This is a genomic window from Mitsuaria sp. 7, assembly GCF_001653795.1.
GTDB lineage: Bacteria > Pseudomonadota > Gammaproteobacteria > Burkholderiales > Burkholderiaceae_C > Roseateles.
Genome location: NZ_CP011515.1, coordinates 1 through 57,671 on the forward strand (window position 1 = coordinate 1; position 57,671 = coordinate 57,671).

Annotated in this window: 48 protein-coding genes (1 of these 48 running past the window's edge); 37 read left to right on the forward strand and 11 right to left on the reverse strand. The window is 69.0% G+C overall.

All coding sequences use genetic code 11. From position 1 onward, the window contains the following. The first annotated feature begins 180 nt into the window (after positions 1-180). The 4 genes from ABE85_RS25565 (at position 181) to ABE85_RS25580 (ending at position 4,375) form a co-directional block, all read left to right on the forward strand. Positions 181-1,539 (forward strand): cytochrome ubiquinol oxidase subunit I, encoded by a 1,359-nt coding sequence (locus tag ABE85_RS25565; protein WP_067283566.1) that lies wholly within the window; start codon positions 181-183, stop codon positions 1,537-1,539. Next, positions 1,536-2,519, forward strand: coding sequence for a cytochrome d ubiquinol oxidase subunit II (locus ABE85_RS25570; protein ID WP_067283568.1), 984 nt, complete (start codon positions 1,536-1,538; stop codon positions 2,517-2,519). Before ABE85_RS25565 ends, ABE85_RS25570 begins: the two co-directional genes overlap by 4 nt. Positions 2,520-2,705: 186 nt before the next feature. Continuing rightward, the gene (locus ABE85_RS25575) at positions 2,706-3,368 is read left to right on the forward strand and encodes an amino acid ABC transporter permease (protein ID WP_067283570.1); all 663 of its coding nucleotides are present in this window, start codon (positions 2,706-2,708) and stop codon (positions 3,366-3,368) included. Positions 3,369-3,451: 83 nt separating this feature from the next. Further along, positions 3,452-4,375, forward strand: a complete 924-nt coding sequence (locus ABE85_RS25580) for a DMT family transporter (RefSeq protein WP_067283575.1) — start codon at positions 3,452-3,454, stop codon at positions 4,373-4,375. Positions 4,376-4,398: 23 nt separating this feature from the next. Here ABE85_RS25580 and ABE85_RS25585 read toward each other — a convergent pair whose 3' ends face one another. After that, complete coding sequence (locus tag ABE85_RS25585; RefSeq protein ID WP_067283579.1) at positions 4,399-4,617, reverse strand: hypothetical protein; 219 nt, start codon at positions 4,615-4,617, stop codon at positions 4,399-4,401. 198 nt (positions 4,618-4,815) lie between these two features. Here ABE85_RS25585 and ABE85_RS25590 point away from each other — a divergent pair, with 198 nt between their 5' ends. Both ABE85_RS25590 and ABE85_RS25595 read left to right on the forward strand, forming a co-directional pair. Continuing rightward, complete coding sequence (locus tag ABE85_RS25590; protein WP_067283581.1) at positions 4,816-5,499, forward strand: ion channel; 684 nt, start codon at positions 4,816-4,818, stop codon at positions 5,497-5,499. A gap of 199 nt (positions 5,500-5,698) precedes the next feature. Continuing rightward, complete coding sequence (locus ABE85_RS25595; RefSeq protein WP_067283583.1) at positions 5,699-6,451, forward strand: MBL fold metallo-hydrolase; 753 nt, start codon at positions 5,699-5,701, stop codon at positions 6,449-6,451. Between the two features lie 10 nt (positions 6,452-6,461). Here the strand turns inward: ABE85_RS25595 and ABE85_RS25600 are convergent, their stop codons facing one another. From ABE85_RS25600 to ABE85_RS25625, 7 genes are all read right to left on the reverse strand, one after another. Then, the gene (locus ABE85_RS25600) at positions 6,462-7,562 is read right to left on the reverse strand and encodes a hypothetical protein (protein WP_067283586.1); all 1,101 of its coding nucleotides are present in this window, start codon (positions 7,560-7,562) and stop codon (positions 6,462-6,464) included. A 103-nt stretch (positions 7,563-7,665) separates the two neighbouring features. Further along, positions 7,666-8,871 (reverse strand): glycerophosphodiester phosphodiesterase, encoded by a 1,206-nt coding sequence (locus ABE85_RS25605; protein ID WP_082939102.1) that lies wholly within the window; start codon positions 8,869-8,871, stop codon positions 7,666-7,668. 172 nt (positions 8,872-9,043) lie between these two features. Then, complete coding sequence (locus tag ABE85_RS25610) at positions 9,044-10,006, reverse strand: DUF2145 domain-containing protein (RefSeq protein WP_231993377.1); 963 nt, start codon at positions 10,004-10,006, stop codon at positions 9,044-9,046. A gap of 47 nt (positions 10,007-10,053) precedes the next feature. After that, positions 10,054-10,542 (reverse strand): hypothetical protein, encoded by a 489-nt coding sequence (locus ABE85_RS25615; RefSeq protein WP_231993378.1) that lies wholly within the window; start codon positions 10,540-10,542, stop codon positions 10,054-10,056. A 78-nt stretch (positions 10,543-10,620) separates the two neighbouring features. Then, positions 10,621-11,019: a hypothetical protein gene (locus tag ABE85_RS27805; RefSeq protein ID WP_157523183.1), complete on the reverse strand. Its 399-nt coding sequence runs from the start codon at positions 11,017-11,019 to the stop codon at positions 10,621-10,623. A gap of 6 nt (positions 11,020-11,025) precedes the next feature. Next, the gene (locus tag ABE85_RS25620) at positions 11,026-11,631 is read right to left on the reverse strand and encodes a hypothetical protein (protein ID WP_067283588.1); all 606 of its coding nucleotides are present in this window, start codon (positions 11,629-11,631) and stop codon (positions 11,026-11,028) included. A 184-nt stretch (positions 11,632-11,815) separates the two neighbouring features. Continuing rightward, positions 11,816-13,903, reverse strand: coding sequence for a CocE/NonD family hydrolase (locus ABE85_RS25625; RefSeq protein ID WP_082939103.1), 2,088 nt, complete (start codon positions 13,901-13,903; stop codon positions 11,816-11,818). Positions 13,904-14,276: 373 nt separating this feature from the next. On the opposite strand from ABE85_RS25625, the gene ABE85_RS28170 reads away from it, so the two are divergent. The 3 genes from ABE85_RS28170 to ABE85_RS25640 all read left to right on the forward strand — a co-directional run bounded on the left by ABE85_RS28170 (position 14,277) and on the right by ABE85_RS25640 (position 18,375). Continuing rightward, entirely contained in the window at positions 14,277-14,690 is a 414-nt protein-coding gene (locus ABE85_RS28170; RefSeq protein ID WP_067283590.1) for a response regulator transcription factor, read from the forward strand. A 68-nt stretch (positions 14,691-14,758) separates the two neighbouring features. Then, entirely contained in the window at positions 14,759-16,669 is a 1,911-nt protein-coding gene (locus ABE85_RS25635; RefSeq protein ID WP_082939105.1) for a diguanylate cyclase domain-containing protein, read from the forward strand. Between the two features lie 149 nt (positions 16,670-16,818). Further along, complete coding sequence (locus ABE85_RS25640) at positions 16,819-18,375, forward strand: methyl-accepting chemotaxis protein (RefSeq protein ID WP_067283592.1); 1,557 nt, start codon at positions 16,819-16,821, stop codon at positions 18,373-18,375. A gap of 118 nt (positions 18,376-18,493) precedes the next feature. Here ABE85_RS25640 and ABE85_RS25645 read toward each other — a convergent pair whose 3' ends face one another. Together ABE85_RS25645 and ABE85_RS25650 are read right to left on the reverse strand one after the other, a co-directional pair. Next, positions 18,494-19,561, reverse strand: coding sequence for an NADP-dependent oxidoreductase (locus ABE85_RS25645; protein ID WP_067283595.1), 1,068 nt, complete (start codon positions 19,559-19,561; stop codon positions 18,494-18,496). A 20-nt stretch (positions 19,562-19,581) separates the two neighbouring features. Continuing rightward, on the reverse strand, positions 19,582-20,793 hold the full coding sequence (locus ABE85_RS25650; protein ID WP_067283597.1) for an MFS transporter: 1,212 nt from the start codon (positions 20,791-20,793) through the stop codon (positions 19,582-19,584). Between the two features lie 77 nt (positions 20,794-20,870). Here ABE85_RS25650 and ABE85_RS25655 point away from each other — a divergent pair, with 77 nt between their 5' ends. The 27 genes from ABE85_RS25655 (at position 20,871) to ABE85_RS25785 (ending at position 54,954) form a co-directional block, all read left to right on the forward strand. Next, entirely contained in the window at positions 20,871-21,944 is a 1,074-nt protein-coding gene (locus tag ABE85_RS25655) for an AraC family transcriptional regulator (RefSeq protein ID WP_067283600.1), read from the forward strand. Positions 21,945-22,264: 320 nt separating this feature from the next. Further along, a complete protein-coding gene (locus tag ABE85_RS25660) occupies positions 22,265-22,966 on the forward strand; it encodes a PEP-CTERM sorting domain-containing protein (protein WP_067283602.1) in 702 nt (233 codons plus the stop codon). A gap of 14 nt (positions 22,967-22,980) precedes the next feature. Then, positions 22,981-24,912: a S8 family serine peptidase gene (locus ABE85_RS25665; RefSeq protein WP_067283605.1), complete on the forward strand. Its 1,932-nt coding sequence runs from the start codon at positions 22,981-22,983 to the stop codon at positions 24,910-24,912. A 340-nt stretch (positions 24,913-25,252) separates the two neighbouring features. Further along, complete coding sequence (locus ABE85_RS25670) at positions 25,253-27,751, forward strand: RHS repeat domain-containing protein (RefSeq protein ID WP_157523186.1); 2,499 nt, start codon at positions 25,253-25,255, stop codon at positions 27,749-27,751. Between the two features lie 3 nt (positions 27,752-27,754). Continuing rightward, on the forward strand, positions 27,755-30,037 hold the full coding sequence (locus ABE85_RS28820; protein ID WP_067283610.1) for an RHS repeat domain-containing protein: 2,283 nt from the start codon (positions 27,755-27,757) through the stop codon (positions 30,035-30,037). Positions 30,038-30,059: 22 nt separating this feature from the next. Then, positions 30,060-30,626: a hypothetical protein gene (locus ABE85_RS27810; RefSeq protein WP_157523189.1), complete on the forward strand. Its 567-nt coding sequence runs from the start codon at positions 30,060-30,062 to the stop codon at positions 30,624-30,626. Positions 30,627-31,164: 538 nt separating this feature from the next. Then, positions 31,165-32,193, forward strand: coding sequence for an EpsD family peptidyl-prolyl cis-trans isomerase (locus ABE85_RS25685; RefSeq protein WP_082939142.1), 1,029 nt, complete (start codon positions 31,165-31,167; stop codon positions 32,191-32,193). Next, positions 32,190-33,089: a polysaccharide export protein EpsE gene (gene epsE, locus ABE85_RS25690; protein WP_310732612.1), complete on the forward strand. Its 900-nt coding sequence runs from the start codon at positions 32,190-32,192 to the stop codon at positions 33,087-33,089. The genes ABE85_RS25685 and epsE overlap by 4 nt, the downstream gene beginning before the upstream one ends. Positions 33,090-33,132: 43 nt before the next feature. After that, positions 33,133-34,545: a chain length determinant protein EpsF gene (epsF, locus tag ABE85_RS25695; RefSeq protein WP_067283615.1), complete on the forward strand. Its 1,413-nt coding sequence runs from the start codon at positions 33,133-33,135 to the stop codon at positions 34,543-34,545. Between the two features lie 44 nt (positions 34,546-34,589). Further along, positions 34,590-35,465, forward strand: coding sequence for a polysaccharide biosynthesis tyrosine autokinase (locus tag ABE85_RS25700; RefSeq protein ID WP_067283969.1), 876 nt, complete (start codon positions 34,590-34,592; stop codon positions 35,463-35,465). Positions 35,466-35,667: 202 nt separating this feature from the next. Next, on the forward strand, positions 35,668-36,600 hold the full coding sequence (gene xrtB / locus ABE85_RS25705; RefSeq protein WP_082939110.1) for an exosortase B: 933 nt from the start codon (positions 35,668-35,670) through the stop codon (positions 36,598-36,600). Beyond that, positions 36,597-37,388, forward strand: a complete 792-nt coding sequence (locus tag ABE85_RS25710) for an exosortase C-terminal domain/associated protein EpsI (protein ID WP_067283617.1) — start codon at positions 36,597-36,599, stop codon at positions 37,386-37,388. The genes xrtB and ABE85_RS25710 overlap by 4 nt, the downstream gene beginning before the upstream one ends. Positions 37,389-37,421: 33 nt before the next feature. Further along, positions 37,422-39,047 carry an O-antigen ligase gene (locus ABE85_RS25715; RefSeq protein WP_067283620.1) on the forward strand — a complete coding sequence of 542 codons (1,626 nt, stop codon included), beginning with the start codon at positions 37,422-37,424 and terminating at the stop codon, positions 39,045-39,047. Next, the gene (locus ABE85_RS25720; RefSeq protein ID WP_082939111.1) at positions 39,044-40,159 is read left to right on the forward strand and encodes an acyltransferase; all 1,116 of its coding nucleotides are present in this window, start codon (positions 39,044-39,046) and stop codon (positions 40,157-40,159) included. The genes ABE85_RS25715 and ABE85_RS25720 overlap by 4 nt, the downstream gene beginning before the upstream one ends. Before the next feature lies 1 nt (position 40,160). Then, complete coding sequence (locus ABE85_RS25725) at positions 40,161-40,832, forward strand: serine acetyltransferase (RefSeq protein WP_082939112.1); 672 nt, start codon at positions 40,161-40,163, stop codon at positions 40,830-40,832. A gap of 4 nt (positions 40,833-40,836) precedes the next feature. After that, a complete protein-coding gene (locus tag ABE85_RS25730) occupies positions 40,837-42,333 on the forward strand; it encodes a hypothetical protein (RefSeq protein WP_067283622.1) in 1,497 nt (498 codons plus the stop codon). Positions 42,334-42,377: 44 nt separating this feature from the next. Further along, complete coding sequence (locus ABE85_RS25735; RefSeq protein WP_082939143.1) at positions 42,378-43,685, forward strand: glycosyltransferase family 4 protein; 1,308 nt, start codon at positions 42,378-42,380, stop codon at positions 43,683-43,685. Continuing rightward, entirely contained in the window at positions 43,678-44,898 is a 1,221-nt protein-coding gene (locus ABE85_RS25740) for a glycosyltransferase family 2 protein (protein ID WP_067283626.1), read from the forward strand. The genes ABE85_RS25735 and ABE85_RS25740 overlap by 8 nt, the downstream gene beginning before the upstream one ends. A 4-nt stretch (positions 44,899-44,902) precedes the next feature. Then, a complete protein-coding gene (locus tag ABE85_RS25745; RefSeq protein ID WP_157523192.1) occupies positions 44,903-45,694 on the forward strand; it encodes a WecB/TagA/CpsF family glycosyltransferase in 792 nt (263 codons plus the stop codon). Between the two features lie 65 nt (positions 45,695-45,759). Beyond that, positions 45,760-46,896, forward strand: a complete 1,137-nt coding sequence (locus ABE85_RS25750) for a polysaccharide pyruvyl transferase family protein (protein WP_067283628.1) — start codon at positions 45,760-45,762, stop codon at positions 46,894-46,896. Next, positions 46,896-47,900, forward strand: coding sequence for a glycosyltransferase family A protein (locus ABE85_RS25755; protein WP_067283630.1), 1,005 nt, complete (start codon positions 46,896-46,898; stop codon positions 47,898-47,900). Before ABE85_RS25750 ends, ABE85_RS25755 begins: the two co-directional genes overlap by 1 nt. 1 nt (position 47,901) lies before the next feature. Continuing rightward, positions 47,902-49,419 (forward strand): lipopolysaccharide biosynthesis protein, encoded by a 1,518-nt coding sequence (locus tag ABE85_RS25760; protein ID WP_067283632.1) that lies wholly within the window; start codon positions 47,902-47,904, stop codon positions 49,417-49,419. A gap of 52 nt (positions 49,420-49,471) precedes the next feature. Then, positions 49,472-50,032 (forward strand): acyltransferase, encoded by a 561-nt coding sequence (locus tag ABE85_RS28825; protein WP_067283633.1) that lies wholly within the window; start codon positions 49,472-49,474, stop codon positions 50,030-50,032. A 31-nt stretch (positions 50,033-50,063) separates the two neighbouring features. Further along, positions 50,064-51,128: an acyltransferase family protein gene (locus ABE85_RS25770; protein WP_067283634.1), complete on the forward strand. Its 1,065-nt coding sequence runs from the start codon at positions 50,064-50,066 to the stop codon at positions 51,126-51,128. 238 nt (positions 51,129-51,366) lie between these two features. Next, a complete protein-coding gene (locus ABE85_RS25775; RefSeq protein WP_067283636.1) occupies positions 51,367-52,464 on the forward strand; it encodes a glycosyltransferase family A protein in 1,098 nt (365 codons plus the stop codon). A gap of 85 nt (positions 52,465-52,549) precedes the next feature. Beyond that, positions 52,550-53,557, forward strand: a complete 1,008-nt coding sequence (locus tag ABE85_RS25780) for an NAD-dependent epimerase (RefSeq protein WP_067283639.1) — start codon at positions 52,550-52,552, stop codon at positions 53,555-53,557. A 56-nt stretch (positions 53,558-53,613) separates the two neighbouring features. After that, positions 53,614-54,954 carry a UDP-glucose/GDP-mannose dehydrogenase family protein gene (locus ABE85_RS25785; RefSeq protein WP_067283641.1) on the forward strand — a complete coding sequence of 447 codons (1,341 nt, stop codon included), beginning with the start codon at positions 53,614-53,616 and terminating at the stop codon, positions 54,952-54,954. An 82-nt stretch (positions 54,955-55,036) separates the two neighbouring features. On the opposite strand, the gene ABE85_RS25790 is transcribed toward ABE85_RS25785, so the two are convergent. Continuing rightward, the gene (locus ABE85_RS25790; RefSeq protein ID WP_197507425.1) at positions 55,037-56,653 is read right to left on the reverse strand and encodes an Atrophin-1 multi-domain protein; all 1,617 of its coding nucleotides are present in this window, start codon (positions 56,651-56,653) and stop codon (positions 55,037-55,039) included. 564 nt (positions 56,654-57,217) lie between these two features. Here ABE85_RS25790 and kdsA point away from each other — a divergent pair. Further along, positions 57,218-57,671: the 5' portion of a 3-deoxy-8-phosphooctulonate synthase gene (kdsA, locus tag ABE85_RS25795; protein ID WP_067283643.1), read on the forward strand. 386 nt of this gene lie beyond the right edge of the window; 454 of the gene's 840 nt are visible here — the first part of the coding sequence; it begins with the start codon at positions 57,218-57,220; its stop codon lies off the right edge, out of view.

Below are 57,671 nucleotides of genomic sequence, written 5' to 3' on the forward strand. Positions count from 1 at the left end.
CCGACCGGCTCACTTCTTACCCCCTCTCCCGCTTGCGGGAGAGGGCAGGGGTGAGGGCCAGCGGCGGTGGAAGTGCAGATGGCTTCGTGATCGGGCCCAGGGCAATTTGTCCTAGGGCAGCTTGTCCTAGGACGATCTGTCCCTTCCGCGAACTGTCCGGCTCCGGAACACTTCGCGGCCATGGACACCCTGATCCTCGCGCGCCTGCAGTTCGCGCTCAACATCACCTTCCACATCCTCTTCCCGACGATCACGATCGCGCTGGGCTGGGTCGTGCTCTTCATGCTCTGGCGCTGGCGGCGCACCGGCGAGTCCCCGTGGCTCGCGGCCTACCAGTTCTGGACCAAGGTCTTCGCGCTCAGCTTCGCGCTGGGCGTCGTCAGCGGCGTGACGATGAGCTTCCAGTTCGGCACCAACTGGCCGGGCTTCATGGAACGCGCCGGCAACATCGCCGGACCGCTGCTCGGCTACGAGGTGCTCACGGCCTTCTTCCTGGAGGCCGGCTTCCTCGGGATCATGCTGTTCGGGCGGGAGCGCGTCAGCCCGCGCGTCCACGTCATCGCGACGGCCACGGTGGCCTTCGGCACGACGCTCAGCGCGTTCTGGATCCTCAGCCTCAACTCGTGGATGCAGACGCCCACGGGCTACGACATCCGCGACGGCGTCATGCATGCCGTCGACTGGTGGGCGATCGTCTTCAACCCCTCGTTCCCTTACCGGCTCACCCACAAGCTGCTCGCGTCGGGACTCACGGCGGCCTTCCTGCTGGCCGGTGTCAGCGCATGGCAGATGCTCAAGGGCAGCGAGAAGGCGGAGACGCGCCGCGTGCTCCGGCTCGGCCTCACCTTGGGCGCGGTGCTGATCCCGCTGCAGATCATCGCGGGCGACATGCACGGCCTCAACACGCTGAAGCATCAGCCGGCCAAGATCGCCGCGATGGAAGGCGTGTGGACCACCGAGCGCGGCGCGCCGCTGCTGCTGTTCGCGCTGCCCGACGAGCACGCGAAGGAGAACCGCTTCGCCATCGGGGTGCCGCGGCTCGCGAGCCTGATCCTCACCCACGACGCCGACGGCGAGATCCGCGGACTCGATGCATTCGAAGGCGCGCATCCGCCGGTCAAGCCGCTGTTCTTCGGCTTCCGCGTGATGGTGGGCGTGGGGATGCTGATGCTCGTCTTCGCGTGGGGCGGATGGTGGCTGTTCCGGCGCTCCGGCTGGCAGCGGCTGCCGCGCGCGTGGCTGTGGGGGCTCTCGTTCATGAGCTTCTCCGGCTGGGTCGCGACGGTGGCCGGCTGGTACGTCACCGAGATCGGCCGGCAACCCTTCATCGTCTACGGCGTGCTGCGCACCAGCGAGGTCGCGGCGAACAACCCGGGGACGATGGTCGCGGCTTCGCTGGCCGGTTATGCGACGGTCTACCTCGCGCTGCTCATCGCCTACATCGCTGCGATCAAGCGGATGGCCGAGAAGGGCGCGCCCGCCGCGCCCACCGCGACGCGCCCACTCGCCGCGCCGGTGATCTCCAGGAGCTTCACATGAGCGCGCTGCCGGTGATCTTCATGGCCTTGATGGGTCTCTCGCTGCTGATCTACGTCGTGCTGGACGGCTACGACCTCGGCGTCGGGATGCTGTCCGCGACGGCGAAGGAGGCCGATCGCGACCGCATGGTCGCGTCGATCGGGCCGTTCTGGGATGCCAACGAGACCTGGCTGGTGCTCGCCGTCGGCCTGCTGCTGATCGCCTTCCCGAAAGCGCAGGGCGTGGTGCTCACGGCGCTCTACGTGCCGGTCGTGCTGATGCTGCTCGGGCTCATCCTGCGCGGCGCGGCCTTCGACTTCCGCGCCAAGGGCGACCCGGCCCACAAGCGGTGGTGGGATGCGGCATTTGCGGGCGGCTCCGCGCTCGCGTCGCTGGCGCAGGGGTGGATGCTCGGTTGTTACGTGACCGGCTTCGAGGACGGTGCCGCGGCGCAGGTCTTCGCCGCAGGCATCGCGGTCGCGCTCACGGCTTGCTACCTGCTGCTGGGCGCCGGATGGCTGCTGATCAAAACGGAGGGCGACTTGCAGCGCCGCGCGGTCGGCTGGGCCAGGCGCGCATGGCCGGCCGTCGTGGCGGGATTGCTGATCGTCTCCATCGCATCGCCGTGGCTGAGCGCCACCGTGCGGACGCGCTGGTTCGACATGCCGGGGCTCATCGCGCTGGCGCCGCTGCCGCTGATCGCGCTGCTCGCACTCGCGGCGCTGCGCGGGCTCCTGAACTCGCACCGTGTGCTGGGCAAGCTCAGCTGGGCGCCGTTCGCGCTGATGGTGGTCGTGCTGACGCTGAGTTTCTTCGGCCTCTCCTACAGCCTCTATCCGTTCGTCGTCATTGACCGGATCACGATCTGGGACGCCGCAGCCGCAGACGAGTCGCTGCGCTTCCTGCTCGTTGGCGCGGCGCTGACGATGCCGGTGATCCTGGCGTACTCGCTGTTCTCGTATCGCGTGTTCCGGGGGAAGGTGCGCGCGCTCGCGTATTGAGCGAACGCCTGGCTCTCACTGGGGCCGGAGTGATCCTTGGGGTTCGCGGACGCGATGCCCCATGGGTCGCGGAGAGCCCGCGCTTGGCGATCGCAGTGGAGCCCGAGAGCCCGCGCTCGACGACGGAAGTCCAGGAGATGGCAACATGCCGCCTTCCGCTGAGAAGCGAGCCCTTCCAAGAACTCCATGGACTTCCACTCCCTGCTCTCCCTGGCCGAGCTAGCCTGGCCGGTGCTGCTGAAGGGCACCGGCTACACGCTGCTGTTCGCGGTGATGGCGATGATTTTCGGCCTGCCTTTGGCGGCCGTGATCACGCTGGTGCGGGTGCTCAAGCTGCCGGTGCTGGACCGCGTGATGGCGGTGTATGTGAGCGCGATGCGCGGCACGCCGCTGCTGGTGCAGGTGTTCATCGTCTACTACGGGCTGCCGAGCATCGGCATCGAGTTCTCGCCGCTGGTGGCGGGCGTGCTGACCTTGACGCTCAACGTCGCGGCCTACATGAGCGAGACCCTGCGCGGCTCGATCGCCGCGGTGGCGCAGGGCCAGTGGCTGGCGGGCACCTCGCTGGGCCTGAGCCGTCCCCAGACGCTGCGTTTCGTGGTCGGCCCGCAGGCGCTGCGCGCCGCCGTGCCCAGCCTGTCCAACAGCCTGATCTCGTTGATCAAGGACACCTCGCTGGTGTCGGTGATCGCGGTGACCGAGCTGATGCTGGCCACCAAGGAGGTCATCTCCACGACCTTCCAGCCGTTCCCGCTCTACATGGCGGCGGCGCTGATCTACTGGATGCTGAGCTTCGCTTTCGAGCAGGTGCAGAAATGGATGGAAAAACGGCTGGCCTACCCGCACTGATCTCCGCGCACTGATCGCCCCGCACCGCCGTAAAAGCGGCGATGCTCGCGCACCGAAGTACCTGCCCTGAGTTCCCCGCACTGATGACCACCGCCGCCGCCGTCTCCCCCTCGTTGTTGTCCGTCCATCTGCGCCTCGTCGGCATGGCCGTCCTCTGGGGCGCCTCCTGGCCCATGGGGCGGGTGCTCGCGCAGACCATGCCGCCGCTGGCCGCGGCGGCGTGCCGCTTCCTCTTCGCAGGCGCGATCCTGATGCTGTGGCTCGCGAAGACGGGCCGGCTGGCCGCCTTGCGCGACTGGGGCGCGAAGCGCTGGGCGGGCATGGTGCTGGCCGCGAGCTTCGGCGTCTTCGGCTACGCGACCTTCTTCATGAGCGGGCTGCAGCATGTGCCGGCCGGCAAGGGCGCGCTGGTGATCACGCTGAATCCGGTCATCACCTTGCTGCTGGCCGCATGGATCTTCCACGAGCGCCTGAACAAGCGGATCGGCCTGGGCATGGCGATGGCCGCCGTCGGGGCCGCGATCGTGATCACGAAGGGCGAGCCCTGGCACGTGCTCGACGGCCGGGTCGGCATCGGCGAGGTGCTGCTGCTGGGCTGCGTGGGGTGCTGGGTCGCCTACACGCTGATCGGGCGCAAGGTGATGGCCGGCGTCGATGCGCTGACGACCACCGCCGTCACGGCGGCGATCGGCGCGTTGATGCTGCTGGTGCTGACGCTGGTCGTCGACGGTACCGCTGGCGTGGCCGGCGTGATGGCCGCGCCGCGCCACGCGTGGCTGTGCATGGCCGGGATCGTCGTCGGATCGACGGCGCTGGCCTATGCGTGGTACTTCGACGGCGTGAAGGCCCTGGGCGCCGGCGCGGCGGCCGGCTACATCACGCTGGTGCCGGTGTTCGGCGTCGTGTTCGCGGCGCTGGGGCTGGGCGAGGTCATCGACGCGTCGCTGCTCGTCGGCGGCACCATGGCCATCGCGGGCACGGCGTTGATGAACCTCGGCCGCCGCTGAAGCACCTCGGCCGGTGCCGAGGCTTACTTCCGGCCCGCACCCACCAGGACGACGCCGCCCACGGCGATGGCGGCAATGCCCGCCCACAGCGGCACGTTGACGCGCTTGGTCTCCTCGACCTTCAGCTCGATCGGGCCGACCTTGGCGGCGGTGTTCTCCTTCGTGTACGAGAAACCTCCGTAGACCAGGCCGAGCACGCCCGCGGCGATCAGGATCACGGCGACAAGACGAATTCCACCCATGACGTCCTCCAGTATTTGCGATGTGATGTGGGGATGAGAGCGCCCGGCTGGCGCCTCGCATGTCGCACGGTGCCGGGGTGTCCCATTGGAGCGTCGGCGCGCTCTGGCGTACGTAGGACGGCACCGCGTTCGCACGTCGGGCGGCGTCGTGGCAGCGGGCGTCGCCGTCGGGGACGGCTGCGCGGTGAGAATGCGTCGATGCGCGTCCTTCGAGTCCTCGCCGTCACGCGGCGTCATCCCTCCGCGATCCTGCTGATCGTGCAACTGCTTGGGCTGGTCCTGTATCCGCTGCTGGAGGGCAGCCGATCGGCGCCGCTGGCGCTGGGCGCCTTCGGCATCGTGGTGCTGATCTTCACCACGCGCATGGTGCGCAGCACGCCGGGGCTCACCTGGCTGAGCGTGACGATCGCGCTGCCCGCGATCGCGCTCCTGCTGCTGCAGGCGTTCTGGCACATGGAGGGGCTGCTGCCGTGGTCCTCGGCGCTGGAGGCGCTGTTCTACTTCTACGCCGCCGGGAGCCTGATCTCCTACATGATGAGCGACTGGCACGCGACGACCGACGAGCTCTACGCCGCGGGCGCGACCTTCACGCTGCTGGCGTGGGGCTTCGCGCATGTGTTCGTGGTCGTGCAGGCACTGCATCCGGGGAGCTTCTCGGCGGCGGTGGATCCGCAGTCGCCGCGGACGTGGACGGAGCTGATGTTCCTCAGCTTCGCGCTGCTGTCGAGCACCGGCATCGGGGATGTGATCCCGGTGAAGCCGCTGGCGCGGGCCGTCACGACGATCGAGATGTTCGTCGGGGTGATGTACCTCGCGGCGGTCGTGTCGCGGTTGATCGGGCTCACGCTGATCCAGCATCGGAAGTTGTCCGACCTGGACTGAAGTCTCTTGCTCCCTCTCCCGCTTGCGGGAGAGGGTGGGGGTGAGGGCCAGCGGCCGTGGCAGTGCTGAAGCCCGAAGACGCATTCTTGCGATCGGTCAATCCGATCGCCGCGTTTGTGCACGCAGCGCGCGCGGCGTCGGACGCGCCCCCTATCGTCGCCGCCTTTCACAACGATCCACAGTGATCAGGGAGGCGGTCATGCCGATGGAACTCTTCAACGGCGGCGGGCATCGCTGCCTGATGTTCAGCGACTTCGGGCACGGGGACGGCGTGCAGGCCAACCAGTTCCTGATCGTCGACGGCAGCACCGGCGCGGTGATCGATCCCGGCGGCAACCTGGCCTACAACGACCTGTACCTCGGCATGACGGGCTGCTTCCCGCCGCACCGGCTGTCGGCGATCCTGGCCTCGCACGCGGACCCGGACATCATCGCGTCGCTGGACCGGTGGATGACGGCCACCTCGGCGCCGGTCTACATCTCGACGATCTGGGAACGCTTCGTCCCGCACTTCTGCAAGCCGGGCAAGACGGCGGGCCGCGTGATCGGCATCCCGGACCGCGGCACGCGCATCGCCGTGGGCGCGAGCGAGCTGGTCGCGCTGCCCGCGCATTTCATGCACTCGGAGGGCAACTTCCAGTTCTGGGACGCGACGAGCGGGATCCTGTTCTCGGGCGACCTGGGCGTGTCGATCGGCGTCGATCCCACGCAGCCGATCGCGGAACTCGGGCCGCATATCGCTTCGATGGACGCCTTCCACCGGCGCTACATGGTGAGCGGCAAGGTGCTGAAGCTGTGGGCGGAGATGGTCCGGCCGCTGCCGATCCGCATGATCGTGCCGCAGCACGGCGCGCCGCTGGTCGGCGACGCGGTGCGCCAGTTCATCGATTGGGTGGGGACGATCAGCTGCGGGATCGACCGGGTCACGCAGCGGGATTACGCGATGCCGTGAGCGCGACGTCTCAGTGCTTGGTCGGCGGTTCTTCCCGCTTCAGCAGCTTGTCGACGCCGGTCGTGTCGACCACGCGGATGGTCAGGTCCTTGGCCCAGTTGAGACCCTTCTTCGCGGCGTCCACCGCGTGATTGGCCGCATCCGCCGTGGTGTTGCGGACCCGCTCGGCGGAGGGCAGCTGCTGCTGCGTCCAGTCCGCCGTCTTGCGCGCGGCGTCCCAGGCCTGCGTGGCGGCCGTGGCCGTGGTGACGCGGACCTGGTCGGCGCTGGGCAGCCGTTGCTGCGTCCAGTCGGCGGTATCGACCAGCACCGTGCGCACCTGTCCGGCCGCGGCGCCGGCGAGCGTCACGGTCTGGGTCCAGCGCTTGGCGATCTCGCCCGGCGGCGCGGTCGCGAGCAGGCGCACGACGGTGGCCAGCGAGGCGGTCTCCTCGGGCGTCAGCGGGCCGCCGGCCTCGAGCATGCCGCGCATGAAGACGCCGAGGTCCTTGGCGATCGCGGCGTGGTTGCAGTCGGGGTTGAGGTGGAGGAAGCCCGCGCCTTCGACGGCCATCGCTTCCAGCTCGCTGCCGCCCAGCCGCGCTTCGACGGCGGCGACGGACTGCTCGACGAAGGCGCGGTTCAAGCCCCAGTCGGCGATCAGGTGATCGATGAGGTACTGGCGCTCGGCCGGCTCGATGGCGCCGTCGACGGCGGCCAGTCGCAGCGACAGCGGCGCGATCAGGTCGAACAGCGCCAGGCCCAGCGTGTCCAGCGGCGTGTTGAGGTATTTGGGGATCTCGATGACGCGCTCGCCCTTGGTCGAGCTGAGCAGCCGGTACATGCCGTAGCAGGCGCCGCCCGAAGCGAGCGCGGCGAAGGCGACCCAGCCGACCGGCGTGGCCGAGGCGCCGAGCAGCGACGCGACCATGCCGGTCTTCGCGACCGCCGCGCCCGCGCCCGCGGCGCCGAGCACGTCCCACACTTCGCGGCCGCGGCTGATCATGCGCAGCGACGCGTAGGCCGCCTCGCCGATGGCGAGCTTGGCCTTGAAGCGCAAGGGATCGGCGACGACCTGGTCGACGCCTTTCAACTCGGGCGGGGGCAGCAGCAGGGGCGCGGGGGCAGGCATGGGGAGGGACTCCAGTCGGATAGGGGGAGTCTAGCGAAGTGGCATGACCTCCTTCCGACGGCGCCCCTCCCGCCCCTCGAGTCCCTCGCTGTGCCTCAGTGCCTCACTTCTTCACGTAGGCGTCGATCGCCTTGCGCGCCAGGAAGGACTGGTCGCTGAACAGGCCGTCCATGCCGAGCTTGAGGAAGGCCTCGATCTGTCCGGCGAGGTTGCCGATCGCCGTGGGATCGGCGCTGCTGTCGAAGTCGTCGGGCAGGAAGACGTTCTCCGCGCGGAAGGTCCAGCCGTGCACGATGAGGCCGGCCGCGTGCGCGTCCTTCACCAGCGTGGTCGGCGTGCCCAGTCGGCCGGCGACCAGCGGGATCATCAGGCTGGTGTTCGCGCCTATGCCTTGCGCGTAGCTGGAGATCTCGGCCAGTCCGGCCGGCTTGACGAGGTCCGCGTAGGTGCGCGTGTCGCCGCTCGCCGTGAAGTCGTAGGGCTGGCCGGAGCCGTTGATCAGCTGCACCAGCGGCACGCGCGTCATGCGGTTCAGCTTGCGCAGGTTGCCGACCTCGAAGGACTGGATGAAGACCGCCGAGTCCGGGCTGCGGTAGCCGTACTTGTTGAGCGTGCGCACCAGCGGCTCCTCCAGCGGCTTGCCGATGCCGGCGAAGTAGGTCGGGTGCTTGGTCTCCGGGTACACGCCGATGGGTTTGATTTTGGCGCCGTGATGACCGTGGCCGCGACCGTCCTTGCCGTCCTTGCCGTCCTTCCCTGCCTTCTCGGCCTCTTCCTTGCGGCGCTCGTTGGCCTGAGCGACCAGCTGCAGCACCTCCTCGAAGGTCGGCACCTCGAACATGTCGTTGAAGCGCGTGTTGCCCGGGCGGATCTGCGGGATGCGCTCGCGGGCGCGCAGCGTCTTGAGCTCCGCCAGCGTGAAGTCCTCGGTGAACCAGCCGGTGATGGCCACGCCGTCGATGGACTTCGTCGCCTTGCGGGACGCGAACTCGGGCCGGTCGGCGACGTCGGTCGTCGCTTCGCGCACCGAGCCGTCGGGGTTCAGGATCGCGATGGCGTTCTCGTGGCGCGCGACCAGCACGCCGTCCTTGGTCAGCACGAGGTCGGGCTCGACGTAGTCGGCGCCCTGCTCGATCGCCAGCCAGTAGGCGGCCAGCGTGTGCTCGGGCACGTAGCCGCTGGCGCCGCGGTGCGCGATCAGCAGCGGCTCCTTGGCGCGCGGCGGCTGTTGGCCGCCATGGGCGCAGGCGGCGGTCACCAGCGAGGTGGCGGTGACGGTGGCGAGGACAGCAGTGCGTAGCAGCTTCATCGGAGGTCTCCTTCGGATGGAATCGACGTTCGGCGCATCGTCACGCCGCGTGTTCATGCGCGGTGACGATCGCGTGGTGAAAACGTGAGGCCAGATGGCGCCCGAAGGGTAGGGCCCGGTGGATGAAGTTTTGATGATGACCCTGTCGGGGGCAGGTCCCCTGAAACAGGTCTTACATCGCGCCGGCCAGCGGCAGTACCTCGTCGCCGTCGGCGGCGTGGCAGTCAGCGGAGAGCGGTTCCCAACCTCGGCGGACAACGATCTTCGATCCGGTGGCGCAGAACTCGACGCGCTGGGCGTCAGGCACGAGCCGGTGCGTGAAGGCTTCGAGCGACGTCGGTGTGGAGACCTTCAGCCGCATCGCGTAGAGGTCGTCGATCGGGTGGTCGTCGCTGTGGATCAGCGGCACGAACTGGGCCGCGAACATGACCGCGTGCGACGGCACGACGACCGGCGCGGGGTCGTAGCCCAGGGTCTTCAGCCACTGCTGTGCCAGCGCGCGGGTCGGGGCGTCGGCGCTTCCCTTGGCATCGACGTCGAGCGGGGCCCACGCGAAGCCCATCAGCTCCGCCACCCACTGGTTGCAGTTCTGATAACGCGTGCTGAAGGCGTAGGCGCTGGCGCTGTAGCGCGGCGACAGCAGTGCGAGCGAGCGCCGGTTGTCGAGCGCGCTGGCGGCCAGCCGGGCGCCTTCCCGCTCGGGCAGCGTCACGATGGAGAGCCGGATCGGCTCGGTGCGTCCGGCGCTCAGCAGGAAACCGGCCAGGCCCTGGTCGTAGAGCTTGGCCTGCGATTCGTCGCAGGCGTAGTAGAGCTGCCGCACCGACCACGGGCTGTTGCGGCTGTCCTTCAGCGCGATGCCGCTGTGGGAGTAGCGCAGCCCGAATCGGCTCAGGTCGGTGCCGGAGCGCGAAACCAGCGCAGCGGAGGCGCCGCTCGCTTCCAGCGCCCGCCGCGCGATCGCGACGACCTGGAGCTGGCGGTCCTGCTCGGTGGCGCTGACTTCATTGCCGCGATCGCAGAAGGTGGCGGCGTGGGCAGCCGATGCGGCGGCGAGCACCGCCATCGCGACGACCGCTGGCGCGAGGCCGCGAAGCGCCGGGACGATGCCGCTGCCTGTACCGGTGCTGCTCAACGTGCGACGACTTGCCGCTCGGGCCCGCGTGCGGGGCCCGGCGGGAATCACAGCGTCACCGGATGCGATTCCAGTTCGCGGTGCCAGTCGTCGTGCAGCGCGAGCAGGAAGGCCTGCTTGTTCTCCGCGCGGGCGAACTCATAGCCGTAGTCGCGCTTCTGCGCCAGCACGTGGTCGCCGACGCGCAGCGGCTGGCCGGCGACGGCCTGCTTGGGCACGTAGAGGAAGAACTCGGTGCCGCCTTCGGCGCGGACCGGCTGCAGGCGCAGGCGCTGCGTGTCGGCGCGACCGGCGGCGTCCTCGACGGCGAGGACCTTGTACTCGCCCTCGGCGACCTTGCGGTCCTTGCTGGAGCTGTCGCTGGACTGGCCGATCGAGTCGGACAGCTGGCGCGAGGACACCGAGCCGGCGCTCGAGGCCGAGGTGGCGATGCTCTCGGCCTGCGCCGGCAGCGCAGCGAAGCCCATCAGCGCGGCGATCGCGGCGGCGGTGGCAACGAGGGAGAAGCGGGAAGAGAGGGAAGAACTGTGGCGCATAAAACCGTCCATGGGCTGGTCAGTCCGGCCGCGGAACAGCGGCCGGACGGCGCAAGCATAGGGGATGCGAGGACTTGATCAGGTGTCGGGGTGTGCGCAGGCTGCGAAGGTCCTGCGCACGCCCGCAATCTGCTCGCTCATCACTTTCTGATCGACAGGCTCTTTCAAATCGTAATCGGCGTGAACTCGCCGGTCGCGTTGCTCCAGCATCAACTGGCCGAGCGCCCGAGAGCGTTTCGCGACCCCTTCATCCCACAAGGGATCCGGATACCTGAGGTGATGGATCAGCCACGCATGAACGCTTCCACATGTCGGCGGTTGTGGACAGTTTGGAAGGAGACTGATCCATGCCAGGCATCGGTGATAGGCGGCGTAGTACGCGCGGGACACAGCGGATCGGCGGCGAGCCTCCGATGTGAATCCGTTGGCAAGCGCCTCCGCATCCTTGAGAAGTTCATTGGCAGAGATGGGCTTCATGGTGAATCACTCCTCTTGCCCATCGTCATCGTCCCCGTCGAGATCCGGTTGCGGACAAACGCTCCAGTCCTTGGGTTGACAGGGATGGATCGACCTGAAGCCCACCAGGAACCCACCGCTGCGGCCGTTGCAATGCAAAGAGGTCATCCGGAGTTCGTCTGCGAGCTCGTAGGTGCGATCGTCGTCCGTATCGACACTCAACGTCACGCGCAAGAAGTGGAAGCCGTCTTCGGCTCGGCAATGGTGGATGTCCACGGGCCCCCGGCACAAGCGCACCGAGTTGTTCGCCAGCACGCCGAGGGCGAGCCTGACATCCAGATAGGCATCGACGCACGTCTCCCTGTTCTCTTCAAACAGCCGGCAGAGCAGCTCACGGACCTCTTCCCAGTCGATGTGCCGGGAGGCAGGGGCGGGGATCTGACCAACCACATAGGGGTTGGTCTTCTCCGGGTACCGCAGCAGGTGGAGCAGCGCATCCACCCCTTCAGTCCATGTGGGCTCCGGCGTCTCCGGTTGCAACGCCGTCGTCACTTCGACGGGCGTCTCCCCCCACGTTTCCACTTCCTTCAACACTGCACTCATCTCGCTCATCCTTTCGATCTGCGAAGTCATCGCCAATGACCAGCAGTTTCGGCAGGCGGCGCGATGAAATCACTCCCTCGGAAGAGCGCTTCGATGGGGGATACACCTCTGAGTAGGTCATTCCCCCGACGAATGCAGATTGTTGGGATTGGGGTTCGCGGGGTCAGGCCTTGCCCGCCCCGCCTGTCTCACGACAACCCGTCAAGCGCAGGGCTCAGTTGAGTTCCCCCGCCGGCACCACCGGCAGCACGATGCTCGACGGCCGCAGCGGGCCGGCGTGGATCGTCGTCACGTTGCCGTTGGCCTGCTGCTGCAGCGGCGTCGGCCAGATGCCCTGCGCCTGGTTGCTGGCGCTGACCGCGATGCGCAGCCGGTGTCCCGCCCGGACCAGCGCCGCGACCGGGAAGACCTCCACCGGCACCAGCATCGGCTCGTTGGCCACCACCGGCAGCGCCGCACCCGCCGTGAACGGATGCCACGGCTGGATCATCGTGCCGTTGACGAAACGCGAGCGGCTCGTGTCCACCGCGCGATGCGCCGCCGACATCAATCCGTGCGTCAGCGGCTTGACCGCGCCGGTCGACGGATCGACGTCGTCGACGCGCACCGACAGCGCCGCCTGCGGGCGCGAGGCCGAGATCCACAGGTCCGCCTGGATCGGTCCGTTGAGGTAGAGGTCCTGCGCCAGCGGTGCGGTCTCGTAGACGGCCGCGCCCTGCAGCGACTCGACGCGCGCGCTGTCCGAGTAGCACGGCTTGGGCAGCAGCCCCGCCAGCCCCAAGGTCCATTGCACCTGGCTCGCCGAGCAGTCGCTGTGGTCGCGGATCTGCACGCTCGCGGTGAAGATCGTGCCCAGCAGGTTGCCTCGCGACGCCGTCGGCGCCGGCGGCTCGGAGACGGTCCATCCGGCCGCGACCGCCGGGATGCGCGACGACAGGCTGCCGTCCGGCTGCAGGTACCAGCGCTGCGGCGCCATCTTCGGATGCGGCCAGTCGCTCGCCGTCGCGAAACGCGGCGTGCCGCCGCTGCCGTAGCCGTCGACGAACTGCGTCACCGTCGGCAAGGCGTCGGCCCCGGCCGGGCGTCCCTTCAGGTACTGGTCGAACCACTGCAGCAGCAGCGAGGTCGTGCTCGGCGGTCCGTACGACGGCGCGCCGTCGAAGCCGGTGATCCCGCCTTGCACCGACTGCAGATGCGATCCCGGCAGGATCGCCAGCTTGGCCGTCGCGTTGCGCTTGATCTGCTCGTACAGCAGCGGCTGGTCGCGCTGGAAGATGTCCAGCGACGCGCCGACGATGAAGGTCGGCACGCGGATCCGCCCGGCGCTCTCCACCGGCGAGCGGCCCGCCCAGAACGTGCCGTCGTCGGTCGCGATGCCGCTCGCGTTGCCGACGAAGCCGTCGAAGGTCGGCGCATACCAGGTGTCGATCGCCGCGACGTGATCGCCGGTCGCGGCGTTGATCTGGCTCGCGTACCAGGGATTGAGCAGCAGCTCCGGCGCGTTGGCCACGCTCAGCGACTGCGTCAGCGGCAGCCAGGTGCTGAGGAACTGCGCGTTGAACAGCCCGCCCGTCGCCGCCACGCCGCGGTACGCGTCGCCCATCGGCACCGTCGCGAACGCGGCCTTGATCGCCGGATGCTGCTGTCCCGCCGTCAGCAGCGAGCTGATGCCGAGGTAGGAGGTGCCCGCCACGCCGATGCTGCCGTTGAAGAAGGACTGCCGCGTCACCCACTCGACCGCCTCGCGGTAGGCCTGCTGCTCGTCCTGGCCGATCAGCTGCGTGACGCCGCCGCTCATGCCGGTGCCATGGGCGTCGATCGCGACGGTCACGTAGCCGCGCCGCACCATGTACTGGTCCAGTCCGCCGATCAGCAGCGTGTTGCCGCCCGCCGGCGTGAACACGCCGAGGAACTGGCCCACGTCGATGCGGTAGGCCGTCTGCGTCAGCACGACGGGAAAACGCCCCGACTTCGGAAAGCCGAGGAAGTCCGCCGGCATCGAGACCAGCACCGCCAGCTGCTTGCCCGACGAGAGCCGGATGAACTGCAGCGGCAGCGTGACCGCGCGGGGATGGTCGGGGCCCCGCGTGTAGCCCGCGGACGGCCAGGTGGCCCCCGCGTTGGCGACGACAGCGGGGTTGGTCGTCGCGAGCGTGCCGCGCGTGCCCAGCGTCGTGGTCTGCGCGAAGGCGCCGAGCGCGGTGCCGGCGGCCAGCGCCACGATCAGTTCACGGCAGCGCGCTCGGCTGCGTTCTCGCCACGGGCGGACGGTGCCGCGCTGCGTCGGGAAGGCCAGGGTCATGTCTTGTCTCCAGGTCCCGAGGGTCGGGTGGTCGCTGAGCGACTCTGTGGGGCATGAGGGGGCGACTATGCCGCGCCGCGCCGTCCGCGGCACGGGGGAAATCAGGAGGGCGATGGGTATGCGGCTTGCCGTCGCCGGCGCCGCCGCGGTCCGGACGCTGTCCGATTCCGGATCATGGAGAGCCCCCGCACGATGCGGACATCGCGCCGGGGAGCGCGCAGGATGTCACGCCAGCCCGGGCCGGCGATGTCGGGTTCCGCCGCCCGGACGCCGCTGTAGGTCAAGTCCCTACAGCAGCTGCGGCAGGCGGCGCTCAGCGCGAGTGGCAGCCGCTGGATGGCGCCGGCGACGCCCTGCGACGACGATGACATCCATGAACATCGCCGTCATCGAAGACAACGTTCCCGTCCGCCAGCTCCTGGTCCGTCGCGCCCAGAAACTCGGCGGCATCACCGTCGTGGCGCAGGCGTCCGGCGAGGACGAGGCCGTGGATGCCGTCATGGCCACCACGCCCGACGTCGTTCTGCTCGACCTGAACCTGTCGCAGGGCACCGGCCTGTCCGTGCTGTCCCGCCTGCGCGACCGCGACTACGCGGGCCGCGTCTTCGTGCTCAGCGCCGAGGACGCCCGCACCCACGCCGCGCCCTGCCGCCGCAGCGGCGCCGACGCCTTCTACGACAAGGCCTTCGATTTCGAGAAGCTGCTCGCCGACCTGCAGGACCTGTGCAGGCGGGGAGCCGCCAACGTCCCGTGGAGCGCCGGCCCCCGTGCCGTCGCCAACGGCTGAGTTCCCGATCCACGAACCGGCACCCGCAGACCGGAACGACCGCATCCACCGACCTGGAGGACCCCGCCATGAAGCTCACGATGACACTGCCCCGGCTGCCGTTCCCGCTGCCGACGCTGTCCTGGGCGTCGCGCGGTCCCATGGCCTCCTGGCTGCTGGTCGGCAACCTGCTGATGATCGTCGCGCTGGCCGCGATGACCGCGCTCAGCCTCTGGAAGCACCGCGAGACCGAGACCGATCGCGCCCGCGACGTGGTGGAGAACCTGGCGCAGAACATCGCCGTCGAGGTCGGCGCCGAACTGCGCAACACCGACAACGCGCTGGCCACGATCGCGCTGCGCTACCGCAGCACGCGGCAGTCCCCGGACCAGGCGGCGATGGTCGAGCGGCTGCTCCACGAGCAGCGCGGCCTGCTGCCGCAGGTCGCCGCGCTGCGCGTGACCGACGTCCACGGCACCGTCACCACCGGCCTGATGCCCGGCGAGCGCCCCTTCAACGTCGGCGACCGCAGCTACTTCTCGCAGGCGCGGCTGACCGACACGATGGTCGTGTCGGAACCGCTGAACAGCCGCGCGCAGAACCACTGGTGCGTCATCCTGGCCCGCCGGCTGATCGACCACGACGGCAACTTCGACGGCATCGTGTACGCCGTGGTGACGGCCCAGCATTTCGTCGACCGCTTCAGCGGTGTGGCGCTCGGCCCCTCGGGCGCGGTCTCGCTGCGCTCGGAGGGCTTGAACCTCGTGGCGCGCTACTCCGCCAGCGAGCCCGCGTCGACCAAGGGCTTCGGCGCGAAGCTGCTGTCCGAGCAGGCGATGCGTTCGCTGGCGCAGAACCGCGAGCGCGGCGTCTACATCACGCCCACGGCGCTGGACCGCGTCGAGCGCGTGACCGCCTACCGCAAGGTGCCGGGGTATCCGATGACGCTGTTCACCGGCATGAGCACCAGCTACTTCCTGGCCGGCTGGCGGGGGCAGGTCGTGCAGCAGTCGCTGCTGGCGGCGCTGGTCGCGCTGGCGGTGGCCGCCGCCTCGGCGCTGATCCACCGGATCCACCGCCGCGAACGCCGCGCCAAGGACGCCGTGCAGCAGCTGGCGCGCGAGCAGGACGCGATGCTGCAGAACGACCTGATCGGCATGGTCCGCATCCGCGACAGCCACGCGCTCTGGACCAACCCGGCGATGGAGCGCATGTTCGGCTACCCGCCCGGGGGCATGGTCGGGCAGTCCGCGCAGACGCTCTTCCTCAGCCCGCTCGAACATGCCCGGATCCGCGACGCCAGCCTGGCGACGATGCGCCCGGGCGGCCGTTTCCATACGCAGCTGCGCATGCGCCGGCTGGACGGCGCCGAGTTCTGGGTGGACCTGCACGGCACGGTGCTGTCGGAGACCGAATCGATGTGGATGCTCGTCGACATCGACGGTCTCAAGCGCAGCGAGGAGCAGGCGCAGCACCTGGCGCTGCGCGACGTGCTGACCGGGCTGCCCAACCGCCGGCTGTTCGAGGAGAAGGTCGGCGACGCGATCAACGCCGCGCGCCGCACCGGACGCGGCTTCTCGGTCTGCTATCTGGACCTGGACGGTTTCAAGGCCATCAACGACCAGCACGGCCACGAGGCCGGCGACGAGGTCCTGGGCGAGATCTCGCAGCGCCTGCAGGAGCTGGTGCGCAGCAACGATGTCGTCGCGCGCCTGGGCGGCGACGAGTTCGCGATCCTGCTCTCCGGCGTCACCCGCCCGGAAGACGTCGAGCAGACGCTGCAGCGCTGCCTGTTCTCCATCCAGCGCCGCATCACGCTGGACAGCGGGGAGAAGGTCTCGGTCGGCGCCAGCATCGGCGCGGTGATCGGCGGCGGCGGCGACGCCTGCCGCGAGCTGCTGCACGCCGCCGACGAGGCGATGTACGCGGTCAAGCGCACCGGCAAGGGCCAGATCCAGATCGCCGGGCACGTGCACTCCGAATGGGCCGTGGCCGCCTGAGCCTTCTTGCTCCCTCTCCCGCTTGCGGGAGAGGGCAGGGGTGAGGGCCAGCGGCCTCGGCAGTCAGCGGGAAGAAGGGGCATGCCCCGCTGGAAAGCGCCGCCGCCAAGCCTCATCATGGCGACTCCTTTGGCAAAGGGGAGATTCAAATGAACATCGGCACCTGGCGTCTATCCACGCAGTTGACCGTGTCCTTCGTGATGCTGGTGGCGCTGTGCGCGCTGGTCGGCGGCATGGGACTGCTGCAACTGAACCGCGTGCATGACAGCACGAACGAGATCGCCGAGGACTGGCTGCCCAGCATCCAGAGCATGGCGGCGATCCGGGTGAAGGCCAACCAGATCCGGCGCATGGAGCCGGATCACCTGCTGTCCGAGGACAGGCAGGAGATGGCGCAGATCGAGCGCAACATCGCGCACGCCCGGCAGGAACTCGCCGCGGCGGAGAAGGCCTACCAGCCCTTCATCACCAACGACGAGGAACGCAAGCTCTACGCGGAGGTCATCGCCGCGCGCGACACCTACTTCGCGGCGCAGGAGCGGCTGCTGCACCTCTCGCGCAACGACGACATGGACGCCGAGGCGAAGGCCTTCTTCCGCGCCGATTCGCGCAACAGCTTCAACACCTGGGTCAAGGCGATCGAGCGCAGCGCCGACTACAACGCGGCCGGCAGCGAGCAGTCGCGCCTGGACGCGGCGCAGAGCTATGCGGCCGGACACGGCTGGAGCCTGTCGCTGACGCTGGTGTCGGTGGCCGTGGCCATCGGGCTGGCCTTGCTGCTGCTGGGGCACGTGCGGCGGCAGCTCGGCGGTGATCCTGCGGAGGCGGCCCGGCTGGTGCGGCAGGTCGCGGCGGGCGATCTCACCGGCGAGATCCGCGTGCGGCCCGGCGACGACCGCAGCCTGATCGCGGCGCTCAAGGCGATGCAGACGGGCCTGCGGCAGGTGGTCGGCGGCGTGCGCGAGGGCAGCGAGTCGGTGGCCAGCGCCAGCGGCCAGATCGCGATGGGCAACCACGACCTGAGCCAGCGCACCGAGGAACAGGCCAGCGCGCTGGAGGAGACCGCGGCGACGATGACCGAACTCGGCGAGACGGTGCTGCAGACCTCCGAGAACGCGCAGCAGGCGGACCGGCTGGCGCGCTCGGCGAGCGAGGTGGCGCATCGCGGCGGCGCGGTGGTGACGCAGTTCGTGGAAACGATGCGCGGCATCGACGAGAGCAGCCGTCGCATCGCCGACATCATCGGCACCATCGACGGGATCGCGTTCCAGACCAACATCCTGGCGCTGAACGCCGCCGTCGAAGCGGCGCGGGCGGGCGAGCACGGCAAAGGGTTCGCGGTCGTGGCGTCCGAGGTCCGCGCGCTGGCAGGACGCAGCGCGGAGGCGGCCAAGGAGATCAAGTCGCTGATCGCAGCCAGCGTGGAGCGCGTCGAGCAAGGCACCGGACTGGTCGAGCAGGCGGGCGCGACGATGGCGGAGATCGTCGCAGCGATCGGTCGCGTGACCGATGTCGTCGGCGAGATCAGCAGCGCGACGCGCGAGCAGTCGCAGGGCGTGAACCAGGTCGGCGAGGCGGTCAACCAGATGGACCAGGTGACGCAGCAGAACGCCGCGCTGGTGGAGGAATCCGCGGCAGCCGCGGAAAGCCTGCGCCAGCAGGCGCAGGCGCTGGTGGCGTCGGTGGCGCAGTTCAGGTTGGGGTGAGACCGCCTGACCACGCTTGGCCAAGCGCGGGCTCTCCACGGGGCATGGGGCCTCCCTCCGGGAACCCCAAGCCCCATTCCGGCCCCACCCACAACTCAGCGTGCGGGCCTGACACCTGTCACGACGCAGCGATCGCCACCACGGCCTTGCCGACATGGCGACCGTCGAGCAGATCGATCAATCCCCGCGGCGCGAGCTCAAGTCCCTCGACGACATGCTCCAGCGCCTTGATCTCGCCGGCGGCAATCGCCTCATTCATCTCGCGTTGGAATGCCTTGAAACGAGCCATGTCCTCGCCGTAGTGATCCAGCACGATGAAGCCCTCCATGCGGACGCGTTTCTGGAGCACCGTCGCCAGCAATCGCGTCAGACGCCCCGGTTCAGCGCCAGCGCCAACCTCTTCGCGCGGTGATGCGCCCGCTTCGTTGTAGTGCGCGATGAAGCCGCATACCGGCACGCGCGCGCCGATGTTCAGCAGCGGCAGCACGGCGTCGAGCACCTCACCCCCGACGCTCTCGAAATACACGTCGATCCCGTCCGGCGCCGCGGCGCGGAGCTTCTCGGCGAACTGCGGATCGCGGCGGTCGACCGCCGCATCGAAGCCGAAGGTGGTCATCAGGTGCCGGGTCTTGTCCGCGCCGCCCGCGATGCCGACGACGCGTGCGCCGGCCCGCTTCGCAAGCTGTCCCACCATCGCACCGACCGCGCCGGTCGCGGCGCCGACCACCACCGTCTCTCCCGGGCGCGGGCGGCCGATCTCGGCGAGACCGACATGCGCGGTGAACCCGGGCATGCCCGCCGCGCCCAGCGCCAGCGAGGGTCGCGTCATGTCGCCCAACGCGACCAGGTCCTTGCCGTCGCTCAGCGCGTAGTCCTGCCAGCCCGCGTTGGACAGCACGAGGTCGCCGGCGCGGAAGTCCGCGTGGCGCGACTCGACCACGCGGCTCACCGTGCCGCCGACGATGAGGCCGCCGATCGGAATCGGCGGCGCATAGCCCGGGCCGACTTCCTCCATCAGGTTGCGCATGTACGGGTCGAGCGACAGGTAGACGGTGCGGAGCAACACCTGACCCTCGGCAGGCGAGGGGGCCGGCACCGATTCCAGCCGGAAATCCTCCGGCACCGGGCGCCCGGTGGGCCGGGCGGCGAGCACGATGCGACGGTTGACGAGCGAGGTCATGGGCATCCTTCCCGGTTGGGGGCGTCTCAGGTCTTCGCGACGCGCGGTCCGTGGCGCAGCGTCAGCAGCGTGCCCAGCGTGATGGCCGCCGCCGCGAAGGTCGGGCCGCCGAGCGCGCCGATGTGGTCCACCAGCATCCCGCCGCCGATGGCGCCGCTGGCGATGGCGATCTGGAAGGCGGCGACGAGCAGCCCGCCCGCGCCTTCGGCCTGGTCCGGCGCCGCGCGCACGATCCAGGTCTGGAAGCCGACCGGGAAGGCGCCGAAGGCGAAGCCCCACAGCACGACCGCCACCGCGGTGACCCAGGTGGAGCTGCCCGCCATCAGCAGCGCCGCCGCGAGGACCACGATCAGCGAGCCGCCGGCGACGATGGCGCGCCGCTCGCTGCGCTCGGCGAGGAAGCCGCCGACCAGGTTGCCGAAGAAGCCGCCGATGCCGTAGCCCAGCAGGATCGCCGAGATCATCGAGACCGGCAGGTGGGTGATGTTCTCCATCAGCGGCCGGATGTAGGTGAAGCCGGCGAAGTGACCGGAGATGACGAGCAGCACCGCCAGCAGCGCGACGCGCACGCCGGGGCGGGTGAGCAGCTCACCCAGCACGCGCAGGTCGGGGTTGTCCTTCGGGGGCAGCTTGGGCAGGGTCAGGAGTTGCGAGGCCAGCGTGATCAGGCTGAGCACGCCCGCGGCGACGAAGGCACTGCGCCAGCCCCACATGTCGCCCATCCAGGCGCCGATCGGCGCCGCGCAGACGGTCGCGACGGAGACGCCAGCCAGGATGACCGACATGGCCCGCGCGAACAGGTGCATGGGCACCAGCCGCATCGCCAGCGCCGCCGCCATCGACCAGAAGCCGCCCAGCGCGACGCCCAGGATCACGCGCGCCGCGAGCAGCACGCCCAGGCTGGAGGCGGTGACGGCCATGACGTTGGACAGCAGCAGCAGGAGCGTCAGCGCGATCAGCACGAGGCGCCGGTCGAAGCGCTTGGTCAGCAAGGGGATGGACGGCGCGGCGACGGCGCCGACCAGCGCGGTCGCCGTGACGGTCTGGCCGGCGGCCCCGGCGCTGATGTTCAGGTCGGCGGCCATCGCGGTGAGCAGGCTCGCGGGCAGGAACTCCGCCGTCACCAGACCGAAGACCCCCACCGTGAGCGAGGCGATCGCCGCCCAATGGGCGGGTTCCTCCGCGGCGGCGGGCGGGGCGAGGGGGACGTCGAGGCAGTCGGTGCAGGTGGAAGACACGGCGGGATAGGGAGACAGTGGGTATGGCTATCAGCTTATGGGTAGCATCCAGGCGTTTCCATGCCGGAAGAGCCGAAATGCATGACGATTCCTCCAGAGCTCCCGTCGAGCCGCTGCCGCCGACTCCGTTGAAGCCCGCCGACCTGCTGACGCAGATCCTGCTGGGGCTGCGGCTGGAGGGCGTCGAGTACGGCCGCTGCCTGCTGCGCGCGCCGTGGGCGGTGGCCTTCCCGGCGCGCAAGGAGGCGCGTTTCCACTTCGTCGCGCGCGGCGCCGCGTGGTTGAAGACGCCGGGCAGCGACTGGGTCCAGCTCAATGCCGGCGACGCGGTCCTGTTGCCGCGTGGCAGTGCGCATGTGCTGGCGAGCGCGCCGGACCTGCCGGCGGTGGAGATCGACTCGATCGCGCGGCGCGCGGTGGCGGAGGACATCTACCTCGTCGGCGCCGAGGCCGTGGCCCTGGCCGGCGCGGGCGCCGGTACAGCGACTGCTGCTGATATTGCTGCTGCTGGAGCGGGTGTCGCGGCCGGGTCCGCGGAGGACCCGCCCGACGTCATGTTCTGCGGCGCGATGCGCTTCAACCTGGACCCGCTGCATCCGCTGCTGGCGATGATGCCGGACGCGATGCGCGCCAACGACCTGGCGCGCCGCGACCCGACCGTGCCGACGCTGCTGGAGGCGATGGAGCGGGAGGTGGCGCTGGACCGCATCGGCGCCTGCGGCATCCTGGCGCGTCTGGCCGACGTGCTGGCCGCCACCATCATCCGCGCCTGGGTGGAATGCGCCTGCAACGACGCCAGCGGCTGGATCGCCGCCGTGCAGTGCCCCGGCATCGGCAAGGTGATCGCCGCGATCCACAACGAGCCGGAACGCGACTGGAGCGTGCCCGAGCTGGCCGGCCTGATGGGCGCCTCGCGCTCGCGCTTCGCCGAGGCCTTCACCCGGACGGTCGGGGAGAGCCCGGCGAAATACGTCGCCAAGGTCAAGATGTTCCAGGCCCGCCGCTGGATCGCGCACGAGGGCATGCGCGTCGCCGTCGCGGCGGACCGGCTGGGCTACGACTCCGAGGCCTCGTTCAGCCGCGCGTTCAAGCGCATCGTGGGCCAGCCGCCCGGGGCGCTGCGGCGCTCGGCCGCGCAGCCCGCTGGCTGACGCGCTGTTGGGTGCGCCGCCGGGCGCGCTGCGGGGTGCGCTGCCGAGTGCGCTGTCTGACGCACCTGACCCCATGAGGTCGTACGACCCGGGCTAACCCGGAGTCGGCGGGCTTTACACCCCCGGGTCGCGGGGATCCCCCATGGATGGTGGTGTACGGGGCACGGCGTCCGCAAGTGCCGATGCCATCGGGGTTTCCTGCGACGTACCTCGAAATATCGTGACACTTGGCACAGCTTGTGCATCGTTTCCTCTGTTCAGCACCGCACCGAGCGTGGTTGTGCCGCGCGGGGTGTCCACACCTTTCAGGGGAACGTCCGATGTTCACGCGAATCAAGCGCTTCAAGAGCCTCAAGAACACCTGGCTGCCGATCGCAGCCCTGGCCCTGGGCGCGGCGACGTCCGCGCAGGCGGCCGCCGTCTTCATCGAGGGCGGCACCGATGCCGGCGAGACCCTCGTCACGGCGAAGACCTTCCTGGGCAGCGGCCCCATCGACACGATCCGCGGCACGACCGACGGCGATGCCGATCTGTTCGCGATCTACCTGACGGCGGGCACGGCGTTCTCCGCCACGACCACCGCGTCGGGCATCGACTACAACTTCTTCGACACGGTGCTGTACCTGTTCGATGCCGCGGGCAAGGGCCTGATCGGCAACGACGACGACGGCGACGTGGGCGGCTCGCAATCCACGCTGAGCAACTACATCCCGACCGTGAGCGGCCTGTACTACCTGGCCATCACCGGCGCGGGCTACACGCCGGTGAGCGGCGGTTCGGCGATCTTCCCGTCGCTGCTGGGCCAGGGCGGCAACGTCGCCGCCAACCCCGGCGCCGGTGCGCTGACGGGCTGGAACAGCCTGACCAACGAGTTCGGCGACTACGAGATCCAGCTGGTGGGCGCGAGCGCCTCCGCAGCCTCCGACGTGCCCGAACCCGGCAGCCTGCTGCTGGCCGGCGCCGCCCTCGGTGTGGCCGGCCTGATCCGCCGCCGCAAGCCCGTCACCACCGCTCAAGCCTGAGGAGCCGCTCCATCATGACGACTTCCAATCGCACCCGATTCGGCACCACCTTCCGTACCGCCCCGCGCCTGCGCGTCCTGACCGCGCTGCTGGCCCTGACCGCCTGCGGCGGCGCCTTTGCGCAGCACGCCAAGCTCGACGGCGCGCTGTCCGACATCGTCGACCAGCAGTCGCGCCGCCAGCTGCGCTCGCTGTCCGTCGAGGCCGATGAATTCAAGCCCTACGTCAAGTCGCTGTCCGACTCGGAGGGCCGCGTGCTGGTCGACCTCTACCTCGAGGCCGGTACCTCGATCGACGCCTTCAAGGCCCAGCTCGAGGCGTCCGGCGCGAAGGTGACCGGCGTCAACCGCCTGTTCAACAACGGCGCGATCTCGGCCTACGTGCCGACGTCCGCGCTGGCCGCGCTGTCCGTCACCGACGGCCTGCACCTCGCCAAGCTGACGCGCCGCCCGCACAAGAACGTGGGCCTGACCACCTCGCAAGGCACGCCGGTGCTGCGCAGCAACGTCGCCAACGCCGCCGGCTGGACCGGCGCGGGCATCACGGTCGGCGTGCTCTCGGACTCCTACGACGGATCGCCGCTGAGCTTCACCACGGTGCGCGCCGCCAACGACATCGCTTCCGGCGATCTGCGTCCGCCGAAGTGGGTCCTCGACATCGATGCCGATCCGAGCAACACGGACGAAGGCCGCGCGATGATGCAGATCGTGCAGGACGTGGCCCCGGGCGCGGACCAGTGCTTCGCCACGGCGTTCGCCGGCGAGGCCGCCTTCGCCGACAACATCCGCCGGCTGCGCACGGAACCCGCTTGCCGCGCCGACGTGATCGTCGACGACGTCTTCTACTACGACGAGCCGTTCTTCTCCGACGGCCAGGTCGCGCAGGCGGTCAACGACGTCGTCAACAGCACGACGCTGGCGGGCCGGCCGGTCTCGTACTTCTCGTCGGCGGGCAACCAGGGCTCGGCGGGCGGCGGCGGCGCGATCGACGTGCCGGTCGCGACCTTCTCGACCTCGCCGTCCAACCTGGGCAACGTCAACCTGGCGTCGCTGAGCACCTGCACCAGCTCGCCCGGGTCGGGCAGCACGAAGGCCAACGTGGGCGGCGGCTTCCTGGACTTCGGCGGCGGCACCTACGCGCTGCCGGTGACCTACAGCGGCGCGGGCTCCACGCTGCTGCTGCAGTGGGACGACCTGTTCTATCAAGGCAAGGTCACGACCGACCTGAACTTCTACCTGATCAACGCGGCCGGCAACTGCGTGTTCACCTTCGCGACCAACAACATCGCGGCGGACTTCGGTGAGGAGATCGTCGGCCTGTCGGGCGGCGCCAGCGGCACGTACCGGATCATGGTCGGCCGCACCAGCGCGGGCACCAAGCTGGCCTCGCGCGTGCGCCTGGTCAACCTCGACGGCTGGGGCGGCGCGCCCTTCCAGGTGCGCAACGGCCCGACGACCTTCGGCCACAGCGCGGCGTCCGGCGCCAACAGCGTCGCGGCCTACCGCTACACCTACCCGGCGACGCAGCAGACTCCGTTCATCCCCGCGTTCGAGAGCTTCAGCAGCCCCGGCCCGGTGACGATCGCGTTCGACGCCGCGGGCAACCGCCTGGCCGTGCCCGAGACCCGCAAGAAGCCCGACATCGCCGCGCCGGACGGCGGCAACACGACCTTCTTCTATCCGAACTCGGACTACGAAGGCGACGGCTTCAACAACTTCTTCGGCACGAGCGCGGCCGCGCCGCACGCGGCGGGTGTCGCGGCGCTGATGCTGCAGAAGGCCGGCGGCCCCGGCTCGCTGACGCCCAAGCAGATCAAGAGCATCCTGCAGACGACGCCGGCGGCGCGGGTGATCCCGTTCTCCGGCGGCGCGGCGGTCAAGGGCTGGAGCCTGTATGACGGCTTCGGTCTGATCGACGCGGTGAATGCGTTGAACAAGCTGCCCTGAGCGTCCGCTGTCGACGTCCCGGTTCGTCCGGGACGTCTGAGGGCCTTCCAGGCCGCCGTCCGCAAGGTCGGCGGCCTTGTCGTTTGTGCGGGGCAGGGCGCCCCGCAAGTCCTGACCCCGTGACGGCGCGCTGACACCGTTACCCCCTCTTACGAGCGCCTTGGCCCCATGCCTGGGATCGCGGCAGAATCCGCGCGTTCACTCACGGGGAGGACGTCGTCAACGCGCCAAGACGCGTGACGATGGCGAGGTCGGAGCGATGGACTCATCGCGCCGGTCGCCGCTGCATGTTGTTTCCTCCCACCGGGTGTCATTGCCGGCCACGGGCCGGGAGGAAACCATGAATCCATTGCGTCCCCGGGCCATCGTCCGGCGTTTTCGTGCCTGGCTGCTGCTGGCCCTGCTTGCGTTCGGAGCGCCTGCGGCGTGGGCCGCGGACTTCGACGGCAAAGACGTCTGGTGCGTGCGCAACATCTTCTTCATCGAAGCGTACGGCGGGCTCAATTGCGGCGGCGGTCCCGGCGAAGTGCAGTCCACCATCGTCAGCAAATCGAACGTGGAGCTGGCGAAGCCCGTTCAGTACACCGGTGGCATGACCCGCACGGGGAAGATGTCGGCGGGTGCTTGTACCTACCTCGACACGGACAGCGGCGGGCATTTGCGCTACCAGTGCGACCTGACGACCGTCTACACGGACGTCAATGAGAACGTCCCCATCGAGAACGGCACCTTCACGCACAACGGGTGGGCGGAGATCCTCCTCTCCTGCGGAGAAAGCATAGGCACTGGCACCACGGCCGACGGGTGCAAAGCGATCCGCGAATCCGAGAAGCCGGCTTGCAAGCAATGCACATTCGGCAACCCGGTGAGTCCGCTGGACGGGATGAAGCATCAGACGGAGACCTTGTTCCGCTGGGGACGGGGGCATGAGTTCACGCTGACTTACGACAGCACGCGTGCCAGCGGGGGCAGCGAGTTCCATCGGCGCGCGCAGCCTGGTTTCTCCCCGACCTGGTTCGGCAACTTCCACAAGGTCGCCTACTACACGGTCACGCCGGAGCAGAACTACGTGACGCAGTTCAGTCGAGGCAACGGACGGTTCTCCCAGTTCGCCACGCCGACGCCTCGCCGGGTCAGTCCGCTGGAGGTGGATTCGCCGCCCAGGATGACGAACGACGGCAGCTACCTCTATTTCGACATCGAAAACGAAGCGATCGAGGTCTTCTCGCCCTACCAGAGCATGTATCACCGCGTGACCTCGACCCGCTACATCGACGGGCGTCGGCTGGACTACACGTACACGATCACGGACAAGGAACTGAAGCCGCCGCTGCCGGCGGTGGCGTCCGTGAGCGACGAGTCGGGTCGGGGCGTGGGTTTCGAATACTGCAAGGACAAGCAGCTGGTCTGCAAGGTCAATGGCAGCGGTGGCGTGTTCGAGTTGGACATGTCGGAGGGCGGCCTGGACCGGATCACCTACCCGGACCTCACGACACGCCGCTACGCCTATGGCGTGCCGGGCAAGCCATGGCTGATCACCGCGCTGTTCGACGAGGACAACTCACAGTACGGCACCTACACCTACGACGACGCGGGCCGAGCCATCGGGACGAAGACGGGAAGCACCGGTCCGAGCTGGACCTTCGAATGGATCAAGGCGCCGGTCTGGAACTACCAGTCGTACTACTCGCCGTACTACCAGGAGATCTACCGCTCCTATTCCTATCCGGAGAACTCGATCGTCAAGATCCACGGCCCCAACGGGTACGAGGAGACGATGGAGAGCGTGCAGATCGACGGCGCGACGCTGACGGCCGCGCGGCATCTGCCTGCGGGTGCGGGCTCGCCGACATCGGCCGTGTCCTTGACGCATGACGGTGAGGGCAATGTCGTGCGCCGCGTGGATGCGAACGGCGGCGTGACCTGCGCGAGCTTCCTGCCGGGGCGGCATGCCCAGGCGAGCCGCGTCGAGGGCCTGGGCGGCGACGCCAACTGCGCCGGCGTGCTGACCGACGGCGCCGCGCTGCCGGCGGCCGCGCGCAAGGTGTCCACGCAATGGCATCCGGACTGGCGCCGGGCGGTGCTCGTCGCCGAGCCGCGCCGGATCACGACCTCGGTCTACAACGGCCAGCCCGACCCGTTCAACGGCGGCGCCGTCGCCAGCTGCGCGCCGGCCGATGCGCTGCTGCCCGACGGCAAGCCGATCGTCGTGCTGTGCAAGCGCGTGGAGCGCGCGACGACCGATGAGACCGGTGCGCAGGGCTTTGCCGCCGGACTGCAAGGCGGCGTGCCCGCCCGCGGCAACAGCTGGACCTACAACGCCACCGGCCAGGTGCTGACGGCGACGGACGCCAGCGGACGCACCACGGTGATCAACGAGTACTACGACGACCGGACCACGGGCCACGCTCCGGGTGACCTCAAGAGCTCGAAGAACGCGCGTGGACACACGACGAATTATTCGAAGTACGACGGCGCCGGCAACCTGCTGGAGATGACCGACGCGAACAACGTCCTCACCACGTTCACCTACGACCTGCGCCAGCGTCTCACCTCGGTGACCACTGCGGGCGTGACGACGAGCTACGCGTACTGGCCTACGGGTTTGCTCAAGCGCGTGGACCAGCCGGACAGCAGCTTCGTGAGCTACGAGTACGACGACGCGCACCGGCTGAAGGCGGTGACCGACAGCCTGGGCAACCGCGTGGACTACACGGTGGACGCCGCGGGCAACCGCACGCAGGAACAAGCGAAGGACCCGCAGGGCGCGTTGAAGCGGACCATGAGCCGCACATTCGACGTGCTGAATCGCGCGCAGCAGACGACGGGGAGGGAGTAAGCCATGAATCGCATCAACACAGGCGCGAAGCGCCGGAGTGCTCTCGTGTCCGCCATGGCCGCGTTCATCGGGTTGGTCGGCGTTGTCGGGCCGGGCGTCCATGCGGCGACGCTGCCACCGCCGCCGGTCTCGCCGGCACCGGTCACCGACTACGAGTACGACGCCAACGGCAATCCAACCAAGGCCATCAAGGCCAAGGGCGTCTCGGGCTTCGGCTTCGCGACCACCAACGCGTACGACCCGCTGGACCGCCTCAAGACCAACACGGATGCCCGCAATGGCGTGACGCAGCTGGGCTACGACGGCATCGATCAGCTCAAGCAAGTCACGGATCCACGGAACCTCGTGACGGCGTACCAGCGCAACGGCCTGGGTGATCTCACGCAGCTGACCAGCCCGGACACGGGGCCGGCCAACATCACGTATGACGCGACCGGCAAGGTACTCACGCGGACCGACAGCCGGGGCGTACTGGCGACCTTGGGGTACGACGACCTGGACCGGCTCACCTCGGCGGTGTACACGAAGAGCGGACAGGCGCCCGTCAGCTACGCCTGGACCTATGACGAAACCGGCACGGGCTTCAGCAACGGCATCGGCCGGCTGACGACGGCCACGTTCCCCGGTGGATCGACCAGGTACGCCTACGACTCTTTGGGACGACTGACAACGGTGACGCAGACTGTCGGCACGTGGGTATCTGCCACGCGCTACGGGTATGACGCCGTGGGCCACGTTACGAGCCTCACCTACCCGTCGGGCCGGGTGCTGACGATCCAGTACAACGGCGGCCTGCCAGTGAGCATGAGTCTGGCGCCGAACGCGTCGAGCCCGGCTCAGCCCTTGATCAGCGACATCCAATGGGAGCCATTCGGACCGGTGCGCAGCTGGCAGATGCAGATGACCAACGGGACAAAGTTGCAGGAGCGGGTGCGCGACCAGTTCGGCCGTCTGGTGCGGTATCCGTTGGGTGCGGTGGTGCGCGACATCACCTACGACGCAGCGGACCGCATCGTCAGCTACACGCACCTGGATGCGGTGACCGGCCAAGCCACGGCGGCGGCGCAGGCGATGAACCAGAGCTTCGGCTACGACGAACTGGGCCGCCTGACGAGCATCGTCACGCCGTCAAACACCTGGGCGATCGGATACGACGCCAATGGCAACCGAACGAGCATGGCGATCAACGGCGCATCCCGCGGCTACACAACCGCGGCCACCAGCAACCGTCTCACGAGCGTCTCCAACCCCGCGCGGGGCTTCGGCTACGACGCGGCCGGCAACACACTGAGCGACACCGGGCTGGGATACACGGCGACGTATGGGCTGAACAACCGGCTGGAGACGCTCACGAAGGGCACACTGACCACGAGCTACCAGTACGACGCCAGTGGTCAGCGGCTGCGCAAGGAGCACAGCCTGGGGCTGCGGAACTTCGCCTATGACCAGGAAGGTCACCTGCTCGGCGAATACAACGCAACGGGCCCGGTGCAGGAGTTCGTGTGGCTGGGTGAAACACCGGTGGCGGTGCTCTTGGGATCGGTGGCGTCGACATTGCCGTTGCTCGTGTACCCCGACCACCTGAACGCGCCGCGTGTCCTCATCGACAAGAACGACGCCCTGCGCTGGCGCTGGATCAGCGAGCCGTTCGGCACAGGGCAGCCGGAGCAGGCGCCTTCAGGACTGTCGGTGGTCACGTTCAATCTGCGCTTCCCTGGACAGTTCTTCGACAGCGAGTCGGGTTTGAACTACAACTACTTCCGGGACTATGACGGGACGACCGGGAGATATGTTCAAAGTGATCCGATTGGACTGGGCGGCGGAATCAACACTTACGCTTACGTCGGCGGGAATTCTGTTCAATATATCGACCCGAGCGGACTCGAGGTGTTGGTGTGCTCGAGAAAGGCAAGGGGGATGCCTGGCAATCACGCATATCTTTGGGACACGACCACCTCAACCGCGGCGGGCCGGCGAGCAGTTTTCGGAATGTCCATCATTCCAGGAAGAGGGGATGACGAAGCGGGACCTTCAGGAGACGCTTGCCGTGTCGTGGAGGGGAGCGAAGGTAAAGAGGCAAAGGTCATGGCGGATATGAAAACCTGGGGTAATTGGGGGCTCTGGACTCCGTATGTAGACGACTGCCAGAATGCTATCGATAGAGTCCTCTCCGCAAATGATCTGCATAGCCCTGGCGTGCCTGGGGGACGATTTGACGAAATCCTTCCAACACCCAGGCCGACAATTCTTCCTCCGAGTCCAGCGGCCAACGCACCACGTCGATGAACATTCAACATTTTCAGATTCCTTGATTCGAATCTTTGCCCTCATCCTTTGGTTGTCGATATGCCAGTTGGCGTACGGAAGCACGTCTCCGAGTTCGTGCGGACTTTCATCCGTTGAAAAAATCCTGCCAAGCGATTGGAAAATCTATTCGTTAGAGCGTGAGGTAATTCCCAAGGGACACTATTGGGGGCGCACGGAAGAATACACGGGGCCCAAAGGCGTCGCCGTTCTTGCAATCGGGCCCAACGCGGTGGATTTCGAGTGGCAAAGTAAGTCGGGCGTTTGGACTCGCGAAGCGCTTGCCAGGGAATCGTTGACGTTGTACTTCATGCCTGCTGCCTATTCGGAGGACCGCATTCGTTCCCCCAAGGGGCCTCAATCCGCCACCTTGGCCTTCGAAAACCATGGATGTCAGGTGTATGGCTACGTCTCGTTCCAGACCATCGACAGCAAGAGGTTTGACACTCTGCTGAAGGTGGCGAACGCCACACGTTGGGTTGGTGGCCCGACCACCGATCAAGAGCTTTCCTGGCCCACTTGGAAATTGCAGCTCCGTCAAGCCATGGGGGCGGGGCTCCAAAACAAGTGATTGCTTAGCCCGAGCGGGAACTCCCGCTCGCAACCTGCCGGAGTCTTGAGGTGGCGGCGACACAAGTCGGGATGACTTGCTCGCCCTCCTCTTGTCCTTCTTTCGCTGCTTGGACGCACGAACATGGGCGGCCAGCACCATGTGCAGCAGTCTCGCGTCGTCTCTCCGTGAGCGTCGCGTTGGCGGAGCATCTCGCGGGCTGCCTTCGCGCCCACTTCCGCGTGCCCGGCGCCTCCATTCCGCCTCGTCTGCTGACGGCTTTTTCAAGCCGTTGCAATGACGTTCCGGCGCACGTTTTCCTCGCTGTCTTTACAGGCCAGATCCCCCTTGTTCACGGGGTCTGCGACCGCCTGAAAGGCAGGCCCGGGACCCATTCTTGCTATGGACCCCTGCGAACCCGGGATAGGGGCTTTGAAGCCCTCCGGAACGGGTAAGTTCAGTCATGGTGCAGGGCTACACTCGCCGCTCGCGTACGCGTAGAGCACCCCTCGAGGGGCCGCCGGACAGATACAACATCAAGGTCGACACCATGCATGCGATGAGGAATCGGGATCACGGACAACAAGCGCGACAGGCCAAACCGGCCTTCGCCTCTTTTGCTGCCATCTCCGCCGCCGTACTGGCTACGGCGGTGCTCGCCGCCTGCGGCGGCGGCAGCGGCGCCAAGGCCTCGCAGACCGCGGCCAAGGTGAACAAGGAAGAGATCACCGTCCACCAGATCAACTTCGTGCTGCAACGCCAGCCCAACGTGAAGCCCGAGCAGGTCGACGCCGCATCGCGTCAGATCCTCGAGCGCCTCATCGACCAGGAACTGGCCGTGCAGAAGGCCCAGGACCTCAAGGTCGATCGCGATCCGCGGGTGGTGCAACAGATCGAAACCGCGAAGCGGGAGATCATCGCCAGGGCCTATGCTGACCGCATCGGCGAGACGGCCACCAAGCCCTCCGACCAGGAAATCAAGCAGTACTACAACGACAAACCGGCACTTTTTGCCGAGCGTCGCATCTACAACTTGCAGGAAATCAACATCGAGGCCAAGCCGGATCAGTTCGAAGCGATCCGCGCCAAGCTCCAGGGGGCCAAGACCCTCCCCGAATTCCTCGAATCGCTCAAGAGCGACAACTTCAAGTTCGTCGGCTCGCAGATCGTGCGCTCGGCCGAGCAGATCCCGCTCAACAACCTCGACGCGATCTCTCGTCTGAAGGACGGCCAGTTCATCATGAACGGCCAGCCCAACGGCCTCACCGTGCTCTTCCTCGCCGGCTCGCAACGCCAGCCCGCCACCGAAGCCCAGGCGCGCCCCTCCATCGAGATGTTCCTGCTGAACCAGCGCAAGGCCGAACTGGTCGCCAAGGACATCAAGGCCATGCGCGACAACGCCAAGATCGAATACGTCGGCAAGTTCGCCGACATGGCTGCCTCCGCGCCTGCCGGCACCCCGGCAGCGACGCCCGCGTCCACCCCCACTCCCGCGGCACCGGCCCTCGAGCCCGCCGCCTCCGACAGCCCCACCGGCGCCAGCGGCCCGGTGGACAACAACCTTGCCAAGGGCCTAGGCATCAAATGATGAATACGCGTCGCTTCCCGATCCTCTCCTTCGCTTCGGCGGCCGCCACCGCCGTCACGGCCGTGCTCGCACTGTCGCTCTCCAGCGGCGCCGTCGCGCAGGCGCCGGCCCGTCCGGCCGCCGCTTCGACCGTGCCCGCCGCGCCGACCGGCCTGGCCTCCGGCGCCACCGCCGAGTACCGCCTGGGATCGGGCGACGCCATCCGCATCAGCGTGTTCCAGAACCCGGACATGCTGCTCGAGACCCGCGTCTCCGAAGCCGGCACCATCACCTTCCCGCTGCTGGGCTCCATCCGCATCGGCGGCCTGTCCATCAGCGACGCTGAACAGCGCATCGCCGACGGCCTGAAGAAGGGCAACTTCGTCAAGCAGCCGCAGGTCACCATCGTGGTCCTGAAGGTCACCGGCAACCAGGCCAGCGTGCTGGGCCAGGTGAACCAGCCCGGTCGCTATCCGCTGGAAGTCGCCGACACGCGCCTGACCGACCTGCTGGCCAACGCCCGCGGCGTGGCCTCCACCGGCGGCGACACGGTCGTGCTGAGCGGCGTGCGCGGCGGCAAGCCCTTCCGCCTGGAAGTCGACCTGCCCACGCTGTTCGGCGCCAACGGCCGCGAGCAGGACGTGGTCGTGCTCAACGGCGACGTGCTGTGGGTCGACCGCTTCCCGATGGTCTACATCTACGGCGAAGTCCAGAAGCCCGGCCAGATCCGCCTGGAACGCGGCATGACGCTGCTGCAGGGCCTGGCCGCCGGCGGCGGTCTGACGCTGCGCGGCACCGACCGCGGCATCCGCGTGCACCGCAAGGACACGACGGGCAAGGTGCAGGAGATCAAGCCCGCCATGGACGAGGCGCTGAAGGACGGCGACGTGATCTTCGTCCGAGAGAGCCTGTTCTGAGTTGTGTGATGCCGGACCGCCAAGGTCCGGCGGAGGAGTGCCCGTGACGCCAAGCAAACTGATTTCCATCCTGCGCGCGCGCTGGTCCCTGGTCCTGCTCGTCGTGCTGCTGACCACGCTGACCGCCTTCGGCGTCAGCCTGATGCTGTCGAAGAAGTACGTCGCCACGGCCTCGGTGGTGGTGGACGCCAAGCCCGATCCGATCTCCGCGCTGATCTATCCGGGCCTGGCCTCGCCGGCCTTCATGAACACGCAGGTCGACGTGATCAACAGCGACCGCGTCGCGCTGCGCGTCGTGCGCGACCTCCGCCTGGCGGAAGTCCCCGCGATCCGCGAGCAGTGGCAGACCGCCACCAGCGGCGAAGGCACGATCGAGCAGTGGCTCATCGCCTTCCTGCAGGCCAACATGGACGTGAAGCCCTCCAAGGAGAGCAACGTGCTGACGGTGGCCTACCGCGCGCCGGATCCGCAGTTCGCGGCCGCGCTCGCCAACGCCTTCGTCAAGGCCTACGTCGCCACGACGCTGGACCTGCGCGTGGACCCCGCGCGCCAGTACGCCGGCTACTTCGACCAGCAGGCCAAGGTCGCGCTGGAGAAGCTCGAAAGCACGCGCGCCAAGCTCTCCGCCTACGAGCGCGAGCACGGCATCATCGCCACCGACGAGCGCCTGGACGTCGAGAGCAACCGCCTCTCGGAACTGTCCTCGCAGCTGGTGGCGCTGCAGGCGCTGTCGGCCGAGTCCGGCAGCCGCCAGGGCCAGGCCGCGCGCGGCGCGGACCAGTTGCCCGACGTGCTGTCCAACCCGGTGGTGATGCAGCTCAAGTCCGACCTGAGCCGCGCCGAAGGCAAGCTGCAGGAACTCAGCACGCGCTACGGCGACAACCATCCGCAGGTGATCGAGGCCAAGGCCTCGGTGGCGGACGTGCGCAGCAAGCTGCGCGCCGAGATCGGCCGCGTCAGCGGCGGCGTGACCGTCACCAACAACATCAACAAGCAGCGCGAAGGCGAGATCCGCGCCGCGCTGGAAACGCAGCGCGAGAAGGTCGCCAAGCTCAAGGCCGCGCGCGACGACGCCAGCGGCCTGATGCGCGAGGCCGAGAGCGCCCAGCGCGCCTACGAGAACATCACGACGCGGCTGACGCAGACCAGCCTCGAGAGCCAGACCACGCAGAGCAACGTCAACATCCTGACCGAGGCGGTCGCGCCGTTGAAGCCCTCGTCGCCCAAGATCCTGCTGAACACGGCGCTGGCCTTCGTCGCCAGCGTGATCCTGGCGGTGGGCCTGGCGCTGCTGCTCGAGATGCGCGACCGCAAGGTGCGCGATGCCGACGACGTCATGGCCGTGCTGCCGATGCTGGGCGTGCTGCCCGCGCCGGGCCGGCGCGCCTCGGCGCTGCCGACGGCGGAACGTCGACTGCTCGGGAACTCCGCCCGACCCAGCCGAGGGACCGCCTGATGTCCGATGTGAAGGAACCCATCCCGTTGGCCCAGAGGAAATCCGTGGACGCACCGATCAACAGCAAGTCTTCCGGCCCGGGCGTGCATGACCGCTCGATCGGCGCGATCATCGCCGAGACCCGCAACCTCAGCGCCGACCAGGTCGAGCGCGTGCTGCAGTACCAGCGCGAACGCGGCATCCGCTTCGGCGAAGCCGCCGTGGCGCTGGGCTATGCGAACGCCGAGGACGTGCTGGAGGCGCTGTCCAAGCAGTTCCACTACCCCTACGCCCCGAGCGAGCGCAAGGTCCGCAGCCCCGAGCTGGTGGCGCTGAACACGCCGTTCTCGTCGCAGGCCGAAGTCTTCCGCGGCATCCGCAGCCAGATCACGATGCGGCTGTACCGCGAGAACGAAGCGCGCCGCGCGCTGGCCGTGATCAGCCCCGACTCGCTGGACGGCAAGAGTTACTTCACGGCCAACCTGGCCGTCACGCTGGCGCAACTCGGCGGACGCACGCTGCTGGTGGACGCGGACCTGCGCCGCCCGCGCCAGCACGAGATCTTCGACGTCAACAACCAGGCCGGCCTGTCCTCGATCCTGTCGGGCCGCAGCGAGCCGCGCGTGATCCAGCAGGTGGAGGGCATGAACAGCCTGTTCATCCTGCCGGTCGGGGCGGTGCCGCCCAACCCGGTGGAGCTGCTGGAGCGTCCCGCCTTCGGGCTGCTGATGCGGGAGCTGGCCGGCAAGTTCGACCACGTGCTGGTGGACACCTCCGCGGGCCAGTACGGCGCGGACGCGGCCATCGTGGCCGCGCGCTGCGGCGCGGCGCTGGTGCTCGCGCGCCAGAACAAGTCGCGGGTCACCGCGCTGCAGGAACTCACCGACAGCCTCGACGGAGTCTCCACCACGCTGGTGGGAACCGTCATGAACGAATACTGACCCCACGGTCGCCGCAGCCCCGCTTTGGGCGCCCCGCGTCGTTGCAAATCCTCGCCATAGCTGGGCTATGGCTCCGGTTTGCGCCTAGCGGTGCATCCCAAATCGGCGCCGCGGCAACCGCGGGGTGTAGAGCGTCCTGGCCCGGACCGATCCGGGCTGCCGTCGCGTCGCCGACAGTTTTGTAGGGATCGCAGTGAAAGTCATGGCTAGCAATCTGTTCCTCCGCTCGGGTGACCGCGCCGGCCCCGGGCCGGGCCGCGGTTTCTGGGCACTCAACCGGCTGGCGCTGCTGGCGCTGGCCGTGGGCCTGGCGCTGCTGTACGTGCCGACCTTCATCGACTTCATCCACGGCCCCTGGCGCGGCGACCGCAACTCCCACGGTCCGATCGTGCTGGCGCTGTCGGCCTGGTACTTCTATTTCCAGACCCGCCGGCTGGCGTCGCAGGGCGAGACCTTCGCCGTGAAGCCCGCGCCGGTGGCCGGCTGGTCCGTGCTGGTGCTGGGTCTGGCGGGCTACGTGCTGGGACGCTCGCAGTCGATCGCGCTGCTGGAGCTGGGCTCGCTGCTGCCGGTCCTGCTCGGACTGGCGCTGATCCTGGCCGGTCCCGCGATCGCGCGCCGCTACTGGTTCGCCTTCTTCCTGCTGCTCTTCGCGGTGCCGCTGCCCGCGTCCATCGTCGACGTCATCACCCAGCCGATGAAGCTGGCCGCGTCCTGGGGCGCCGAGCACATGATGTTCGCGCTGGGCTACCCGGTCGCGCGCGCCGGCGTGATCCTGCAGATCGGCCCGTACCAGCTGATGGTGGCGGACGCCTGCGCGGGCCTGAACTCGCTGTTCACGCTCGAGGCGCTGGGCCTGCTCTACATGAACGTGGTGCGCCATGAATCGGTGTTCCGCAACATCGCGCTGGCCATCCTGATCGTGCCGATCTCCTACTGCTCCAACGTGATCCGCATCCTGATCCTCGCGCTGCTGACCTACCACTTCGGCGACGACGTGGGGCAGGGCTTCATGCACGAGTTCTCCGGCATGGCCCTGTTCCTGACGGCGCTGATGCTGATCGTCGTCGTCGATGGCCTGCTGCGCACGTTCTCGCTGCGCTGGGCCCGCCTGCGCGGCAAGGAGGTCGCATGAACACGTCGATGAATCCCGGAACGCCTGACACCTCCGGCGCGCCGTCCACTCCGCCGTCATCGACGCCGCCCCCGTCGTCGATGCTGCGCCTGCCCAAGCTGTCGGTGGCCACCTGCCTGGCCGGCGTCGCACTGATGGTCGTCGCAGCCGGCGGCGCGTGGCTGGCCACGCCGCGCCTGCAGGCAGTGCAGGGCGCGCCCAGCCTGGACGCGACCGTGCCCAAGGTCTTCGGCGACTGGCGCGCGATCGCGGACTCGGCGCCGCAGATCGATGTCTCGCAGGGCGTGGAGACGGTGCAGGAGCAGCCCTACGACCAGACGGTGATGCGCACCTACGTCAACAGCCACGGCGAGCAGGTGATGGTGGCGCTGGCCTGGGGCGAGCGCCAGCGCCAGGACGTCAAGGTCCACCGGCCCGAGGTCTGCTATCCGGCGCAAGGCTATTTCGTGCGCTCGATCGGCGACGGCCGCGCGGTCGAGACGGCCGGTCGCGCCGCGCCGGTGCCCACGACGCAGCTGCTGACCGAGGCCCGCGGCGGCGGCGGTTACGAGGCGGTGCGCTACTGGATCCGCATCGGCACGCAATACGGCGGCGACGGTCTGGCCGCGCGCTGGTACATCCTCAACGAGGGCTTCCGCGGCCGCATCCCCGACGGGATGCTGGTGCGCGCGTCGCAGCGGCTGAACCGGCCCGAGGGCGCCGCGCAGTCGCAGGTGGTGATGGAAGGCTTCCTGCGCGAGCTGGTGGATGCGGTGCCTCCGGGCACGCGGCCGCTGCTGGTGCGCTGAAGGCCCGGTGCAGAGCGACAGGATGACGGCGGCATGAGGATCGGATTGCGGGCAGGGTCAGGCAACGCCACCAGCGAGGGGCGCGGAGATCGGGCGACAGGCGCGGTCGGACGCATCACGGGCGCGTGGCACGTCTGGCGCGACGGCCTGGACGGGATGTCGCTGCTCGGCCTGGCCGGCCTGCTGGCCGGCGCGGTCGCGATCGGCGTGATGACGGTGATGGTCGGGGGCCTGGCCTCGGACCGCCCGGCGCTGCTGGCGGTGCTGCCGCTGATGCTGGTCACGGCCTTCCTGTTCCTCTACAGCCGCGAGGCCTTCCTGCTCGCCGTGCTGCTGGTGCGCGCCGGCGCCAACCCGATCTTCGAGGAGACACGGCTCGCGGCCATCGGCGGCCTGGGCGGCCTGCTCAACGCGCTGATCATCGTGCTGGCGGGGATCATCATCGCCCGCGATCCCAAGCGCGTGCCGCGCGTCGCGTGGATGGTGTGGCTGCCCTTCGTGGCGGTGCAGGCGCTGGGGCTGGTCTATTCGCCGGACAAGGTGCAGGCGCTGCGGCTCTACCTGGGCCAGCTGTCGGTGATGGCGCTCTTCCTGGTCAGCTTCTACCTGGTCAGGGAAGAAGCGGATCTGAACAAGATGCTCAAGTTGGTCACCTGGTCGACAGTGCCTGTCGCAGTTGTCACGCTGATTTACATCGGCCTGGGCAAGACCGCTGGTAGCGTGGACGGCTTCGAAGTCTCGGCCGGCCGATACGGCGGTCCGTTCCCTCACGCCAACATCCTGGCGTTCTATCTCGTGTTGTCCGTGGGCGTCATCTTCTACCGCTGGAAGAGCGGTCTGGCCGGCCGCGGCCTCCTGGCGACCGCGACGGTCGTGCTCTACCTGCTGCTCCTCATCGGACTGCTGTTCGCGACCAAGACCCGCAGCGCGTGGATCTCCGTGCTGTTCATCTTCGTCGTCTACGGCCTGTTCCGCGAGCGGCGCTATCTCATCTATCTGGTGATCGGGGGCATGCTGGCCATGCTCATCCCCGAGGTGCGCGAGCGCGTGGTCGGCCTGGCCGAAGGCAACCAGGTGGTGCAGTTCGCCAAGCTGAATTCCTTCGCCTGGCGCAAGCTCCTGTGGTCGGACGCGCTGTCGTGGATGGCCACCTCGCGCATGGCCTTCGGCTACGGCGCAGAGTCCTTCGTCTTCCACTCGCAGACCTTCTTCTCGATGGCCGGCGGCCGCAGCTGGGGCGCGCACAGCGCCGTGGTGCAGGTGTTCTTCGAATACGGCGCGCTGGGCGTCGCGGCCTACGGCTGGGTCTTCTGGTCCACCGCGCGCATGCTGCGCGCGCTGCTGCCGGTGCGCAGCCTGCTGGCGCTGATCTCGCTGGCGCTGCTGCTGTCCAACTTCCTGGTCTCGCTCTCGGACAACATGCTGTCCTACCTCATCTACAACTGGTACTTCTGGTTGACGATGGGCGTGGTGTGCGCGCTGGCCTGCCGCATCGCCGGCGCGGCCGAGGCACGCCAGCGCCGGCCATGGGGCATCCGGCCGAGCAAGTACCGGCCGCGCCAGCCGCATGACCGCGTCAGCGAATTCCCCGCCACGCTGCCGCGCGTCAGCGAGTTCTCGCCCACGCTGCCGTACAACAGCGCGGAGCAGGGGCGATGAGCGGGCCGTCGGACCGCGATGCCGGTCACGATCAAGGTCGCGATCAGGGCCAGATCCCCGAGCTCGATCTGCACCGCGATCAGAGCGAGGCCCTGGCCCTCGCGGCCGGCCACCGGCCGAGCGAGCGCCAGCCCGCGCTCGACGGCGTGCGCGCGGTCAGCATCCTGGCCGTGCTGTGGACCCACCTGTTCCCGCTGCGCGTGGGCGGCACGCCGCTGAACGAGTCGCTGGGCATCTTTGGCATGGCGCTGTTCTTCATCCTGTCGGGCTACCTGATCACCGGACAGCTGCTGAAGCGGCCGACGGTGACGTCCTTCGTCGCGCGGCGGCTGCTGCGCGTGGTGCCGGCCGCGTGGATCTGCCTGGCGGTGGTCTGGGCCTTCCAGCCGGAGAGCCTGGAGACGGCGCTCAGCTACCTGTTCTTCTACGCCAACCTGCCGCCGCAGCGGCTGGTGCCGCCGGTGGACCACTTCTGGAGCCTGTGCCTGGAGGTGCAGTTCTACATGCTGTCCGCGCTGCTGCTGTGGCTGCGTCCGCGCGCGATCTGGTGGCTGTTCCCCGCGCTGCTGCTGGCGACCACCGCGCTGCGCGTCGGCAACCAGGTGACGGCGTCCAGCATCACCTGGTTCCGCTGCGACGACCTGCTCGCCGGGGCGTGTCTGGCGCTGCTGATGCACTCGCGCCACTGGGCCGTGGCACGCGACGTGCTTGCGCGTACGGGCATGGTTCCGCTGTTGCTCGTCGTGCTGCTGGCCTGCAGCTTCCTGCCGCATCCGGGTGTGAATCCGCTGGGCTTCCTGCGGCCGTACGTCGCGGCGGCCTTCGTCGGTTCGCTGCTGGCGCAGCCGTCGCACCGCCTGTCGCGCATGCTGGGCGGGCGCGTGTTCATCTACATCGCGACGGTCTCCTACGCGCTCTACATCTGGCATCTGCCGCTGGCCGCCACGTGGCTGGGCAGCGGCGACGTGGTCACCAAATATCTGAAGCGGCCGCTGCTGCTGGTCGTGCTCTTCGCGATCGCGCATGTCTCGACCTTCCAGATCGAGCGCCGGTTCAACGACCTCGCCAAGCGCGTCGGCGCCGGGCGGGGAACCCGGTTGAAGGAGGTCTGAGATGACGTCCGGAAACCCCGTGCCGAATGTGCCGAACGTGCCGAATGCGGTCCCGCGCGCGCCCCGCAATGCGCGCGAGGACACCGAGTGGCAGGCCGATCTCGCCCGCTGCGGCGGCGCGTCCGCGCTGCGTCGCGAGCAGTCGCTGTGGGCGCTGCGCATCTATCGCTATGGCCGGCGCGTCGACGCGATGCGCGAGGGCAGCGCGCGGCGGTGGCACACCCGCTTCTACTGGCTGGCCTTCCGCGCGGTGGAAACCATCACCGGCATCAGCCTGCCCAAGGAATGCCGCATCGGGCCTGGCCTGCGCATCTGGCATTTCGGCGGCGTGTTCGTGAACCCGGGCACCGTCATCGGCGCGAACTGCACCTTGCGCCAGGGCGTGACGCTGGGCAACCGCGTCGAGAACGGGCCTTGCCCGGTGCTCGAGGACGGCGTCGAGCTCGGCGCGTATGCGCAGGTCCTCGGAGGTGTGCGCCTGGGCGCGGGCTGCAAGGTCGGTGCGATGTCGGTCGTGCTGCGTGACGTGCCTGCGGGCGCGACCGCGGTCGGCAATCCGGCGCGGGTCGTCGCGCGTGAGACGACGTCGTCGTCCGATGAGACCGCCGCGGCTGCAGCATCTGCATCGCGCGCGTCGTCGGACCTCGCGTCCCCGATGACCATGGAGGAATGACACGATGACCTGGGATCGACGACGCTGGTGCACGGCCGCGGGCTTGAGCCTGACGGCCGGTGCCTTGCCTTCGGCGCTGTGGGCCGCGGGGGAGGGCAGCGATGCCTCCGCCGGCAAGGAGGCCAAGGACGCCAAGGGCAGGCGCGCGCCGGACGCCGCCAAGGGTGATCGTTTCGGCACGGTGCTGCGGCCGTTCTCGGCGCAGTCGCCGTGGAACAGCCGCCCGGTCGAGCCCACGCTCGACGACTGGGAGATCCCCAAGGCGTCCTACGCGCCCGCGCTGGAATCGGGCAAGTGGTCCACCGGTGTCTTCGTCTGCCAGCCGGACGATCCGCCGATGCGCGTGGTCGGCCTGCCGGGCCAGAAGGGCGTGTGGGATCCGGATGCCGAGACGACACAACCCGAGGTCGTGCTGCCGCACTGGCCCGCGAGCGTGAATCCGGCCGAGGGCCTGGACGGCCACGCCGACATCGTCGATGCCGAGGCCGGGATCATCCATTCCTTCTACAAGCTCACCCGCGTCGACGACCAGTGGTGCGCCAAGCAGTACGCGTGGACGCGGCTGGACGGCCGCGGCTGGGGCGATCCGGCCCATTACTTCCAGGGCGCGCGCGCGGCCGCGGTGCCGACCATGGGCGGGCTGGTGCGCCGTCATGAACTCGAAGAAGGCGCCGGCCCGATCCGGCACGCGCTGGCGATCTCGCTGACCTTCAACGCGTTGAGCGCGGATCCGGGCTATGTCTTCCCCGCGACCTCGGCGGACTCCGGGCTCAACAACAACAACGGCCGCATCCCGGAGGGCGCGCTGCTGATGCTGCCGCCGGACTTCGACGTCTCCAAGGTGGACGACGCGCGCCTGCGCCGCATCGCCGAGGCGCTGAAGGTCTACGGCGGCTACGTCGTCGACCGCAACGTGGGCACGCCCTTCGTCGTCTATTGCGAGATCGGCAGCAACGCCAAGCTGCACACCGCCAAGCTCTGGAACAGCCGCGCCGCCAGCGACCTGGAACGCATGCGCCTGGCGCTGCGCCGCGTCAGCTCGGCCAAGGGCTGGCTGGACGGCAACGGCAAGCCGGTCGAGCTGCGCCAGCCGATGAACCTGCTGTCGATGCGCGGCGCATGGCGCTCCGAGCGCGACGACGCGCAGGCGCGCTTCGAGACCTGGCCGCAGGCCGTCGTGCTGAAGGACGCCAAGCCGGGCGTCACCGTCATCAACAACTCGGGCCGCCACATCACCGCGGTGACCTGGGCCAAGCCGCAGCCGGGGCAGAAGCTCACGCTGACCGCGCGCACCGGCAACGGCGCGACGCTGCGCCTGCAGGTGCGCGGCGGCGAACAGGGCGCCAAGGGCGGCGTCGCCTTCGACAGCGGCGACCTGGCGGACGGCAAGTCGGTCACCTTCGAGTGGCCTGAGAAATTCGCGGGCTCGCGCCTGGTGGTGCGTGCCACGGCGTCGGGCGATTGCTGGGCCCGCGGCGACCTGCTGCCGGCCTCGACCTGACACATCCGCGCTGAATCCGGGAGGAACGATTGATCACGAAGCAGTTGGATGACCAAGCCCCTCAAGGCCAGCCCACGGCCGGCGCGCGTCCGCGCGTCGCCTACCTGGTGAACCATTACCCCAAGGTCAGCCATACCTTCATCCGCCGCGAGATCCTCGCGGTCGAGCAGCAGGGCCTGGACGTGCTGCGCCTGGCCATCCGCGGCTGGGACGACGACGCGCCCGATCCCGTCGACCAGGCCGAGAAGGCCCGCACCCACTACCTGCTGAAGGACGGCACGGCCGGCCTGCTGAAGGCGACGCTCGCGCAGGCGACGCGCGCGCCGGGACGCTTCTTCTCCGCGCTCAAGCTGGCCTTGCGCATGAGCCGCCGCGCCGACCGGCCCTGGCCCTTCCACCTCGTCTACCTGATGGAAGCCTGCGCCGCGATGCCGGTGCTGCGCGCCGGCCGCATCGAGCACCTGCACATCCACTTCGGCACCAACCCGGCGGAAGTCGGCATGCTGATCGAGGCGCTCGGCGGCCCCGGCTACAGCATGACGGTGCACGGTCCGGAGGAGTTCGACCGGCCGGACTTCCTGCACCTGGGCGCGAAGATCCGCGGCGCGCGTTTCGTCGCCGCGATCACCTCGTTCTGCCGCAGCCAGCTGTCGCGCTGGGTCGCATACACCGAGTGGCCCAAGCTGCGCATCGTCCACTGCGGGCTGGATCCGGAGTTCCATTCGGTCGAGGCGCCGCCGCCGCAAGGCAAGCGCCTGATCTGCATCGGCCGCATGACCGAGCAGAAGGGCCACCTGCTGCTGATCGAGGCCGCCGCGCTGGTCGCGCGCGAGGTGCCGGACTTCGAGCTGGTGCTGGCCGGCGACGGCGAGTTGCGCAAGACCATCGAAGACCGTATCAAGCAGCTCGGCCTGCAGCGCAACGTGCGCATCACCGGCTGGATCTCCAGCGACACGGTGCGCAGCGAGCTGCTCGCGGCGCGCGCGCTGGTGCTGGCGAGCTTCGCCGAAGGACTGCCCGTCGTGATCATGGAAGCGATGGCGCTGGGACGTCCGTGCGTCAGCACCTGCATCGCGGGCATCCCGGAACTGATCCGCGACGGCGAGAACGGCTGGCTGCTGCCGGCCGGCGATCCCGAGGCGCTGGCGCGGGCCATGCTCGCCTGCCTGCGGCTGGACGACGCCGAACTGGCGCGCGTCGGCCAACGCGCGCGCGCCTCGGCGCTGGAGCGCCACGACGTCGACCGCGAGGCGGCCAAGCTGGTCGCGCTGTTCGAGGAGTACGCTTCTCCGGCGAAGACCTATTCGCCTCATCGTGCCGCGTCGGGCGCGAAGGAGAGCGCGCATGCATGAGCTGTTGTCGACCGTGTCCGCCGTGGGCTGGACGCTGATGCTCGTCATCAGCCTGCTGGTGCTCACGCCGGCGGCGCTGGTGCTGTGGCAGGTGGTGCTGGCGCTGCAGCCGGACCGCCGCAAGCTGCCCGCGTTCGAGCGGCCGCCGCGCATCGCCGTCATCATGCCGGCCCACAACGAGGGCCGCGGCCTGCGTCCGACGCTGATGCAGGCGCTGGCGCAGCTCGGGACCCTGGACCGCATCGTCGTCGTGGCCGACAACTGCAGCGACGACACCGCCGCGCAGGCGCGCGAGTTCGACATCACCGTGGTCGAGCGCACCCATGCGACCGAACGCGGCAAGGGCTACGCGCTGGACTTCGGCGTGCGCGCGCTGGAGCGGATCGCGCTGGAGACCGGTCATGCGCCGGACGTCGTGATCGTGCTCGATGCCGATTGCACGCTGGGTCCGCAACTGCTTCCCCGCATCGCCGGCGTGGCGCATGCGACCGGCCGGCCGGTGCAGGCGACCTACCTGATGTCGGCCGCCAACGACGGCTTGAAGGCGCGCGTGGCGGAGTTCGCGATGCGCGTGAAGAACCTGGTGCGCCCGCGCGGCATGCACCAGGTCGGACTGCCTTGCGGCCTGTACGGCACCGGCATGGCCTTCCCGTGGGACGTGGCGGTGCAGGCGCCGCTGGCCAGCGGCCATCTGGCGGAAGACATGCAGCTGGGCGTCCGACTGGCGCAACTCGGCGCGCCGCCGCTGCTGTGCGAAGACGCGCTGGTGACCAGCGTCTTCGCCAACAGCAGCGAAGGTGAAGCGAGCCAGCGCACGCGGTGGGAGCACGGCCATCTGGCGATGCTGGTCGGCGAAGGACCGAAGCTGCTGTGGCAGTCCCTACGTCCGGGACGCGGCGCGCAGCTGCTGCAGGTGATGGACATGCTGGTGCCGCCGCTGGCGCTGCTGGGCATGCTGCTGGTCGGCTGGACGGCCGTGCAGCTGCTGCTGGCGCTGGTGCTGGGCTGGACGGCGCCGTTCGTGCTGTCGCTGCTGGGCCTGGGCGCGCTGCTGACGGCCATCGTGCTGGCGCAGCAGCGCTGGGCCGGCGACATCCTGACCTTGAGCGAGCTGGCCCGCGCGCCCTTCATCCTGCTGGCCAAGATTCCGCTGTACCTGCGCTTCATCGTCAAGCGTCAGGTGGACTGGGTGAGAACCAAACGAGATGTCTGATCCCATGAGCCTCACACCCGATCACGCGGCCGTGCTGCCGACCATCCAGGTCGACGGACTGCCGTTCGCCGCCACCACGGTGCCGGTGCTGACCGGTCACATCGTCGACGAAGCCGCCGCCGGCCGCGGCGGCTGGGTGGTGACGCCCAACATCGACATCCTGCGCCGCTGGCGCCTGGAACCGGCCTTCCGCGCGCTGGTGGCCGATGCCACCGTGTTCACCGCGGACGGCCGTCCCATCGTCTGGGCCAGCCAGCTGCAGGGAACGCCGCTGCCGACGCGCCTGACGGGCTCCGATCTCTTCGTCTCGCTGATGGCCGCGGCCGCGGCGGCCGGCCTGCGCATCGCGCTGATCGGCGGCAACGAAGGCACGGCCGAAGCCGCCGCCGCGAAGTTGATCCCCGAGGCGGTCGCCGCCGGCCGCGTGCGTTGCCTGTGTCCGCCGTTCGGCTTCGAGCAGCAGCCGCAGGAGATGGCGCGGCTGGAGACGCTGCTGACCGGTTGGCAGCCGCAGATCGTCTTCATCGGGCTGGGCTCGCCCAAGCAGGAGAAGCTGATCGCGAAGCTGCGCCCGCTGGCGCCGCGCGCCTGGTACCTCGGCGTGGGCGTGAGCTTCAGCTTCGTGGCCGGCGACGTGAAGCGCGCGCCCGGCTGGATGCAGCGCAGCGGCCTGGAATGGGTGCACCGCCTGACGCAGGAACCGGGCCGTCTGGCGCGGCGCTACCTCGTCGACGGCATCCCCTTCGCGGCCGGACTGCTGTGGCGGTCGGCCACGCGGCGCGGACGCGCGGCCTGAGTTCATTTCCCCTCGTCCCGCCCCCCCACGGCCCTCGACCTGGTCCTACCTTTTCCGGATTCCGCATGACCGACTTCCTGTTCAACGGCTACTACGGCTACCGCAACACCGGCGACGACGTGTTCTGCGTCGTCGCCGACTGGGGCAGCCGCAAGTACTGGGGCGCCCGCGACCTGGCCTTCGTCGCCACCGAGCTGCCGGTGCTGAGCCAGCCCGCGCAGGCCATCATCCCGACCGAGCGTCGATACCCCGGCCAGCAGACGCTGTCGCGCACGCTGTCGGGCCTGGGCGCGCGGCACATGGTGTATTTCGGCGGCTCGACGCTGCATTCGCCGCAGGAGCTGTGGGTCAATCTGCTGCGCCAGTCGCTGGTGCAGAAGGTGGGCCGCAAGTCCATCGCCGCCGCGGGCGTGTCGGTCGGTCCGTTCAAGTCCACGGACGGCGAGCGCGAGATCCGCAAGCTCATCGGCGAGATGAGCTACATCGCCGTGCGCGACCGCGCCTCGTTCGAGATCGTGAAGGCGATGAACGTCGACACGCCGGTGATCCAGGCCTTCGATCCGGCGCTGCTGATGCTGGACGTGATGAAGGATTCGGCGGCGCCGGTGCTGCCGGAGCGCGCGACGGGACGGCCGGTGATCGGCGTCAGCGTGTGCAACGTCGAGCGCTACTACGGCAAGGGCAACCTGGAGAACGAGCAGCGCCGCGTGGCCTCGGTGAAGGCGACGGTGAAGGCGCTGGCGGAAGAGGGCTTCGCGCTGCGCTTCTTCGTGTTCAACGGGCATGCGGGCTCCGGCGACGATGCGGTGACCGACGAGGTGATCGCGTCGCTGGACGGCTATCCGCATGTGGAGCGGCTGCCGTACGACGACGATCCCAAGCGGGTCTACGCCGAGCTGCAGCGCTGCGACGCGATCTTCGGCGTGCGGCTGCATGCGTGCATCCTGGCCTACACGGCGGGCGTGCCCTTCATCCTGGTCGAGTACCACCGCAAGTGCGGCGACTTCCTCGATGAGATCGGCTACCGGCCCGAAGGCCGCGTGGGCGATGCGACCGCCGATCCGGTCGAGGCCGCGCGCCGCATCGCGAAGCTGGCCGTCGGCGGCCGCGCCGCGCCGCCGTGGACGCGCTCGATCCAGGACTCGTGCGAGATGGCTCGCCTGAACTTCACGGCCGCGCCGTACAGCGAGGGTCGTCGTTGATGTCCGTGCCGCGCATTTCCGTCGTCATCCCGCTCTACAACAAGGAAGGCCAGATCGCCCGCGCGCTGGACTCCGTGTTCGCGCAGGGCTTCCAGGACTTCGAGGTCGTCGTCATCGACGACGGCTCCAAGGACCGCGGCCCCGAGATCGTCGCGGCCATCGCCGATCCGCGCGTGCGGCTGCACCGGCAGGCCAACGCCGGCGTGTCGGTGGCGCGCAACCGCGCCGTCGAACTCGCGCGGGCGGACGTGATCGCCTTCCTCGACGGCGACGACGCCTGGTACCCCGATCACCTCGAACGCCTGTGGCAGCTGCGCGCGGCCTATCCGGGCACCGTCGCGTGGGCGATGAACTATCACGTGGTCGATCTGGCCGGCGGGCTCACGCCCGGCGTGTCGGCCGTGACCGAGCCCCGGCTGGTGCTGACGCCGGAGAACTACTTCCGCATCGCGCGGCATGGCACGCCGGTGTTCTCGTCCGCGGTGGCGGTGGACAAGGCGGCGCTTCAACGCGTCGGCGGATTCCCCGCCGGCGTGCGGCTGGGCGAGGACCTGGACACCTGGATCCGGCTGCTGTTCTCGGGCCCGATCGCCTTCGACGCGCGGCCCGGCGCGTACTACCACGCCGACGGCGACGACCGCGCGCTGGTGCGCAACCCGCCGCCGGCGCGCTACGTGTTCTTCGACACCGACGAGGCCTGGATGCACGCGCATCCCGAGGCGACGCAGGTGGCGCAGGACATCGAGGCCTTCCACGATTTCTTCCGGCTGGCGCATGCGCATCACCAGATCAAGTGGGGCGACAAGGCCGCGGGCCGCAAGGTGCTGAAGGACTGCCGCTCGCCGGCCTTCGCGGCGGAGCGCGACCGGCTGCTGCGCATGAGCCTGCTGCCGCAGCCGCTGTACCGCGCGCTCGGGCGGGTGCAGGCGACGCTGCGGCGGCGTGCCGACGCGCCGGCGCCGGCCGCGTCGAACTCGTCCAGCGCGCAAGCGTCGCGGGGCTGACGTGGGGCAGGGAAAACTCGGCGCGAACCTGATCAGCAACGTCGCGTTCTTCGCGCTGAACATCGTCGTCTCGCTGTGGCTGGTGTCCTACCTGGTGCGCCAGCTGGGCGTCGCCGCGTATGGCCTGGTGCCGCTGGCGGTGACCGTGGCGGGCTACTTCAACGTCATCACCGCGGGCCTGAACGCCGCGGTGGGGCGGCACCTGACGGTGGCGATGAGCAGCGGCGACCAGGTGCGCGCCAACGGCATCTTCAACTCCTCGCTGTGGGCCTCCGCGCTGGTCGGGCTGCTGATGTGCGTGCTGGGTCTGCCGCTGCTGACCCAGATCGCGCACTGGATCGATGTGCCCGCCGGCTGGGAACGCGATGCGGGCTGGCTGTTCTTCCTCACGGTGGGCGGGCTGGCGGTGACGACCCTGGGCACGCCGTTCCAGTCGGTGGTCTACAGCCGCAACCGCTTCGACCTGCAGAACCTGGGCAACATCCTCGGCCTGGTGGCGCGTGTGGTCGTCGTGCTGGTGCTGTTCCAGCTCACGATGCCCAAGCTGTGGCACGTCGGCGCGAGCGTGCTGTGCGCCGCGCTGGCCACGATCGGCGTGGTGATCGTGGCGTCGCGCCGGCTCGCGCCCACGCTGCGTCCTCGCCTGGACGGCTTCTCGTGGCCGGTGGTGAAGGAACTTGGCGGCACCGGCGGCTGGGTTTTCATCAGCCAGATCGGCACGCTGCTGCTGATCAACATCGACCTGCTGGTGGCCAACAAGGTCGTCGGCGCCGCGGCGGGCGGGCAGTATGCGCTGGTGCTGCAGTGGTCCATGCTGCTGCGCAACTTCGCGCTGGTGGTGTCGGGCGTGTTCGGTCCGACCATCCTCACGCTGCACGCGCAGGGCAAGCTCGACGAGATGATCGACTACGCGCGCGCCTCGGTCCGCAACCTCGGGCTGGTGATGGCGATCCCGATCGGCATCGTCTGCGGCTTCTCGGAATCCATCCTGCATGTCTGGCTAGGCCCGACCTTCGCGCCGCTGTGGCTGGTGATGGTCATCGCGACCGGGCATCTGGCGCTCAACCTCGCCTACCTGCCGCTTCACAACGTCAGCCTGGCCACCAACCACGTGAAGGTGCCCGGCATCCTGCAGGTCGTGGCCGGCGTGGTGAACCTGATCCTGGCGATCGCGATGGCCAAGGCCTGGGGCCTGTACGGCATCGCCATCGCGGGCGGGCTGGTGCTGCTGCTGCGCAACCTCGTCTTCACGCCGCTGTACGCCGCGCACATCCTGCAGCGACCCTGGTGGACCTTTGCCCGCGAGGCGCTGCCCATCCTGGGCATGGCGACGCTGGTGTTCCTGGCGTCGCTCGCGGTATCGCGGCTGGCGGTGCCGGCGTCCTGGCCCGCGCTCGCGCTGACCACCTGCAGCGTCGGCGCCGGCGCGGCGCTGCTGCTGTGGACGGCCTTCCTGCGGCGCGAGGATCGCGAGGCGGTGCTTGGCAAGCTGCGGCGCAAGCTGAACCGGGCGGGATGAACTGGCGGGCGGGCGTCGCGGCTTGACGCCTCGCCATCACGGAGAACAAGGCATGGGAAAAATCTCGAGCGTCCTGCGGCGCCTGCTGGGCCGATCGGCACCGGAGGTGACCTTCAAGTCGCGCGGCGAGGGCTGCGGCATCGCCGGTCGCAACGACTTCGTGTTCCCGGAACGGATCACGCTCGGCCACCATGTGCACATCGAGGGCGGCGGCTACTTCAACGGCCAGGGCGGCCTGACGATCGGCGATCACGTGATCTTCGCGCCGGGCGTCGCGGTGATGACCTCGATGCATCGCTACAAGGGCGCGACCATGATCCCGTACGACGAGGTCGATCTGTTGCGACCGGTCACCATCGAGCGCTTCGTGTGGGTCGGCATGCGCGCGATGATCCTTCCCGGCGTGACGCTGCGTGAAGGCACCATCGTGGGCGCCGGCGCGGTGGTCACCAAGTCCCATCCGCCCGGGGCCATTCTCGGCGGCAATCCGGCGGTGCAGATCGGCACGCGCGACATGGCGGCCTTCCAGGCGATGGTCGACAGCGGCCGCTTCTACCTGAAGCTCAAGCAGGAGCAGGGCCTGCGCAAGCGCGAAGTCCTGGATCCGCGTTGAGCAGCACAAGGACGTTCAAGGCAGTACGACGATGACGACGGCGCGGCTCCCCTCTCCCGACGCGGCGCGATCCGACTGGGTCGACATCGCCAAGGGCTTCGGCATCCTGCTGGTGGTCTACGGCCACGTCGCGCGCGGGCTGGTCAACGGCGGCGTCGCGATGGACCCGTGGTGGTTCACGACGCTGGACTCGGCGATCTACAGCTTCCACATGCCGCTGTTCTTCCTGCTGTCGGGCTGGTTCTTCGTCGGCTCGCTGACACGGCGCGGTCCGCGCGACTACCTCGCCGGCCGCGTGGCCACCGTCCTCTATCCCTACGTGCTGTGGTCGCTGCTGCAAGGCGGCATCGAGCTGCTGATGTCGCGCTGGACCAGCAAGCCCGTGACGCTGGCTGAGGTGCTCGCGCTGGGCTGGACGCCGCGGGCGCAGTTCTGGTTCCTCTATGCGCTGTTCCTGATGAGCGTGCTCGCCGTCGTCATGTGCTGGCGTCGTCCGAAGGCCGGCGTCGCCGCGCTGACGCTCACCGGCGCGGTCCTGATGGCACTGCAGCAGCGCGACTGGCCGATGCCCGCCGCGCTCGTCTCCAGCCATCTGCTGTATTTCGCCGCGGGGGCCTGGCTGGGCGCGCGGGGGTTCGGTGTCGCGACGGCGTGGCGGCTGGCGCTGACGGGCGTGTTCGTCGGCGGCGTGGCGTTCGCCGCGCTGCAGGCCGGCAGCATCGGCGAAGCCAAGCTGCTCAGACTCGCCGCGGCGACGCTGGGCCTCTCGGCCGTGTGCGTGCTGTCCATCGCTCTGGCCACCGGCGGCCACGGTCAACGGATGGCCGCGCTGGGCCGGGCGTCGATGGCGATCTTCCTCGCCCACATCCTCGTGGCCAGCGGCGCCCGCATCGTGCTCACCAAGGGCTTCGGCATCACCACGCCCTGGCCGCACCTGATCGTCGGCGTCGCCGCCGGCACGCTGCTGCCGTGGTGGTTCTGGCGCGCCGCCCAAGGGCGCGCCGCGATGGCGCTGTTCGAGCTGCCCGCCGTCTGGCGTCGTCGGCTCGCCGGGACGGGGGCCCCTCGTCGCGATGCCGCCGTGATCCCGTCGTGACGCCCTCGTGACCGCCGCCCGCCGCGGCGCCCCCTGAGCGGGCGTCCCCCGAGCCGTCCTTCGGGGACAGCCGCGGCATGACGCCGTGTTGGTGCGGCGTTAACCTCATTGGTGCGTATGGCGCGCAACCGGCACCAGGCCGGGGCGAATCCAAGCACCCGCGACAACAACGTGGAGCGCCGACGTCCTTGCCGGGCTCGCGGGCTCCCGGTTGCGATCGATCGCCACCGGGACTGTCATGCCCTCCACGACCCGCATTGCTGCGTCCGACGACCCGCGCCTGTCCGTCGTCATCCCCCTGTACAACAAGGAAGGCCAGATCGTCCGCGCGCTCGACTCGGTCTGCGCGCAGACGGTGCGCGACATCGAGGTGATCGTCGTCGACGACGGCTCCACCGACGGCGGCGCGGCGCTCGTCCAGCGTTACGGCGATCCGCGCGTGCGCCTGATCCAGCAGCCCAACGGCGGGGTGTCCTCGGCCCGCAACCTCGGCGTCGAATCGGCGCGGGGGCCAGTCGTTGCCTTCCTGGACGCGGACGACGCCTGGTATCCGGATCACCTGGAGCGGCTCTGGCGCATGCGCCTGGAGTACCCGCAGGCGGTCGGCTGGGCCACCAACTACGAGGTCGTCACCCCCGACGGTCGCCGCACGCTCGGCGTGAGCTCCGAGACCGCGCCGCGCGTCGTGCTGACGCCGGAGAACTACTACCGCATCGCCCTGCAGGGCTCGCCGGTGTGCTCGTCGGCGGTGATGGTCGACAAGGCCGCTCTGGCGAACGTCGGCGGCTTCCCGGTCGGCGTGCGTCTGGGCGAGGACCTGGACACCTGGATCCGCCTGATGTTCACCGGCCCCATCGTCTTCGACCCCAAGCCGGGCGCCTGCTACCACGCCGACGGCGACGACCGGGCGCTGAACCGCCACGCGCCGCCGGCCCGCTACCGCTTCTTCGACACCGACGAGGCCTGGCGCCGCGCGCATCCCGAGGCGGTCCAGGTCGGCGCGGACATGGAGGAGTTCCACAACTTCTTCCGGATCTCCCACGCGCACCACCAGATCAAGTACGGCGACAAGTTCGCCGGACGCCAGGTGCTGAAGGGCTTCCAGACCCAGGTCTTCGCCGACGAGCGCCGCCGCCTGCTGCGCATGAGCCTGATGCCGCAGGCGCTCTACCAGGGCCTGACGCGCCTCAAGCGGGCGTTGCGTCCGCCGCCCGGCGCGACGGCCCCGGATTCCACCCTCGACTCGACGCTCGATTCGACCCTGGGCGCAAGCCCGACCGCTCCGCAGGGCGCCAGCGCCGCCTCCGGCAACGCTTCCACCCGCGTTTACCCCTGACTGAGCGGGGCCCGGGACGCGGCGGCGTCATCCGGCTGGGTGAGAATCGGCGCCTTCGCGTTCGTCTCATCCCCGGGGAGCAGGTTTGAAAGTTCTCGTCACCGGCGCTGCCGGCTTCATCGGCATGCACGTGAGCCAGATCCTGCTGGCCCGCGGCGACCAGGTCGTCGGCCTGGACAACCTCAACGACTACTACGACCCGACGCTCAAGCACGCCCGCCTGGCGCGCCTGAGCGGGAAACCCGGGTTCGAGTTCGTGCAGATGGACGTCGCCGACCGCAGCGGCATCGCCGACCTGTTCGCCAAGCACCAGTTCGACCGCGTCGTGCACCTGGCCGCGCAGGCCGGCGTGCGCTACTCGCTGGTGAACCCGCATGCGTACATCGAATCCAACATCGTCGGCTTCACCAACATCCTCGAGGGCTGCCGCCACTCGGGCGTGAAGCACCTGGCCTACGCCTCCAGCTCCAGCGTCTACGGCGGCAACACGCACATGCCCTTCAGCGAGCATCACGGCGTGGACCACCCGGTCAGCCTGTACGCCGCGACCAAGAAGGCCAACGAGCTGATGGCCCACACCTACAGCCACCTGTTCAACCTGCCGACGACGGGGCTGCGCTTCTTCACCGTGTACGGGCCTTGGGGCCGGCCGGACATGGCGCTGTTCCTGTTCACGAAGGCAATCCTCGCGGGCGAGCCGATCAAGGTCTTCAACCACGGGAAGATGATCCGCGACTTCACCTACATCGACGACATCGCCGAAGGCGTGGTGCGCGTGCTCGACCGCACCGCCACGGCCGACCCGGCCTACGACCCGGTGCAGGCGGATCCGGCGCGGTCCAACGCGCCGTACCGCGTGTTCAACATCGGCAACCACGACCCGATCCCGCTGATGGACTTCATCGGTGCGATCGAGCAGGCCGTGGGCCGCGAGGCGGTCAAGGAGTTCCTCCCGCTGCAGGACGGCGACGTGCCGGCCACGCATGCGGACGTCGAGGAACTGGCTGAGTGGACGGGCTTCCGTCCCGCGATGCCGGTGCCCGAGGGCATCCGCCGCTTCGTCGCGTGGTACCGCGACTACTACAAGGTCTGACCGGCCGCCACCACCGACCGCCGCCGACCGCCACTGTTTCCAGCTGGAGAGAACGAATGAAAGTGACCACCATCGGCACCGGCTACGTGGGTCTCGTGACCGGCGCGTGCCTGGCCGAAATGGGCAACCACGTGGTGTGCCTCGATGTGAACCCCGACAAGATCCAGGTGCTCAACGACGGGGGCATCCCCATCCATGAGCCGGGCCTGGACGCCGTCGTGGCGCGCAACCGCGCCGCGGGCCGCCTGCAGTTCACCACCGACGTCGACGCCGCCGTCGCGCACGGCACGCTGCTGTTCATCGCCGTGGGCACGCCCCCGGGCGAGGACGGTTCGGCCGACCTGCAGTACGTCCTGGCCGCCGCGCGCTCCATCGGCGAGCGCATGACCGACTACAAGGTCATCGTCGACAAGAGCACCGTGCCGGTGGGCACCGCGGAGAAGGTCCGCGCCGCCGTCGCCGAGTCGCTGGCCAAACGCGGCGTGGACGTGAACTTCTCGGTCGTCTCCAACCCGGAGTTCCTCAAGGAGGGCGCGGCGCTGGAGGACTTCATGAAGCCGGACCGCATCGTCGTCGGCTCCGACGACGAGCAGGCCACGCTGATGATGCGCGCGCTGTACGCGCCCTTCACCCGCAGCCACGACCGGCTGATGGTGATGGACGTGAAGAGCGCCGAGTTCACCAAGTACGCCGCCAACGCGATGCTGGCCACGCGCATCAGCTTCATGAACGAACTGGCGCTGCTGGCCGAGAAGGTCGGCGCCGACATCGAGCTGGTGCGTCGCGGCATCGGTTCCGATCCGCGCATCGGCTACCAGTTCCTGTACGCGGGCGCCGGCTACGGCGGCTCGTGCTTCCCGAAGGACGTGAAGGCGCTGGTGCGTACCGGCCGCGAATACGGTCAGGACCTGAAGGTGCTGAACGCCGTCGAGGAAGCCAACGACCGCCAGAAGCTGGTGCTCGTGGACAAGGTGGTGGAGCGCTTCGGCCCGGACCTGAGCGGCAAGCGTTTCGCGCTGTGGGGCCTGGCCTTCAAGCCCAACACCGACGACATGCGCGAGGCGCCGTCGCTGGTGGTGGTGGAGGAACTGGCGCGCCGCGGCGCGGCGGTCGCGGCCTACGACCCGGTCGCGATGGGCGAGGCGGCGAAACTGCTGAGCCAGGTGCCCGGCGTGAGCTTCTGCGAGCGCGCGGAGCATGCCTTGAGCGACTCCGACGCGCTGATCGTGATCACCGAGTGGAAGGAGTTCCGCACGCCGGACTTCGACCGCATCAAGACGGCGCTGAAGCAGCCGGTGGTCTTCGACGGCCGCAACCTGTACGAGCCGGCGACGATGGCGATGCTCGGGATCGAGCATCACGCGATCGGCCGCGGCTCCAGGCCGAAGCCGGTCTGATCAGGGCGGCGTCTTCCTCAGACACCGCGCCTGACCACCGCGCCGCGGCGGGCTGTGGATCAGCCCGCCGCGGCCGGTCCGCTCAACCGGCGCAGACGCTGGCGGCCGGACCGCCGGTCTTGGTCAGCGTGGGACGCAGCGTCGATTCGACGTTGTCCACGCCGCTGCGGGCCCAGGTGGTGACCTTGAAGCCGGCCACGTTCGGCCAGACCAGCGTGGTCGAGTCCCCGTCGTTCAGGTAGCCGCTGTCGTAGACGACGGCGCCGGTGACCTTGTCCGCGATGGTCAGCCGGAACGAGGCGCCGCCCGTCGCGTCGACGTCCAGGCGGAAGGTTTCGCCGGTGGCCGGGATGGCCCAGGTGACCGGGTTCATCGCGCGGCCCGTGGCGTTGGCCTGCTCGATCTGCGTGGTCGTGGCGGGGAACACCAGCGCCTGGCGCCAGGTGTCGAACTCGCCGCTGACCGTGCCCTTGGTGCGCCACCAGCCGCCGCGCATCGACAGCAGGTTCAGCGCGGTGCTGGTCACCGTCGAGCTCGTGTTGCCGTTGCCGTCCTTCCACGCCGAGGCGCTCTCCACCGGGCGCATCGCCGCGCGCATCAGCTCCAGGTCGTTCGCCGTGGCGTTGCTCCAGCCGTTGCGGTGCAGCTTGAGGTCGGCGCCGATCTCGACGTAGATGACGAAGGGCGTGCCGGTGTTGCGGTCCACCACGTAGGCGCCGTAGGTCTTCAGCGTCTCGGCCACCTTGCGCAGCTCGGGCGTCGCCAGGGCCTGCGCGTTGAAGCTGGCGGGCAGCATCATCAGCGAGCCCATCGGGATCTGGCCGCTGTTGGTCGTCGCGGCGTTGCTGTCCGCGGAGGTCGCCGGGAAGCGGTAGGTCGGGGCGGCGCTCAGGCCGGTGGCGTCCAGCGACATGGCCAGCGCATGACGGTACATCGTGTCGCCGTCGACCGCTTCGGCGGTGCGGATCAGGCCGCCCAGCGTCGAGACGCCGGCCGCGCGCGCGCCCTGGTAGTAGTGGGAGGGATCGCCCATGCCGCGACCGGCCAGCGGGGTCCAGGCGTACTGCTTGGCAACCCAGGCGCCGTTGACCTGCTTCAGGCCCCAGAACGAATGGACGACGCCGGTCGCCGGGTCGACGATCTCGGCATGGCCGTCGGTGCCGGTGGCCGGCGTGGTGGCCGCCGGCCAGTTGGCGATGGTGATGCTGGGGCGGTAGACCTCGCTGTCCGGGTCCCACACGCCTTGCGCGGTGGCGCCGGTCACGACCATGGGCGCGTCGCTGGCGGAGGCCTGGAAGGCGGCGCTCGACCAGGCGCCGGCGGCGACGGTCGGGGTGTACAGCGCGGTGGGGATCGTGGCCGAGCCCAGCACCGGGGCGACCGGGCGGCTGTTCCACGGCGAGTCCGGGCTGAACGGGCGGTCGAAGCTGCCGAAGTTGCCGGCCGTGCAGGCGGCGGCCGCGGCGGGGCGGGCGTTGGTGGCCAGCACGGAGACGCCGGCGACGGCCTGGCTGGCCGCGGGGCTGGCCAGCGTGGCGGCGGGGGCCGAAGCGACGATGGGCGGGGTCTCGAGCGACTGGATGGCGGCCGTGCCGCCATTGCCGCCGCCACCGCCGCCGCAGGCGGTGACCATGAGGGCCGTCGCCAGCGCGCAGGCGCTCAGGCCGGAAACTCGCAGGGAAGAAGAGATATTCGTCATGGTGATTGGATTACTGCTGGTGCGCGAAAGCGCGTTGACGATTAATAGGCCTCAATCTCTTCTTCTTGCGCGCCGGCGATGACAGCGTCATTCGTCGGGCGGGATTCTTGTTACTGGATGTTGGCGACCCGGATATCTGGCTGCCGATTTCCTCCCCCGTGGTGGAGGTGTTGCAGCCATGAGTCAGTATTGGGGGATGACGCCGGGGTTCTCTACCCACTCGTCGGGTCGCATGGCGCGATTCCGTGGAATATTCGGCGCCTCTGGCGGCGTACCGTTTGAAACATCCGGGTCGAGGATTGACAACCCCACCAATGTCTCGGATCACGCCCTTATTGCGGTCCGTTACATACTCGGATGTCGGGTGCCATAACCCGTTCGATATTCGAAATTGAAACTCGCAAAACGCACAGGATGGCGTCGGGAAAAACCGTCGCGAGGTGTCGGCGAAAGGCGGTCATCACCGCCGCGCGGGCCGGCGCGCCCGCCGATCGAGGGGGTGGGGAGAGGGCAGGCGCGCCGGGAGCGCGTGGGATACTGCCGCCTTCGTCTGAGGGAATCGAGATGGTCAAGATCAATGACATCGTGGTCGACAACGCCAAGCCGTTCGTGCTGTTCGGCGGGGTCAACGTGCTGGAGTCGGAGCAGTTCGCCGTCGACGTCTGCGGCGAGTACGTCCGCGTGACGAAGGAACTGGGCATCCCCTACGTGTTCAAGGCCTCGTTCGACAAGGCCAACCGTTCCTCGATCAAGAGCTACCGCGGCCCGGGCCTGGAAGCCGGCCTGCGGATCTTCGAGGCGGTCAAGAAGGCGCACGGCGTGGCCGTGCTGACGGACGTGCATGAGCCGCATCAGGCCGCCGAGGTCGCCGCCGTGTGCGAGGTGCTGCAGCTGCCCGCCTTCCTGGCGCGCCAGACCGACCTGGTGATCGCGCTGGCCAGGACCGGCCGTGTGATCAACATCAAGAAGCCGCAGTTCGTCAGCCCGCCGCAGATGAAGAACATCGTCGAGAAGTTCC

What these genes read in the sequence shown, in the direction of transcription:
- ABE85_RS25740 (WP_067283626.1), top strand. Translation starts at nt 43,678, where the DNA reads ATGCATGAGCTGTTGTCGACCGTGTCCGCCGTGGGCTGGACGCTGATG.
- ABE85_RS25565 (WP_067283566.1), top strand. Translation starts at nt 181, where the DNA reads ATGGACACCCTGATCCTCGCGCGCCTGCAGTTCGCGCTCAACATCACC.
- ABE85_RS25785 (WP_067283641.1), top strand. Translation starts at nt 53,614, where the DNA reads ATGAAAGTGACCACCATCGGCACCGGCTACGTGGGTCTCGTGACCGGC.
- ABE85_RS25590 (WP_067283581.1), top strand. Translation starts at nt 4,816, where the DNA reads ATGCGCGTCCTTCGAGTCCTCGCCGTCACGCGGCGTCATCCCTCCGCG.
- ABE85_RS25575 (WP_067283570.1), top strand. Translation starts at nt 2,706, where the DNA reads ATGGACTTCCACTCCCTGCTCTCCCTGGCCGAGCTAGCCTGGCCGGTG.
- ABE85_RS25755 (WP_067283630.1), top strand. Translation starts at nt 46,896, where the DNA reads ATGTCCGTGCCGCGCATTTCCGTCGTCATCCCGCTCTACAACAAGGAA.
- ABE85_RS25725 (WP_082939112.1), top strand. Translation starts at nt 40,161, where the DNA reads ATGACGTCCGGAAACCCCGTGCCGAATGTGCCGAACGTGCCGAATGCG.
- ABE85_RS27805 (WP_157523183.1), bottom strand. Translation starts at nt 11,019, where the DNA reads ATGAAGCCCATCTCTGCCAATGAACTTCTCAAGGATGCGGAGGCGCTT.
- ABE85_RS25715 (WP_067283620.1), top strand. Translation starts at nt 37,422, where the DNA reads ATGAGGATCGGATTGCGGGCAGGGTCAGGCAACGCCACCAGCGAGGGG.
- ABE85_RS28825 (WP_067283633.1), top strand. Translation starts at nt 49,472, where the DNA reads ATGGGAAAAATCTCGAGCGTCCTGCGGCGCCTGCTGGGCCGATCGGCA.
- ABE85_RS25580 (WP_067283575.1), top strand. Translation starts at nt 3,452, where the DNA reads ATGACCACCGCCGCCGCCGTCTCCCCCTCGTTGTTGTCCGTCCATCTG.
- xrtB (WP_082939110.1), top strand. Translation starts at nt 35,668, where the DNA reads ATGGCTAGCAATCTGTTCCTCCGCTCGGGTGACCGCGCCGGCCCCGGG.
- ABE85_RS25635 (WP_082939105.1), top strand. Translation starts at nt 14,759, where the DNA reads ATGAAGCTCACGATGACACTGCCCCGGCTGCCGTTCCCGCTGCCGACG.
- ABE85_RS25595 (WP_067283583.1), top strand. Translation starts at nt 5,699, where the DNA reads ATGCCGATGGAACTCTTCAACGGCGGCGGGCATCGCTGCCTGATGTTC.
- ABE85_RS25745 (WP_157523192.1), top strand. Translation starts at nt 44,903, where the DNA reads ATGAGCCTCACACCCGATCACGCGGCCGTGCTGCCGACCATCCAGGTC.
- ABE85_RS25655 (WP_067283600.1), top strand. Translation starts at nt 20,871, where the DNA reads ATGCATGACGATTCCTCCAGAGCTCCCGTCGAGCCGCTGCCGCCGACT.
- ABE85_RS25605 (WP_082939102.1), bottom strand. Translation starts at nt 8,871, where the DNA reads ATGAAGCTGCTACGCACTGCTGTCCTCGCCACCGTCACCGCCACCTCG.
- ABE85_RS25570 (WP_067283568.1), top strand. Translation starts at nt 1,536, where the DNA reads ATGAGCGCGCTGCCGGTGATCTTCATGGCCTTGATGGGTCTCTCGCTG.
- ABE85_RS25750 (WP_067283628.1), top strand. Translation starts at nt 45,760, where the DNA reads ATGACCGACTTCCTGTTCAACGGCTACTACGGCTACCGCAACACCGGC.
- ABE85_RS25585 (WP_067283579.1), bottom strand. Translation starts at nt 4,617, where the DNA reads ATGGGTGGAATTCGTCTTGTCGCCGTGATCCTGATCGCCGCGGGCGTG.
- ABE85_RS25670 (WP_157523186.1), top strand. Translation starts at nt 25,253, where the DNA reads ATGAATCCATTGCGTCCCCGGGCCATCGTCCGGCGTTTTCGTGCCTGG.
- ABE85_RS25720 (WP_082939111.1), top strand. Translation starts at nt 39,044, where the DNA reads ATGAGCGGGCCGTCGGACCGCGATGCCGGTCACGATCAAGGTCGCGAT.
- ABE85_RS25770 (WP_067283634.1), top strand. Translation starts at nt 50,064, where the DNA reads ATGACGACGGCGCGGCTCCCCTCTCCCGACGCGGCGCGATCCGACTGG.
- ABE85_RS25665 (WP_067283605.1), top strand. Translation starts at nt 22,981, where the DNA reads ATGACGACTTCCAATCGCACCCGATTCGGCACCACCTTCCGTACCGCC.
- ABE85_RS25645 (WP_067283595.1), bottom strand. Translation starts at nt 19,561, where the DNA reads ATGCCCATGACCTCGCTCGTCAACCGTCGCATCGTGCTCGCCGCCCGG.
- ABE85_RS25790 (WP_197507425.1), bottom strand. Translation starts at nt 56,653, where the DNA reads ATGACGAATATCTCTTCTTCCCTGCGAGTTTCCGGCCTGAGCGCCTGC.
- ABE85_RS25640 (WP_067283592.1), top strand. Translation starts at nt 16,819, where the DNA reads ATGAACATCGGCACCTGGCGTCTATCCACGCAGTTGACCGTGTCCTTC.
- ABE85_RS25660 (WP_067283602.1), top strand. Translation starts at nt 22,265, where the DNA reads ATGTTCACGCGAATCAAGCGCTTCAAGAGCCTCAAGAACACCTGGCTG.
- ABE85_RS25625 (WP_082939103.1), bottom strand. Translation starts at nt 13,903, where the DNA reads ATGACCCTGGCCTTCCCGACGCAGCGCGGCACCGTCCGCCCGTGGCGA.
- ABE85_RS25775 (WP_067283636.1), top strand. Translation starts at nt 51,367, where the DNA reads ATGCCCTCCACGACCCGCATTGCTGCGTCCGACGACCCGCGCCTGTCC.
- ABE85_RS25730 (WP_067283622.1), top strand. Translation starts at nt 40,837, where the DNA reads ATGACCTGGGATCGACGACGCTGGTGCACGGCCGCGGGCTTGAGCCTG.
- ABE85_RS25600 (WP_067283586.1), bottom strand. Translation starts at nt 7,562, where the DNA reads ATGCCTGCCCCCGCGCCCCTGCTGCTGCCCCCGCCCGAGTTGAAAGGC.
- ABE85_RS25615 (WP_231993378.1), bottom strand. Translation starts at nt 10,542, where the DNA reads ATGCGCCACAGTTCTTCCCTCTCTTCCCGCTTCTCCCTCGTTGCCACC.
- ABE85_RS25685 (WP_082939142.1), top strand. Translation starts at nt 31,165, where the DNA reads ATGAGGAATCGGGATCACGGACAACAAGCGCGACAGGCCAAACCGGCC.
- epsE (WP_310732612.1), top strand. Translation starts at nt 32,190, where the DNA reads ATGATGAATACGCGTCGCTTCCCGATCCTCTCCTTCGCTTCGGCGGCC.
- ABE85_RS25710 (WP_067283617.1), top strand. Translation starts at nt 36,597, where the DNA reads ATGAACACGTCGATGAATCCCGGAACGCCTGACACCTCCGGCGCGCCG.
- ABE85_RS28820 (WP_067283610.1), top strand. Translation starts at nt 27,755, where the DNA reads ATGAATCGCATCAACACAGGCGCGAAGCGCCGGAGTGCTCTCGTGTCC.
- ABE85_RS25620 (WP_067283588.1), bottom strand. Translation starts at nt 11,631, where the DNA reads ATGACTTCGCAGATCGAAAGGATGAGCGAGATGAGTGCAGTGTTGAAG.
- ABE85_RS28170 (WP_067283590.1), top strand. Translation starts at nt 14,277, where the DNA reads ATGAACATCGCCGTCATCGAAGACAACGTTCCCGTCCGCCAGCTCCTG.